This is a genomic window from Microvirga pudoricolor, from assembly GCF_016892705.1.
Taxonomy (GTDB): domain Bacteria; phylum Pseudomonadota; class Alphaproteobacteria; order Rhizobiales; family Beijerinckiaceae; genus Microvirga; species Microvirga pudoricolor.
This window is the reverse complement of sequence record NZ_JAFEMB010000001.1, coordinates 1129646-1185166: the sequence shown is the minus strand read 5'-3', so window position 1 is coordinate 1185166 and position 55521 is coordinate 1129646. Positions and strand designations below refer to the sequence as shown.

Annotated in this window: 52 protein-coding genes (1 of these 52 running past the window's edge); 19 read left to right on the top strand and 33 right to left on the bottom strand. The window is 67.2% G+C overall.

Going from position 1 to position 55521, the window contains the following annotated elements; all coding sequences use genetic code 11:
• Nucleotides 1–143 precede the first annotated feature (143 nt).
• A complete protein-coding gene (locus ILT42_RS05440) occupies nucleotides 144–1157 on the bottom strand; it encodes a cell division protein FtsX (protein WP_204214301.1) in 1014 nt (337 codons plus the stop codon).
• 7 nt (nucleotides 1158–1164) lie between these two features.
• The gene (gene ftsE, locus ILT42_RS05435; RefSeq protein WP_204214299.1) at nucleotides 1165–1869 is read right to left on the bottom strand and encodes a cell division ATP-binding protein FtsE; all 705 of its coding nucleotides are present in this window, start codon (nucleotides 1867–1869) and stop codon (nucleotides 1165–1167) included.
• 220 nt (nucleotides 1870–2089) lie between these two features.
• On the opposite strand from ftsE, the gene hpt reads away from it, so the two are divergent.
• Complete coding sequence (hpt, locus tag ILT42_RS05430; RefSeq protein WP_204214298.1) at nucleotides 2090–2662, top strand: hypoxanthine phosphoribosyltransferase; 573 nt, start codon at nucleotides 2090–2092, stop codon at nucleotides 2660–2662.
• Nucleotides 2663–2680: 18 nt separating this feature from the next.
• Here the strand turns inward: hpt and ILT42_RS05425 are convergent, their stop codons facing one another.
• Nucleotides 2681–3190: a TspO/MBR family protein gene (locus ILT42_RS05425; protein ID WP_204214297.1), complete on the bottom strand. Its 510-nt coding sequence runs from the start codon at nucleotides 3188–3190 to the stop codon at nucleotides 2681–2683.
• A gap of 153 nt (nucleotides 3191–3343) precedes the next feature.
• On the opposite strand from ILT42_RS05425, the gene ILT42_RS05420 reads away from it, so the two are divergent.
• Both ILT42_RS05420 and ILT42_RS05415 read left to right on the top strand, forming a co-directional pair.
• Nucleotides 3344–4498, top strand: coding sequence for a trans-sulfuration enzyme family protein (locus ILT42_RS05420; RefSeq protein ID WP_204214296.1), 1155 nt, complete (start codon nucleotides 3344–3346; stop codon nucleotides 4496–4498).
• Between the two features lie 75 nt (nucleotides 4499–4573).
• On the top strand, nucleotides 4574–6523 hold the full coding sequence (locus ILT42_RS05415; RefSeq protein WP_204214295.1) for a bifunctional 2',3'-cyclic-nucleotide 2'-phosphodiesterase/3'-nucleotidase: 1950 nt from the start codon (nucleotides 4574–4576) through the stop codon (nucleotides 6521–6523).
• A 254-nt stretch (nucleotides 6524–6777) separates the two neighbouring features.
• Here the strand turns inward: ILT42_RS05415 and ILT42_RS05410 are convergent, their stop codons facing one another.
• Nucleotides 6778–7626, bottom strand: coding sequence for a YihY/virulence factor BrkB family protein (locus ILT42_RS05410; protein WP_229428481.1), 849 nt, complete (start codon nucleotides 7624–7626; stop codon nucleotides 6778–6780).
• Between the two features lie 184 nt (nucleotides 7627–7810).
• Here ILT42_RS05410 and ILT42_RS05405 point away from each other — a divergent pair, with 184 nt between their 5' ends.
• On the top strand, nucleotides 7811–8674 hold the full coding sequence (locus ILT42_RS05405; RefSeq protein WP_204214293.1) for a DMT family transporter: 864 nt from the start codon (nucleotides 7811–7813) through the stop codon (nucleotides 8672–8674).
• A gap of 153 nt (nucleotides 8675–8827) precedes the next feature.
• On the opposite strand, the gene ILT42_RS05400 is transcribed toward ILT42_RS05405, so the two are convergent.
• From ILT42_RS05400 to ILT42_RS05380, 5 genes are all read right to left on the bottom strand, one after another.
• Complete coding sequence (locus ILT42_RS05400; protein WP_204214292.1) at nucleotides 8828–8992, bottom strand: hypothetical protein; 165 nt, start codon at nucleotides 8990–8992, stop codon at nucleotides 8828–8830.
• A 128-nt stretch (nucleotides 8993–9120) separates the two neighbouring features.
• Nucleotides 9121–10212, bottom strand: a complete 1092-nt coding sequence (locus ILT42_RS05395; RefSeq protein WP_204214290.1) for a TRAP transporter substrate-binding protein — start codon at nucleotides 10210–10212, stop codon at nucleotides 9121–9123.
• A gap of 134 nt (nucleotides 10213–10346) precedes the next feature.
• Entirely contained in the window at nucleotides 10347–10916 is a 570-nt protein-coding gene (locus ILT42_RS05390; RefSeq protein WP_204214289.1) for a hypothetical protein, read from the bottom strand.
• A gap of 139 nt (nucleotides 10917–11055) precedes the next feature.
• Nucleotides 11056–11790, bottom strand: coding sequence for a DUF4142 domain-containing protein (locus ILT42_RS05385; RefSeq protein ID WP_204214288.1), 735 nt, complete (start codon nucleotides 11788–11790; stop codon nucleotides 11056–11058).
• 75 nt (nucleotides 11791–11865) lie between these two features.
• Nucleotides 11866–12231 carry a winged helix-turn-helix transcriptional regulator gene (locus tag ILT42_RS05380; protein ID WP_204214287.1) on the bottom strand — a complete coding sequence of 122 codons (366 nt, stop codon included), beginning with the start codon at nucleotides 12229–12231 and terminating at the stop codon, nucleotides 11866–11868.
• A 136-nt stretch (nucleotides 12232–12367) separates the two neighbouring features.
• On the opposite strand from ILT42_RS05380, the gene ILT42_RS05375 reads away from it, so the two are divergent.
• A complete protein-coding gene (locus ILT42_RS05375) occupies nucleotides 12368–12979 on the top strand; it encodes an NAD(P)-dependent oxidoreductase (protein ID WP_204214286.1) in 612 nt (203 codons plus the stop codon).
• 323 nt (nucleotides 12980–13302) lie between these two features.
• Here ILT42_RS05375 and ILT42_RS05370 read toward each other — a convergent pair whose 3' ends face one another.
• A complete protein-coding gene (locus ILT42_RS05370) occupies nucleotides 13303–14925 on the bottom strand; it encodes an ABC-F family ATP-binding cassette domain-containing protein (RefSeq protein ID WP_204214285.1) in 1623 nt (540 codons plus the stop codon).
• 348 nt (nucleotides 14926–15273) lie between these two features.
• Nucleotides 15274–17895 carry an ATP-dependent chaperone ClpB gene (gene clpB / locus ILT42_RS05365; RefSeq protein WP_204214284.1) on the bottom strand — a complete coding sequence of 874 codons (2622 nt, stop codon included), beginning with the start codon at nucleotides 17893–17895 and terminating at the stop codon, nucleotides 15274–15276.
• 191 nt (nucleotides 17896–18086) lie between these two features.
• Here clpB and ILT42_RS05360 point away from each other — a divergent pair, with 191 nt between their 5' ends.
• The 3 genes from ILT42_RS05360 (at nucleotide 18087) to ILT42_RS05350 (ending at nucleotide 19576) form a co-directional block, all read left to right on the top strand.
• The gene (locus ILT42_RS05360; RefSeq protein WP_204214283.1) at nucleotides 18087–18431 is read left to right on the top strand and encodes a hypothetical protein; all 345 of its coding nucleotides are present in this window, start codon (nucleotides 18087–18089) and stop codon (nucleotides 18429–18431) included.
• A 16-nt stretch (nucleotides 18432–18447) separates the two neighbouring features.
• Entirely contained in the window at nucleotides 18448–18720 is a 273-nt protein-coding gene (locus tag ILT42_RS05355) for a hypothetical protein (protein ID WP_204214282.1), read from the top strand.
• 88 nt (nucleotides 18721–18808) lie between these two features.
• Nucleotides 18809–19576, top strand: coding sequence for an MOSC domain-containing protein (locus ILT42_RS05350; RefSeq protein ID WP_204214281.1), 768 nt, complete (start codon nucleotides 18809–18811; stop codon nucleotides 19574–19576).
• A 54-nt stretch (nucleotides 19577–19630) separates the two neighbouring features.
• Here ILT42_RS05350 and ILT42_RS05345 read toward each other — a convergent pair whose 3' ends face one another.
• From ILT42_RS05345 to ILT42_RS05325, 5 genes are all read right to left on the bottom strand, one after another.
• Nucleotides 19631–20584 (bottom strand): DUF4167 domain-containing protein, encoded by a 954-nt coding sequence (locus tag ILT42_RS05345; RefSeq protein ID WP_204214280.1) that lies wholly within the window; start codon nucleotides 20582–20584, stop codon nucleotides 19631–19633.
• A gap of 384 nt (nucleotides 20585–20968) precedes the next feature.
• Nucleotides 20969–21913, bottom strand: a complete 945-nt coding sequence (gene prmC / locus ILT42_RS05340; protein WP_204214279.1) for a peptide chain release factor N(5)-glutamine methyltransferase — start codon at nucleotides 21911–21913, stop codon at nucleotides 20969–20971.
• 13 nt (nucleotides 21914–21926) lie between these two features.
• On the bottom strand, nucleotides 21927–23006 hold the full coding sequence (gene prfA, locus ILT42_RS05335; protein WP_204214278.1) for a peptide chain release factor 1: 1080 nt from the start codon (nucleotides 23004–23006) through the stop codon (nucleotides 21927–21929).
• Complete coding sequence (gene ptsP / locus ILT42_RS05330) at nucleotides 23006–25273, bottom strand: phosphoenolpyruvate--protein phosphotransferase (protein WP_204214277.1); 2268 nt, start codon at nucleotides 25271–25273, stop codon at nucleotides 23006–23008. Before ptsP ends, prfA begins: the two co-directional genes overlap by 1 nt.
• Nucleotides 25274–25401: 128 nt before the next feature.
• Nucleotides 25402–26640, bottom strand: coding sequence for an aspartate kinase (locus ILT42_RS05325; RefSeq protein ID WP_204214276.1), 1239 nt, complete (start codon nucleotides 26638–26640; stop codon nucleotides 25402–25404).
• Between the two features lie 170 nt (nucleotides 26641–26810).
• On the opposite strand from ILT42_RS05325, the gene ubiG reads away from it, so the two are divergent.
• A complete protein-coding gene (gene ubiG, locus ILT42_RS05320) occupies nucleotides 26811–27554 on the top strand; it encodes a bifunctional 2-polyprenyl-6-hydroxyphenol methylase/3-demethylubiquinol 3-O-methyltransferase UbiG (RefSeq protein WP_204214275.1) in 744 nt (247 codons plus the stop codon).
• Here ubiG and ILT42_RS05315 read toward each other — a convergent pair.
• Nucleotides 27527–28069: a metallophosphoesterase family protein gene (locus tag ILT42_RS05315; protein ID WP_204214274.1), complete on the bottom strand. Its 543-nt coding sequence runs from the start codon at nucleotides 28067–28069 to the stop codon at nucleotides 27527–27529. The genes ubiG and ILT42_RS05315 overlap by 28 nt on opposite strands.
• A 166-nt stretch (nucleotides 28070–28235) precedes the next feature.
• Between ILT42_RS05315 and ILT42_RS05310 the strand changes: the two genes are divergently transcribed.
• Nucleotides 28236–29237 carry a DUF4424 domain-containing protein gene (locus tag ILT42_RS05310; protein ID WP_204214273.1) on the top strand — a complete coding sequence of 334 codons (1002 nt, stop codon included), beginning with the start codon at nucleotides 28236–28238 and terminating at the stop codon, nucleotides 29235–29237.
• Here the strand turns inward: ILT42_RS05310 and ILT42_RS05305 are convergent, their stop codons facing one another.
• The 4 genes from ILT42_RS05305 to ILT42_RS05290 all read right to left on the bottom strand — a co-directional run bounded on the left by ILT42_RS05305 (nucleotide 29238) and on the right by ILT42_RS05290 (nucleotide 31717).
• Complete coding sequence (locus ILT42_RS05305) at nucleotides 29238–29678, bottom strand: DUF1178 family protein (RefSeq protein WP_204214272.1); 441 nt, start codon at nucleotides 29676–29678, stop codon at nucleotides 29238–29240.
• 90 nt (nucleotides 29679–29768) lie between these two features.
• A complete protein-coding gene (locus ILT42_RS05300; RefSeq protein WP_204214271.1) occupies nucleotides 29769–30635 on the bottom strand; it encodes a carbon-nitrogen hydrolase family protein in 867 nt (288 codons plus the stop codon).
• Between the two features lie 26 nt (nucleotides 30636–30661).
• Nucleotides 30662–30916 carry a glutaredoxin 3 gene (grxC, locus tag ILT42_RS05295; protein WP_204214270.1) on the bottom strand — a complete coding sequence of 85 codons (255 nt, stop codon included), beginning with the start codon at nucleotides 30914–30916 and terminating at the stop codon, nucleotides 30662–30664.
• A 51-nt stretch (nucleotides 30917–30967) separates the two neighbouring features.
• On the bottom strand, nucleotides 30968–31717 hold the full coding sequence (locus ILT42_RS05290; protein ID WP_204214269.1) for a ComF family protein: 750 nt from the start codon (nucleotides 31715–31717) through the stop codon (nucleotides 30968–30970).
• 128 nt (nucleotides 31718–31845) lie between these two features.
• Here ILT42_RS05290 and ILT42_RS05285 point away from each other — a divergent pair, with 128 nt between their 5' ends.
• Together ILT42_RS05285 and ILT42_RS05280 are read left to right on the top strand one after the other, a co-directional pair.
• Nucleotides 31846–32718 (top strand): methyltransferase domain-containing protein, encoded by an 873-nt coding sequence (locus tag ILT42_RS05285; RefSeq protein ID WP_204214268.1) that lies wholly within the window; start codon nucleotides 31846–31848, stop codon nucleotides 32716–32718.
• 157 nt (nucleotides 32719–32875) lie between these two features.
• Nucleotides 32876–33241: a DUF427 domain-containing protein gene (locus ILT42_RS05280; RefSeq protein ID WP_204214267.1), complete on the top strand. Its 366-nt coding sequence runs from the start codon at nucleotides 32876–32878 to the stop codon at nucleotides 33239–33241.
• A gap of 6 nt (nucleotides 33242–33247) precedes the next feature.
• Here ILT42_RS05280 and ILT42_RS05275 read toward each other — a convergent pair whose 3' ends face one another.
• Nucleotides 33248–34165 (bottom strand): DMT family transporter, encoded by a 918-nt coding sequence (locus tag ILT42_RS05275; RefSeq protein WP_204214266.1) that lies wholly within the window; start codon nucleotides 34163–34165, stop codon nucleotides 33248–33250.
• Between the two features lie 11 nt (nucleotides 34166–34176).
• Nucleotides 34177–34599, bottom strand: coding sequence for a (deoxy)nucleoside triphosphate pyrophosphohydrolase (locus ILT42_RS05270; protein WP_204214265.1), 423 nt, complete (start codon nucleotides 34597–34599; stop codon nucleotides 34177–34179).
• Nucleotides 34600–34705: 106 nt separating this feature from the next.
• On the opposite strand from ILT42_RS05270, the gene ILT42_RS05265 reads away from it, so the two are divergent.
• The gene (locus tag ILT42_RS05265; protein WP_204214264.1) at nucleotides 34706–35080 is read left to right on the top strand and encodes a hypothetical protein; all 375 of its coding nucleotides are present in this window, start codon (nucleotides 34706–34708) and stop codon (nucleotides 35078–35080) included.
• A 17-nt stretch (nucleotides 35081–35097) separates the two neighbouring features.
• Here ILT42_RS05265 and argJ read toward each other — a convergent pair whose 3' ends face one another.
• On the bottom strand, nucleotides 35098–36339 hold the full coding sequence (gene argJ / locus ILT42_RS05260; protein ID WP_204214263.1) for a bifunctional glutamate N-acetyltransferase/amino-acid acetyltransferase ArgJ: 1242 nt from the start codon (nucleotides 36337–36339) through the stop codon (nucleotides 35098–35100).
• A gap of 243 nt (nucleotides 36340–36582) precedes the next feature.
• The gene (locus tag ILT42_RS05255) at nucleotides 36583–37515 is read right to left on the bottom strand and encodes a peptidylprolyl isomerase (RefSeq protein WP_229428348.1); all 933 of its coding nucleotides are present in this window, start codon (nucleotides 37513–37515) and stop codon (nucleotides 36583–36585) included.
• 247 nt (nucleotides 37516–37762) lie between these two features.
• On the opposite strand from ILT42_RS05255, the gene secA reads away from it, so the two are divergent.
• Entirely contained in the window at nucleotides 37763–40570 is a 2808-nt protein-coding gene (secA, locus tag ILT42_RS05250; RefSeq protein WP_204214262.1) for a preprotein translocase subunit SecA, read from the top strand.
• A gap of 91 nt (nucleotides 40571–40661) precedes the next feature.
• On the opposite strand, the gene ILT42_RS05245 is transcribed toward secA, so the two are convergent.
• The 3 genes from ILT42_RS05245 to ILT42_RS05235 form a co-directional block, all read right to left on the bottom strand.
• Nucleotides 40662–41063, bottom strand: a complete 402-nt coding sequence (locus ILT42_RS05245; RefSeq protein WP_204214261.1) for a lysozyme inhibitor LprI family protein — start codon at nucleotides 41061–41063, stop codon at nucleotides 40662–40664.
• 66 nt (nucleotides 41064–41129) lie between these two features.
• Nucleotides 41130–41891 (bottom strand): class I SAM-dependent methyltransferase, encoded by a 762-nt coding sequence (locus tag ILT42_RS05240; RefSeq protein WP_204214260.1) that lies wholly within the window; start codon nucleotides 41889–41891, stop codon nucleotides 41130–41132.
• Between the two features lie 32 nt (nucleotides 41892–41923).
• Nucleotides 41924–43882 carry a hybrid sensor histidine kinase/response regulator gene (locus ILT42_RS05235; protein ID WP_204214259.1) on the bottom strand — a complete coding sequence of 653 codons (1959 nt, stop codon included), beginning with the start codon at nucleotides 43880–43882 and terminating at the stop codon, nucleotides 41924–41926.
• A 206-nt stretch (nucleotides 43883–44088) separates the two neighbouring features.
• Between ILT42_RS05235 and ILT42_RS05230 the strand changes: the two genes are divergently transcribed.
• Nucleotides 44089–44850, top strand: a complete 762-nt coding sequence (locus ILT42_RS05230; protein WP_204214258.1) for a metallophosphoesterase family protein — start codon at nucleotides 44089–44091, stop codon at nucleotides 44848–44850.
• Nucleotides 44851–44862: 12 nt separating this feature from the next.
• Here the strand turns inward: ILT42_RS05230 and ada are convergent, their stop codons facing one another.
• Complete coding sequence (gene ada, locus ILT42_RS05225; protein WP_204214257.1) at nucleotides 44863–45942, bottom strand: bifunctional DNA-binding transcriptional regulator/O6-methylguanine-DNA methyltransferase Ada; 1080 nt, start codon at nucleotides 45940–45942, stop codon at nucleotides 44863–44865.
• A gap of 157 nt (nucleotides 45943–46099) precedes the next feature.
• Nucleotides 46100–47461 carry a L,D-transpeptidase family protein gene (locus tag ILT42_RS05220; RefSeq protein ID WP_204214256.1) on the bottom strand — a complete coding sequence of 454 codons (1362 nt, stop codon included), beginning with the start codon at nucleotides 47459–47461 and terminating at the stop codon, nucleotides 46100–46102.
• A gap of 293 nt (nucleotides 47462–47754) precedes the next feature.
• Between ILT42_RS05220 and ILT42_RS05215 the strand changes: the two genes are divergently transcribed.
• Nucleotides 47755–48669, top strand: a complete 915-nt coding sequence (locus ILT42_RS05215; RefSeq protein ID WP_204214255.1) for a cation diffusion facilitator family transporter — start codon at nucleotides 47755–47757, stop codon at nucleotides 48667–48669.
• Between the two features lie 59 nt (nucleotides 48670–48728).
• On the opposite strand, the gene ILT42_RS05210 is transcribed toward ILT42_RS05215, so the two are convergent.
• Both ILT42_RS05210 and ILT42_RS05205 read right to left on the bottom strand, forming a co-directional pair.
• The gene (locus ILT42_RS05210; RefSeq protein ID WP_204214254.1) at nucleotides 48729–49682 is read right to left on the bottom strand and encodes an acetyl-CoA carboxylase carboxyltransferase subunit alpha; all 954 of its coding nucleotides are present in this window, start codon (nucleotides 49680–49682) and stop codon (nucleotides 48729–48731) included.
• 180 nt (nucleotides 49683–49862) lie between these two features.
• Nucleotides 49863–51740, bottom strand: coding sequence for a sigma-54-dependent Fis family transcriptional regulator (locus ILT42_RS05205; protein WP_204214253.1), 1878 nt, complete (start codon nucleotides 51738–51740; stop codon nucleotides 49863–49865).
• 254 nt (nucleotides 51741–51994) lie between these two features.
• Here ILT42_RS05205 and adh point away from each other — a divergent pair, with 254 nt between their 5' ends.
• The 3 genes from adh (at nucleotide 51995) to ILT42_RS05190 (ending at nucleotide 55074) form a co-directional block, all read left to right on the top strand.
• Complete coding sequence (gene adh / locus ILT42_RS05200; RefSeq protein ID WP_204214252.1) at nucleotides 51995–53512, top strand: aldehyde dehydrogenase; 1518 nt, start codon at nucleotides 51995–51997, stop codon at nucleotides 53510–53512.
• 169 nt (nucleotides 53513–53681) lie between these two features.
• The gene (locus ILT42_RS05195) at nucleotides 53682–54062 is read left to right on the top strand and encodes a DUF779 domain-containing protein (protein WP_204214251.1); all 381 of its coding nucleotides are present in this window, start codon (nucleotides 53682–53684) and stop codon (nucleotides 54060–54062) included.
• Nucleotides 54063–54126: 64 nt separating this feature from the next.
• The gene (locus tag ILT42_RS05190; RefSeq protein WP_204214250.1) at nucleotides 54127–55074 is read left to right on the top strand and encodes a DUF5996 family protein; all 948 of its coding nucleotides are present in this window, start codon (nucleotides 54127–54129) and stop codon (nucleotides 55072–55074) included.
• Between the two features lie 7 nt (nucleotides 55075–55081).
• On the opposite strand, the gene ILT42_RS05185 is transcribed toward ILT42_RS05190, so the two are convergent.
• Nucleotides 55082–55521 carry the 3' end of a hypothetical protein gene (locus ILT42_RS05185; protein WP_204214249.1) on the bottom strand. 862 nt of this gene lie beyond the right edge of the window, so the window shows 440 of its 1302 coding nt (coding positions 863–1302); the start codon falls outside the window, past its right edge; its stop codon occupies nucleotides 55082–55084.

Genomic DNA, 55521 nt, shown 5'->3' with positions numbered 1-55521 from the left:
TGCGAGGCCCAGCCCCAGCCGAGCGCTTCTGCCCCGTTCAACACGTTCGCCGTGTTTATGTTCTGCGACTGAGAACTCATCGTGGTGGACGATACTGCACAATGCGGCGAGGAAGAGGCAACCCATAATCGATGGTTTCAGTATCAACCGGTTTCGTTAAGAAAGCGTCTCACCGTCAGCCGGGACACCAGAGCGGTGATCAGCGCGACGATCAGCGCAATGAAAACAACGATTCCGTAGCCGCGCCAGCCGATGCCGAAGGACCCGAACAGGGCCTCGATCTGGTCGCCGGCGGGGCTCGCCCTCCAGGACCCGGCGAGGGCGCCAAGCAGGATCGTCAGCGCCAGCGCGGCTCCCGCCCCCATGGCGCTGCCGCGCAGGCCCAGCCGGAAGAACCGCCGCTGGAACTCGCGCGCGATGTAATCGTCGTTGGCGCCCACGAAATGCAGCACGTCCACCACCTCGCGGTTGCCCGCCATGGCGCCCCGGGTCGCGAAGGTGACCGCGAGCCCCGCCGCGACCAGGACCAGCACCACGAGCACGACCCCGATGCCGATGATGGTGTTGGCCATGGTGGAGAGGCGCGAGGCCCACAGGGCGTGGTCGTCCAGGGTCGCGCCGGGCACCCCCGCGCTCAGGGCTTGGCGCAAGGCACCGAAATCGGGCTTCACGTCCGGCTGGAGCTTGACCACGATGAGGCGGGGCACGGGCAGGTCGCCGAAATCGAGGCCGGTGCCGAGCCACGGCTCCAGGAGCCGCTCGGATTCGGCCTTGGTGAACGCCTGGGCGCTCTCGATTCCGGGGGTCTGGCGGGCGAGGGAAGCCGCCCTGTCCACGTCCGCGTCGATGGACCGGCCGGTCTGGGGCCGGACCTGGATCGTCACCTCCCGGGCCACGTCCGAGCGCCACTGGGAGGAGCTCGTCGCCACCAGCTCGGCGCCGCCCGCGCACAGGGCGGCCAGGAAGGTCAGGATCGCGATCACGGCCGCGAGCGCCCGGCCGCCCGCCGAATCCACCGGCACCAGGGGGGCGTTGCGCCGGAGCGAGGCGGGCAGGCGCCCCGGCTCGCGGCCGCCAGGTTGAGTTGCCTTGGCGGATGCACCCTTGGGGTGGGAACCATTGGAGTGGGCGCTTGGGGATCGCGGGGAATCGCTCATGCGGCCCCTACTCGTCGATGTGCAGCTGGCCGTCGCCGAGCACGAGGCGGCGGACGTTGAGCTGGTCCATGAGGGAGAAGTCGTGGGTGGCGATCACCACGGAGGTGCCGAGCCGGTTGAGCTCGATGAACAGGCGCAGGAGCCGCCGGGCCAGCGACGGGTCCACGTTGCCGGTGGGCTCGTCCGCGAGCAGCAGCTCCGGCCGCACGATGAGGGCGCGGGCGATCGCGGCGCGCTGCTTCTCGCCGCCCGACAGGACCGGGGGCAGCACGTGCATGCGGTCGCCGAGCCCGACCCAGCGCAGCAGCTCCACCACCTCGGCCCGGTAGCTCGCCTCCTCCTTTCCCTGGACGCGCAGGGGCAGGGCCACGTTCTCGTAGGTGGTCAGGTGGTCGAGGAGGCGGAAATCCTGGAACACCACGCCCATGCGGCGGCGCAGATCCGTGAGCTCCGCCTTGGAGATCTTGGACACGTCCTGTCCGAACAGGGACACGAGGCCCCGGGTCGGGCGCACGGAGAGCAGGATCAGGCGCAGCAGCGTGGTCTTGCCCGCGCCCGACGGGCCGGTGAGAAACTGGAACGAATGCGGCTCGATGGAGAAGGTCAGGTCACGCAGGACCTCGGGGCCCATGCCGTAGCGCACGCCCACATTCTCGAAATGCACGGTGGGCGCCGGGCCCTCGTCGAAATCGCTGTCGTAGAATGCCTTCACGAAGCCCCTGGATCTAGCGCGCCGCGTCGCGGCCGGATTCTCGATTCGCCATGCTTATCCTATGCGGGCCCGGTCGCTGCCAAGGGGCAGGGGGCCCGGAGGCGTGAGGAAATGCCGGATCGGGGCATTTGACGCATCGGTGGGACCTACCCCTGCCTGTTTGACTTCCGCTGCGACCCGTGGTGGTTGGGATGGAACGCATCACTTGTATGGAAGAACGATGAACCAGCCGCCCCGCATCCGGGTCCTGTTCGACGAGAAGGCCATCGCGCAGCGCATCGAGGAGATCGCGCGGGTCGTGGCCGAGTCCCAGCCGAAGAACCTCCTGGTGGTGGCGGTGCTCAAGGGCAGCTTCATGTTCGCGGCGGACCTGATCCGGGCCCTGCACCGGGCCGGCCTCGAGCCCCAGGTGGAGTTCGTGCACCTGTCGAGCTACCGCACCGGAACGGTGTCCACGGGCCAGGTCGAGATCCTGCGCGACGTGGAGAGCGACGTGCGGGGCCGCGACGTGCTGCTGGTGGACGATATCCTCGAATCCGGCCGCACCGTGGTGTTCGCCAAGGACCTGCTCATGGCCCGGGGCGCCCGCAACGTGATGACCGCCGTGCTCCTGGAAAAGCCCGGCAAGCGCGCCGTCACCATCCATGCGGATTACGTGGGCTTCACCTGTCCGGACGTGTTCGTGGTGGGCTACGGCATGGACGTGGCCCATTCCTACCGGCAGTTGCCCTTCGTGGGCGTGCTCGACTTCCTCGACAAGAATCCCGGCCTGTTCGACGAGGCCAAGACCTGAGGCCAAGCCTCAGCTCCCTCAGCGATTCAGATACCAGACGGCGGCATTCAGCGCCGTCGCGTAGGACACCCAGGCGAGATAAGGCACCAGCAGGGCGCCCGCCACTGTATCCAGCGCCCAGAACCGCCGGATCGTCACCAGCAGGGCGGCGATCAGCGCCAGGATGACCGCGAGCCCCGCCATCGGGCTATGGGCGGCGAAGAACGCCCAGGACCAGAGCGCGTTCAGGGCGAGCTGCGCGAAGAAGGCCGTCACGGCGCCGCGCCGTCCAGGGGTGTCGGCGGGCAGCGACAGGATGCGCCAGACCGCATAGGCCATCATCACATAAAGCAAGGTCCAGACCGGCGCGAAAAGCCAGTTCGGCGGCGTGAAGCCGGGCTTCACGAGGGTCGCGTACCAGGTCGGGATGTTCGGCGTGGTGGCGATGCTGCCGAGAAACCCCGCCGCCGCCACGGGCAGCACCGCGATCAGGAAGCGCCACAGGGGCGGCGTCGGCTGATGGTTCAGGGTGACGGGGCCGGACGGCATGGGTTTTCCTGACGCGAAACTTTGCCCCTCATGTTGAGCGATGGCGGGAATCGTCAAGGCGTGCCGTGGGTCTGATTGAAAGGCTTGAGCATTCACCTCTTGCGTTGCGGCACGTTCCGGCGGAGAACCGGGCGCCCTTTCTGGAGAAGCCTCATGTCGTCCCCGTCCTCCCGCTGGTCCAAGCGCAGCCTCGCGGCTCAAGCCATGGGGCATGTGGACCCGGTCACGAAGGCGGTGGTGATGCCGATCCATGTGGCGACCACCTATATCCGCGACGAGGACAACGCCTATTCGTCGGGCTACGTGTACGGCCGCCCCGACAATGCCACCACCCGCGAGGCCGAGGCCGTTTTGGCGATGCTGGAGGAGGCGGAGGCCGGCGCGCTCCTGTTCTCGTCCGGGATGGCGGCGGCCACCGCCGTGTTCCAGGCGCTCAATCCCGGCGATCACATCGTCGCCTCCAAGGTCATGTACTGGGCCCTGCGGAGCTGGCTGATGACGGAGGCGACGCGCTGGGGACTAGGGGTCGATTTCGTCGAGACGGACGATCTTGACGCCCTTAGGGCCGCGGTGATGCCCGGCCGCACCAAGCTCGTCTGGATCGAGACCCCGTCGAACCCTCTCTGGACCATTACGGACATCGCCGCTGCTGCCGAGATCGCCCATGCGGCGGGAGCGCAGCTCGCGGTGGATTCCACCACGGCCTCGCCGATCCACACCCGCCCGCTGAGCCTCGGGGCCGACATCGTCATGCATGCGGCCACCAAGGTGCTGAACGGCCATTCGGACGTGATCGCCGGAGCCCTGGCGGGCCGGAAGGCCGACGATTTCTGGCAGAAGATCGTGTCGATCCGCAAGATGGGCGGCGCGGTTCTGGGCCCCTTCGAGGCCTACCTGCTCATGCGCGGCATGCGCACGCTCCATGTGCGCACGGCGGCTCAGGCCAAGAGCGCCATGGCGCTGGCCGAGCGGCTCTCGGCCCATCCCAAGGTCGCCCGGGTGCTCTATCCGGGCCTGCCCCAGCATCCGGGCCACGACGTGGCGGCGCGCCAGATGGAGAACGGCTTCGGCTACATGCTGTCGATCCAGCTCACCGACGGGGAGGCGGCCGCCGTGAAGACCGCCGCCCGCGTCGGGCTGTGGAAGCGCGCCACCTCGCTGGGGGGCGTCGAGAGCCTCATCGAGCACCGGGCCTCCATCGAGGGGCCCGGCACCCCATGCCCGCCGGACCTGCTGCGCCTGTCCACGGGCCTGGAGGACCCGGACGATCTGTTCGCCGATCTCGACGCGGCCCTGCGGTCCGCCTGAAACGACGTGTTGATCTTGTCATGAAAGTTGTGTTCTCCTGAGACCAAAGAGAACTTTGTTTCAGGGGATCACCTCATGTCGTCCATCAGCATCTCACGCCGCCGCGCCCTCCAGACGGGCGCTGCCGCCGCGGCAGCCGTGGCTCTCCCTCGCGCCGCCTTCGCGGCCGACCCGACCGTGAAGCTTCGCATCCTGGAGACCACCGATCTCCACGTGAATATCTTCCCCTACGATTATTATCGCGACGCGGCCGACGATACGGTGGGTTTGGCCCGCACCGCCACCATCGTGAAATCCGCGCGCGGTGAGGCCAAGAACAGCCTGCTGTTCGACAACGGCGACCTGATCCAGGGCTCGCCGCTGGGAGATTTCATCGCCTACCGCAAGGGCATGAAGCCCGGCGACGTGCACCCCATGGTGGCCGCCATGAACACCCTGAACTACGATTGCGGCACGCTCGGCAACCACGAGTTCAATTACGGCCTCGACTTCCTGCAGAATGCCCTGGGGGCCGCCAAATTCCCGCTGGTCTGCGCCAACGTCACCAAGGCCAACGGCGAGTTGCTGCAGAAGCCCTGGCTCATCCTCGACCGCGAGGTCACGGACGAGGCGGGCGCCAAGCAAAAGATCAAGGTGGGCGTGATCGGCTTCGTGCCGCCGCAGATCGTGCAATGGGACAAGGCCCATCTCGACGGTAAGGCCACCACGACCGACATCGTGGATGCGGCCAACAAGCATGTGCCGGACCTCAAGAAGGCGGGCGCCGATATCGTGGTGGCGCTCTGCCATTCCGGCATCGCGGGCGGCGAGCGTAAAGGGGGCGAGGAGAACGCGGCGCTCTTCCTGTCGAAGGTCGACGGCATCGATGTGATTCTCACGGGCCATCAGCATTTCACCTTCCCGGGCGGCAAGGAATTCGCCAACATTCCGGGCGTGGATCCCCAGAAGGGCACCCTCAACGGCAAGCCCGCCGTCATGGCGGGTTTCTGGGGCAGCCACCTCGGCGTGATCGACCTCGACCTCGTGAAGGAGGGCAATGCCTGGAAGGTGGCGGACTTCAAGACCGAGGCGCGCCCGATCTACGACCGCGTCGACCGCAAGGTCGTGCCGAAGGTCGAGTCGGAGGCCGCCGTGATGGCGGCGGCGCAAGGCGATCACGACGCGACGCTGAAATACGTGCGCGAGCCGGTCGGCACCACGGCGGTCCCGATCCATTCCTATTTCGCGCTGATCTCCGACGACGCCTCGGTGAAGATCGTGGCCGATGCGCAGACCTGGTATCTGGCCGACCAGCTCAAGAACACGCCCTACAAGGACCTGCCGCTCCTCTCGGCGGCGGCGCCCTTCAAGGCGGGCGGGCGCGGCGGCCCGAACTACTTCACCGACATCAAGCCCGGCCCGCTCGCCATCAAGGACATGGCGGACATCTACATCTACCCGAACACCGTGCGGGCGGTGAAGATCACAGGAAGCCAGGTGCGCGAGTGGCTGGAGCGCTCGGCGGGCATCTACAACCAGATCGACCCGGCCAAGGGCGGCGAGCAGGAGCTCATCAACCCAAAATTCCCGGCCTTCAACTTCGACGTCATCGCGGGCGTCCAGTACAAGATCGACCCGACGCAACCCTCGCGCTACGACAATGACGGCAAGCTGGTCGCCCCGGATGCCCATCGCATCAAGGACCTGACCTACAAGGGCGTGCCCGTGAAGGACGACCAGGAATTCGTGGTCGCCACCAACAACTACCGCGCGGGCGGCGGCGGCAACTTCCCCGGCAACGACGGCAAGACCATCGTGTTCGAGGCCCCCGATCTCACCCGCGACGCCATCATGCGCTACATCGTCGAGCGCAAGGAAGTCTCGCCCAAGGCGGACGGCTCCTGGTCGCTCGTGCCGCCCCCGTCGAGCGTCACCACGGTCTTCGTCACGGGCCCGAATGCAGCCGCCTACCAGCCCGCCGGCATCAAGGTGGAGAAGATGGGCGACGCGCCCGAGGGCTTCATCAAGTACCGCATCGCGGGCTGAGCGTTTTGCAGAGCATGGAAAGGGCCGGGCGATTGCCCGGCCTTTTTCGTTCTCCGTTCCGCCAATCCCACGACCTCATCCTGAGGGCCCGCGCAGCCATTCGTCTCGAAGGATGGTCCAGTTGGCACTGGAAACACTCCGCTGGAGCCCTCCTTCGAGACGCCGCTAACGCGGCTCCTCAGGATGAGGGCGAGAGTGTTCGATATGGTGCTCAGGCTCCTCGGGATGAGGTCGGCGGGAGGTGGGATCCTGTCTTAAGGCGCCTTGATCACGTCGTTGAACGGGGCCGTCGCGGCCTCTTTGTGCAGCCGCCGCCGCTTGGCGATGATGATGGTGCCGTTCAATTCGCCGCCGAACAGGAAGATGGCGCCCAGCGTATAGAGGAAGATCAGCGCCACCATGGCGGTGGCGAGGCCCCCGTAGGTGGACGCGTAGGCGCCGGGATAGAATTCCAGGTACCATCCGAACGCGATGCCGCCGAGAAGCCACAACAGGAGGGTGACGCCCACCCCCGGCAACACGGACCAGAGCGTTCGCCGCCCCGCCGGCACGAGCTTGTGGGCCGCGAGCAGGCCGGACACGATGACCAGGGTGGCGACGCCGAACCGGAACAGGTCCACCACGTTCCCGAAGGTCTGGAGCGCCGGCACCCAGCGCAAGGCCGCCCGCCACACGAAGGGCCCGAGCACCACGAGGAGAGCCAGCGCCAGCATCACGAAGGCGCCGCCGATGACGAAGGCGATGGATTCGAGCCGCGTCAGCCACCACGCGCGGGTCTCCCGCAACCCGTAGGCCCGGTTGAGGCCCACCCGCAGGCTCTCGACCCCGCTCGACGCGAAATAAAGCGCGAGCACCAGGCCGAGGGTCAGCACGTCGCTGCGCCGCCCCGTGAGGATGCGGTGCACCTCGTTGGCGATGGGCTCCGCCACCTCGCGCGGCCAGGCCTCCAGGATGATGTCGGCGGCCTCGTCCGCCAGGGACCCGGTGCCGAACAGGCTGGCCAGCGCCGTGAGCAGGATCAGGAACGGGAAGAACGAGGTCAGCACCGAGAGCGCGATATGGCTCGCGATCGCCCAAGCGTCGTGCATGACGAAACGGTGCATGGTGATGCCGAGGATCTCGGTATAGAGGCGCAAGCGTCGCAAACAAACTCTCCGGCAGGGGGAGATGGCGCTTGGGGCAGCGCCGGCAAGCCGTGCCCCGTCGGGGAACTCCGTCCTCAGCACTATTGAACAAGGACGATCTCCGCAATTGCCCCGGCGCCGGAATGGTCCTAAGCGTCGGGCCATGCCGTCCGGTCCTCTCACCCGCCTCGCCCCGCCGCTTTTCGTGCTCATCTGGGCCACGGGGTTCATCGTGGCGCGGCTCGTGGCGCCTCATGCGGAGCCCCTGACCTTCCTGTTCGTGCGCTACGTGCTGGCCGGGGCGGTGCTGGCCGGGATCGTGCTGGCCGCCGGAGCGGCCTGGCCCAGGGATGCCCGGACGTGGCGGGACGGCATGGTGGCCGGAATCCTGCTCCACGGATGCTACCTCGGGGCGGTGTTCTGGTCCGTGCGCCACGGCCTGCCAGCCGGGATCTCGGCGCTCGTCGCGGGCCTCCAGCCGCTGGTGACGGGCATGCTGGCGGGGCCCTTGCTGGGAGAGCGGGTCACGCCCCGGCGCTGGCTCGGCATCGGCATCGGATTCCTGGGCGCCTGCCTCGTGGTTGCGCCGAAGCTCGGAACGGACGTGCCACCTGTCCCCCTGCTGGTGGCCGTGTTCGGGATGCTGTCGATCACGCTGGGAACGATCTGGCAGAAACGCACGGGGGGCGGGGTGGACCTGCGGGTGAACGCGGTCATTCAATATCTGGGCGCCGCCCTCGTGACGCTGCCGGTGGTTCTGCTCACGGAGCAATGGAGCTTCGATTTCACCCTGCCGCTCTGGATCGGGCTGATCTGGGCGGTATTCGGGCTGTCGATCGGAGCGATCGGGCTGCTGCTGTTCCTCATCCGCCAGGGAGCGGTCGTCGGGGTCGCGACCCTCCTCTATCTGGTTCCTCCGGTCGCGGCCCTAATGGCTTACGGGCTTTTCGGCGAAACGCTCACTGTCCTGCAGATCGTCGGCATGGGTGTTGCGGCGCTCGGGGTGGCGGTTGCGAGCCGGGCTTGAGAGCCTCCTCACCCGACACAACCTCACCCTGAGGAGCCGCGAAAGCGACGTCTCGAAGGAGGGTCCAGAGAGCACTGGAACCATCCTTCGAGACGAACGTCTTTCGCCATTCCCTCAGGATGAGGTTTCGCAAACTAGAATGCGGCAGGGCAACTACTTGGTGATCTTCACCGAAACCGGATCGCTTGCCGGGAAGGTCTCCTCGACGCCGTGGTCGAGCTTGTCGTCGAGATTGTCCTTCGAGTTTTCCGGCAGCTTCTTGTCCTTCTCGCCGCCTTCCTTCTGAGAAGCCTGCTCGTTCTGCTTCTTGTCCTGCATGTCGCGTCTCCAAGCTGGGCCGCCTCGAGCCCTTCCCGGGGTCAACGCGCTAAGCGGGACTCCGATCCCTGCAACGGAAAAGGCGGCGCATCCCGGATGCGCCGCCTCTGCATGGGAGGGACCCAGTCTCAGCGCGGCTGCGCGGCCTGGTTGGACGTGAACACGTCGAACGGCAGCTCGGCGATGCGGAACCAGGTGGACTCCTTCTCGCGGAAGGCGTTCCAGTTGTCGTAGATCTTCTTGAACTTGGGATTGGTCGCGGCAATGTCGTTGTAATGCTTGTAGGCTTCCTTGTAGGAGGCCTCCATCACGTCGCGCGGGAAGGATTTGAGCACCGCGCCCTGCGCCACGAGGCGCTTGATCGCATCCGCGTTCTCGGCGTCGTACTTCGCCATGCAGGCCGCGTTGGCCTCGGCGCAGGCGGTCTCCAGGATCGCCTTGTAGCTCGCCGGCAGCGCGTTCCACTTGTCCAGGTTGACGAAGACCGACGGTTGGGCCGATCCCTCCCAGAAGCCCGGATAATAGTAATATTTCGCGACCTTCACGAAGCCGAGCTTCTCGTCGTCGTAGGGACCGGAGAACTCCACCGCGTCGAGGGTGCCGCGCTCGAGCGCCGGGTAGATGTCGCCGCCCGCGAGAACCTGCGGCACCACGCCGAGCTTCTGCATGATCTGGCCGCCCATGCCCGCAATGCGGAACTTCAGCCCCTGCAGGTCGGCGACCGAGGTGATTTCCTTGCGGAACCAGCCGCCCATCTGGGCGCCGGTCTGCGCCGCCGGAATGGACGTGACGTTGTAGTCCTTGAGAAATTCGCGGATGAGCTGCAGCCCGCCGCCGAATTGCTGCCATGCCTGATGATGGCGCACGTTCATGCCCCACGGCACGGACGTGTCGAACATGAAGGTGGGGTCCTTGCCGATGTTATAGCTCGACAGGGTGAAGCCGCATTCGACGGCGCCGTTCTGCACCGCGTCGAAGACCTGGAGGCCGCCCACGATCTCGCCAGCCGCGAAAACCTGGATCTGGAACTTGTTGTCCGTCATCTCCGCCACCCGGCGGGCCACGTGGGCGCCGGCGCCGAAGAGCGTGTCGAGACTCTTCGGGTAGGCGGAGGGCATGCGCCATTGAAGGGTGGGCTGGGACTGGGCGATGGCGGGGGACGCGACGGCGCCGGAGACGGCAGCCAGTCCCGCGCCCTTCAGGATCGTTCTTCTATCCATGGCATTTCCTCAAGCTTTCGGATCGTTCGGTCCCACGATCCATAAGGCCGAGGCGCTACCCTGTCGATGTGCCTTCCGTATAGGACCGGGGGAAGCTTTCGCCTCCCCCGGTCAAGCTCTCGTGTGTCCGAACCTCAGCCCTTCGAGCCTTCGCCGCCCGTGGAACGCTTCGCCGGCTTCCCGTCCCCCGTGGACGAGGTGGATTTGCCGCCGGCCTGGCTGGCAGTGGGGTGGCCGCGCACCAGCATGCCTTTGGGAACGTCCACGATATTGCCCGGCGCCGGAACCCGCGCCCGGTCCATGGCCGACCCTCTGGGCTGCACCCCGGTGGAGGCCTCGGTCTGGGCGGCCCGCTGGGCGGGGCTCTTGAGGGCCGTCGTGGGCACGCTCTCGGCGATCTCCTCGTTGGTCAGGGTCAAACGCACCGGTTCCGACCCATCTTCCGGCAACTCGTTGAAACCGTGAATACCGGCATTCGACCCGCTTTTGACGCGATCGCCTTCCGGGTCCACCAGGAGATCGGGATCGATCTTCTTCGAGGCGCCCATGAGTCCCGTGGCCTTGGCGGCCGCACGCTTGGTGTCGCCCGCCGCATTGCGGGCCGTCGGACCGGCGATGAAGTCTTCGCTTTCGTCGGCGGCCAACTCGTCGAGAACCTCGTCCACGTCCGGCTCGGGAACACTTCCGCGTTTATCGTTCGCCATCGTTCGGCTTCCTCTCTTCGGCTGTTGGCGGGCCACATGCCCGCATCATGAGAGGGCAACGCCCCGTCCGGGGCAGGCGTTCCGGCCCCGCGACGATCGCGGGGCCTCCACCGCGACGATCGCGGGGCCGGGCTTGGTCTTAGCGGCCGAGTTCCTTCTGCAAGTCCTGGAGCATGGTGATGTGCTCCTTGATCTGGCCGCTCGCGAGCTTGGCAACGTTCAGGGCCTCACGATTGCCGCTCGCGTTCTTCATGTAGGTCTCCTGGACGGCCAAGAGCTTGCGGTGGCCGTCGATCTGCGCCGCCACGTAGTCCTTGTCGAAGGCGGCGCCCGGCTGGGCCTTGGAGAGCTTCTCCATCACGGCCGCGTCCGCGGCGGGCAGCTCAGGGGCCGTGGAGGCGGCTTGGCGGGCCCCCGGCGAGGTCGAGGCGGTGCTCGACGGTTCGGAGAACGAGCGCATCACATCCGCGAGCGTGTTCTGCTCGGCCACCTCGAAATTGGCGAATTCCTTCACGCGCGGATGCTGCGCCTTGGCAAGGGCGAAGTTCGATTGCTGCAGGGAGACGGTTCCGGCCGCCAGCGTTTGCTGGACGTACTGCATGTCGGCCTGACTCTGCTGCTGGCCCATCTGGGCGGGCGCGCTGGCGTTCTGGCCCTGGCGCATGGGCGTGCCGGTATCCTGTGGGGCGCCGCCCTGCTGAACCCTCTGCTCGCGCTGCGCCGCATTGGCGCCGAGGCCCTGGTTCACCTGGGTCTCAGCCGGCTGGGGCGTGGCCGGCTGGGTGATGCCTTGGTTCTGCGTGACCCCCTGGGCGAAGGCCGGGGCGGCCATGATGGCGGCGATGAAGCCGGCTGTGACGAGACGACGGGACATGAAGCGTTCTCCTGCTGGGAATGGCAGGCCAACGTCCCCGCGACTCGATTGTTTCGCGTGTCCCGATAAAGAGGTTCAGCCCCGCGCCGTGCGGTCGTATAGCTTCTGGGCGTCGTTCACGGCGCTCATGTGGGTCTCGGCCCAGTGGATCAAAGGATCGATGGTGCGGGTCAACGTTTCACCCAGCGGCGTCAGCGAATATTCGACCGTCACCGGTACGGTGGGGATGACCTTGCGCGCCACGAGACCGTCGCGCTCCAGCTTGCGCAGGGTCTGGGACAGCATCTTCTGCGAGATGCCTTCGATCAGGCGACGCAACTGGTTGAAACGGATGGGGCCGTCATTCAGCAGGCTGAGCAGCAACACCGTCCACTTGTCGGCGATGCGGTCGAGAAGCTGCCGGGTCGGGCAGGTGGCCGCGTAGGGGTTGGGTGCATCCATGGCGCGCTCGCTCCATCGGAGGCCCAGATCCCGCTAGGGTTTCTCAGCGGTAACCAGGTGAGCCTCAAGTGCCTTCTTTACAGTAAATCACCAAATCGCCATCAAGTCACTTCTGGTAACCGACGAGGACAAGACGATGAAAGTGGCATTGATCGGAGCGACCGGCCATGTGGGCTCCCGGGTTCTGGCCGAACTTCTCAGCCGAGGCCATGAGGTGACGGCGATCGTTCGCAACATCGACAAGGTGCCCGCCCGGCCGGGCGTGACGCCGAAAGCCGGAGACGTGTTCGATCGGGACGGCCTCGCCGATCTCATGCGGGGTCACGACGTGATCATCAGCGCTGTGCATTTCAGCGACAGCGATCCGGAGCTCCTGATCGCAGCCGTCCGCCAATCCGGCGTGCCGCGTTATGTGGTGGTCGGCGGCGCCGGAAGCCTCAAGACTCCATCCGGCGCGGCGCTCGTCGAGACGCCCGGCTTCCCGGAAGCCTATCTGGCGGAGGCCCGGAAAGGCGGCGCGTTCCTGGAGCGGTTGAAAGCCGAGCCCGGTCTGGCTTGGACGTTCCTGTCACCGTCGGCCGTGATCGCCCCCGGCGAGCGCACGGGCCGTTTCCGCCTCGGCCAGGACGACCTCCTGCTCGACGCCGACGGCAACAGCCGCATCAGCACGGAGGATTACGCGGTCGCCCTGGTGGACGAGGTGGAGACGCCGAAACACGTCCGGCAGCGGTTTACGGTCGGGTATTGATCGATGCGACGTTTGCGCGCTCCGACTGTGTCGGCCCCCCGGTCGCGAAGCGATCGGGTGGGCGTTGAAAAGTCGGAGCACGCAATCGGTCCCTCAGACGCAGACCCCTCTCCCGTCATGCCCGGCCTTGAGCCGGGTATCCACGCACCCGCGTCTCAAGACGTGGGTGGCCGGGTCAAGCCCGGCCATGACGGCGGTGAGAGCTGAAGGCTGCGCCCACCCGGTCGTTCAACCCAATCTCCATTCCCTGACAGCCCCCTTGGGGGAAAGGAAACCGCCGCAGATGTGGCCTCTCCCACATCGTGAGGGCAGGCGACGGCCGCCTAGTGCCGCAGGCCCGGCGCCTCCTGGCCGGTGCGCGCCACGTATTCCGTGTAGCCGCCGCCGTATTGATGGATGCCCTCCGGGGTCAGTTCGAGCACGCGGTTGGAGAGCGCCGCCAGGAAGTGGCGGTCGTGGGAGACGAACAGCATCGTGCCCTCGTAGCGCGCGAGCGCGTCGATGAGCATTTCCTTGGTGGCGATGTCGAGATGGTTCGTGGGCTCGTCGAGCACCAGGAAGTTCGGCGGATCGTAGAGCATCTTGGCCATGACGAGGCGCGCCTTCTCGCCGCCCGAGAGCACCCGGCACTTCTTCTCCGCGTCGTCGCCCGAGAACCCGAAACAGCCCGCCAGCGTGCGCAGCGAACCCTGGCCGGCCTGCGGGAACGAATCCTCCAGGAACTGGAACACCGTGCGGTCGCCCTCCAGCACCTCCATGGCGTGCTGGGCGAAATAGCCCATCTTCACGCTGCCGCCGACCGCGACCGTTCCGTCGTCCGGCGCGGTGGTCCCGGCCACCAGCTTGAGCAGGGTGGACTTGCCCGCGCCGTTGACGCCCATCACGGCCCAGCGCTCCTTGCGTCGCACGGAGAAGTCCAGGCCCTCGTAGATGCTGCGGCTGCCGTAGCGCTTGTGCACCTTCTTGAGGTGCACCACGTCCTCGCCGGAGCGCGGCGCGGGCAGGAAGTCGAAGGCCACCGATTGGCGGCGCTTGGGCGGCTCGACGCGCTCGATCTTGTCGAGCTTCTTGACGCGGCTCTGCACCTGCGCGGCATGGGACGCGCGGGCCTTGAAGCGTTCGATGAACTTGATCTCCTTGGCCAGCATCGCCTGCTGGCGCTCGTACTGCGCCTGCTGCTGCTGCTCGTTCATGGCGCGCTGGGCTTCGTAGAATTCGTAATCGCCCGAATAGGTGGTGAGCGTGCCGCCGTCGATCTCCACGATCTTGTTGACGATGCGGTTCATGAAGGCGCGGTCGTGCGAGGTCATGAGCAGCGCGCCCTCGTAGCCCTTCAGGAACTCTTCGAGCCAGATCAGGCTCTCCAGGTCCAGGTGGTTGCTCGGCTCGTCGAGCAGCATCGCGTCCGGGCGCATGAGCAGGATGCGGCCGAGCGCCACGCGCATCTTCCAGCCGCCCGAGAGCGCGCCCACGTCGCCGTCCATGGTCTCCTGGCTGAAGCCGAGGCCCGCCAGAACCTCGCGCGCCCGGCTGTCGAGGGAATAGCCGTCGAGCTCCTCGTAGCGCGCCTGCACCTCGCCGTAGCGCTCGAGGATCGCGTCCATCTCGTCCATGCGGTCGGGATCAACCATGGCGGCCTCCAACTCCTTCAGCTCCGCCGCGACCGCGCTCACCGGACCGGCGCCCTCCATGACCTCCGCCACGGCGCTGCGCCCCGCCATCTCGCCCACATCCTGGTTGAAATACCCGATGGTGATGCCGCGATCGACCGAGACCTGCCCCTCGTCGGGCTCCTCCTCCCGGTTGATCAGCCGGAACAGGGTCGTCTTGCCCGCGCCGTTGGGCCCCACGAGCCCCGCCTTCTCGCCCTTCTGGAGGGTTGCGGAGGCTTCGATGAACAGGATGCGGTGGCTGTTCTGCTTGCTGACGTTTTCGAGACGAATCATGGATCTTCGGGCCTGAGGGAGTTTGCGGCGGCCTTATCATGGGAGGGGGCCGGGGGCGAGGTTTGGTGACTGCGGCTCATTGTTGACGGCCACAACCTGCTCTCCTCCCCACGGATATCGGGCTTGTCCGATATGCGCTTCCAGGTGCGCAAGTTGGAAACATCCGAGTTGCGATGGGGAGGAGTTGGAGGTGGGGGTGTGGGCTCCGGACCCATCAAGGACTGGTGCTCACACCCCCACCCCGGTCGCTGACGCGACTCGACTCTCCCCACAAGGAGGAGGGAGAAACCGCACCCAACAGAAAGGCCGGGATCGCTCCCGGCCTTTTGCTATCTTCAACAAACCGACTTAGTTCAGCGGCACGCCCGCCGGGCGCTTCTCGGCCTTGGTGACCGCGATGTCGCCCAGGGTCAGGCCGAGCGGGCCCGCGCGCACCGGCACGGTCTCGCCGTCGTGGATGTCGCCAGCCAGGATCGCCTCGGCCAGCGGGTCCTGTACGTTCTTCTGGATCACGCGCTTCAGGGGACGCGCCCCGTAGGCGGGGTCGTAACCCTTGTCGGCGAGCCAGTCGCGGGCCTCGGGCTCCACGTCGAGGGTGATCTTGCGATCCTCCAGGAGCTTCTGCAGGCGACCGATCTGGATGTCCACGATGGCGCCCATCTCGGACCGCTTCAGCCGGTGGAACAGGATGATCTCATCCACGCGGTTGAGGAATTCAGGCCGGAAATGCGCGCGCACCACGCCCATCACCTCGTCGCGCACCACGTCCGTATCCTGGCCGTCGGGCTGGTTCACGAGATACTCGGAGCCCAGGTTCGACGTCATGATGATGAGCGTGTTGCGGAAGTCCACGGTGCGGCCTTGCCCGTCCGTGAGGCGTCCGTCGTCGAGCACTTGCAGCAGGACGTTGAACACGTCCGGATGCGCCTTCTCGATCTCGTCGAACAGCACGACCTGGTAGGGCCTGCGCCGCACGGCTTCGGTCAGGGCGCCGCCTTCCTCGTAGCCGACATAGCCCGGAGGCGCGCCGATGAGGCGGGCGACCGAGTGCTTCTCCATGTATTCCGACATGTCGAGGCGCACGAGCGCGGTGTCGTCGTCGAACAGGAAGCCCGCGAGCGCCTTGGTGAGCTCCGTCTTGCCGACGCCTGTCGGCCCGAGGAACATGAACGACCCCATGGGCCGGTTCGGGTCCTGCAGTCCCGCGCGCGCCCGGCGCACGGCGGTGGAGACGGCCTCGACCGCCTCGCGCTGGCCGATGACGCGGCGGCCGATCTCCTGCTCCATCTGAAGCAGCTTCTCGCGCTCGCCCTCGAGCATCTTCTCGACGTTCACGCCGGTCCAGCGGGAGACCACCTGCGCCACGTGGTCGGGCGTCACCGCCTCCTCCATCATGCCGCCGCCGTTCTCGGCCGCTTCCGTTTCCGACAGCTCCTTTTCCAGCTCGGGGATCTGGCCATAGGCCAGCTCGCCGGCGCGCTGGTACTGGCCCTGGCGCTGCGCCGCCGCGAGTTCGTTGCGGGCATCCTCCAGCTTCTTCTTCAGCTCCGCGGCGCGGCCGAGCTTGTCCTTCTCGGCCTTCCAACGGGTGGTGATGACGGAGGAGCGCTCCTCGAGATCGGCGAGCTCCTTCTCCAGGCGGCCGAGCCGGTCCTTGGAGGCGGAATCGGTTTCCTTCTTCAGCGCTTCGGCCTCGATCTTCAGGCGCACGATCTCGCGGTCGATGGAGTCGAGCTCCTCGGGCTTCGAGTCCACCTGCATGCGCAGGCGCGAGGCCGCCTCGTCCACCAGGTCGATGGCCTTGTCCGGCAGGAAGCGGTCGGTGATGTAGCGGTTCGACAGGGTGGCGGCGGCGACCAGTGCCGAATCCGCGATGCGCACCCCATGATGCTGCTCGTACTTCTCCTTGATGCCGCGCAGGATCGACACCGTATCTTCCACGGTGGGCTCGCTCACGAAAACGGGCTGGAAGCGACGGGCGAGCGCGGCGTCCTTCTCCACGTGCTTGCGGTACTCGTCGAGCGTGGTCGCGCCGACGCAGTGCAGCTCGCCGCGGGCCAGCGCGGGTTTCAGGAGGTTCGATGCGTCCATGGCGCCGTCGGCCTTGCCTGCGCCGACCAGCGTGTGCATCTCGTCGATGAACAGGATGATGCCGCCCTCGGCCGCCGTCACCTCGTTCAGGACCGCCTTGAGGCGCTCCTCGAACTCGCCGCGATACTTCGCGCCGGCGATGAGCGCGCCCATGTCGAGGGCGAGAAGCTGCTTGTCCTTCAAGGATTCGGGCACGTCGCCGTTGACGATGCGCAGCGCCAGGCCTTCCACGATGGCGGTCTTGCCGACGCCGGGCTCGCCGATGAGCACCGGGTTGTTCTTGGTGCGCCGGGACAGGACCTGGATCGTGCGGCGGATCTCCTCGTCGCGGCCGATCACCGGGTCGAGCTTGCCGTCGCGTGCGGCTTCGGTCAGGTCGCGGGCGTATTTCTTCAGCGCGTCATAGGCGTTTTCGGCCGTCGCGTTGTCGGCGGTGCGGCCCTTGCGCAGCGCGTTGATGGCCGCGTTCAAGCCCTGCGGCGTCACGCCGGCCTGGGCCAGAATCTTGCCCGCGTCGCTGTCCTTCTCCATGGCGAGCGCCAGCAGCATCCGCTCGACGGTCACGTAGGAATCGCCCGCCTTTTCGGCCGCCTTCTCGGCGTTGTCGAAGAAGCGCATCAGGTCGCGAGTGGCCTGGGGCTGCGCCGCGGAGCCAGAGACCTTGGGCTGCTTGGCGAGCCATTGCTCGACCGCCGCATGCGCGTCGCGGGAGCGGCCGCCCGCCCGGTCGATGAGACCGGCGCACAGGCCTTCGGGATCGTCGAGCAGCACCTTCAGCAGGTGGCCGGGCGACAGTTGCGGATGACCCTCGCGCATGGCGAGGTTCTGGGCCGCCTGCACGAAGCCGCGCGCACGCTCGGTGTATTTTTCGAAATTCATGTGTTCATCCCCTCTCGGGCCCGCCCGCCCTCCCTGAGGCACGAGCCGACCCTGCGATGTCGGGCCTCCCCGTGGGAGCACCCGCTAGGGTCAAGGTAGTGTTGCTCATCCGCCACAACAAGAGGTGAAACGCCAGGGAACCGCACCTTTTCCAGGGCATTGACCCCCAACAGGTGAGGAGACCATCCCCGATGGGCAACACACACGATCCGCGCACGGAGGCCGAGAAGGCCCGGGCCGATCTGGCGCGCAACTCCGAACTCGGCATGGCCGTGCCGGAGAGCCCGGTCGAGAGCCGGCCCTCGGTCACACCACAAACCTTCGGCGATCATTCCGACCGGGCCTACCTGACCGAGGACGACCAGGCCCGTACCGGCACGGACGGCGTGGAGGCGGGCGGTCGCGATCGGGAGATCGGCGATTCGACCGGCACCGACCTCACGTCCGAGGACATCCCCGTCCGCCCCGGCGAGGTTCCCGCGCCTCCCGTGCGTCGAGGCGATGACGAAGACGTGCTCTCGCGGGCCAAGGAATAAGGCAGAGGATACTCACATGGGTTTTTCAGACATGATTTCGAAGATGGCGCCTGGCAAGCGTCGGGCCGAGAAAGCCAAGGCCGCCAATGCGGAGTTGAGATCCAATGCCGAAAAGGCGTTGCGCATGAAGCAGGAGCACGACGAGCACACGCCTGTTCCGCCTCACCGCACCGCTCACGAGGGCATGCAGGCCAAGACGGGGCAGGCGGATCCCGGCCGCGCCCGTGAGACGAACTTCACGACTCAGATGGGCCGGAGTGCCGGAGGTCGCGCGGGCGACGCCTCCTGAGCCTTGCAATAAGCCACGGAAGGAGCCCGCCTCGCGCGGGCTTTTTCATGTCTTGATTCCACGCCCGGAAGGCTTCTATCGGTAGGGGATGAGCATCCGCATCGCCTCCCTCTACCGCTATCCCGTCAAGGGCCTTTCCCCGGAGGCCTTGGGATCCGTCAGGCTGACGCAAGGACAGTATTTCCCGGGCGACCGGCTCTTTGCCGTGGAAAACGGGCCATCGGGCTTCGATCCAGCCGAGCCGGTTCACCAGCCCAAGATCAAGTTCCTCATGCTCATGCGCAACGAGAGTTTGGCGCGGCTGACCACCCGGTACCACGACGACAGCGGGTTCTTGACCGTCGAGGAGGGCGGGCGCGAGGCGGTGCGGGGCGACCTGTCCTCTCCCGAGGGGCGATTGGCCATCGAGGCGTTCTTTCGCCGCTACATGCCCGGCGAGTTGCGCGGGCCCCCAAAGGTGCTGACGGCGCCCGAAGGCTTCCGGTTCACGGATTCGCGTCGCGGTTACGTGTCACTGATCAATCTGGCCAGCGTGTCGGATCTGGAAGATGCGGTCGGGTCCGGCATCGACCCCCTGCGCTTCCGAGGCAATGTCTACGTGAACGGCCTGGCCCCGTGGGCCGAGTTCGACCTCGTCGGCAAGGTACTGGCGGCGCCATCCGGCGCTCGGCTCAAGGTGACGAAACGGATCGAACGCTGCGCCGCCACGAACGTGGATCCGGTCTCGGGCATGCGGGACATGCAGATCCCCAAGGCGCTCATGCAGGCCTACGGACACTTCGATTGCGGCATCTATGCCGAGGTGCTGGAGGGTGGTGCCCTCAAGGAGGACGACAGCCTCTCGGTTCTGGACTGAGCCCATAAAAAAGGGAGGGCCGGAGCCCTCCCTCGTCTCGAACGGCGCACTCGCCTACTCGGCGGCCGGGGTCTCGATGCCCTTGGCGGCAGCTTCGGCTGCACGGGCCTCTTCCATCTCGCGCCGCGTACGGCGGGGACGGCGGGTCTTCACCGGGGCAGGTCCCTCCGCGCTCTCGAAGCCCTTGAACTGTGCCTCGGCCGGGGCCGGCTCGCTCTCGACCGGGATGGGCTGGCGAACCGGGTTCGTCAGGAACGCCGGCAGGCTGCCGGTCTCGGCGCTCTCGTCCTCGTGACGCGGCCGACGGTCCCGGCGGAACTCGCTGCGCTCGCCGCGCTCTTGGCGCTCGACGCGATCTTGGCGCTCTCCACGATCCGGGCGTTCGCTACGCTCCTGGCGCTCACCCCGCTCCTGGCGATCGAAGCGGGCGGGACGATCCTGGCGCGGCTGGTCGTCGGAGCCGAACTCCGCGCGCGGCTGGTCCTGGCGCTGATAGTCCTGGCGCGGGGCACGGTCCCGGTTGTTGAAGCGCTCGCGGCGCTCCCCCCGGTCCTGACGGTCTCCGCGCTCCGGCCGATCCTGGCGGTCGCGGTTGAAGCGCTCGTTGCGATCGAAGCGAGGCTGGCGCTCGCCCTCGGATCGCTGCTCGAAGGGCTGCGGCTGCTGGCCCGGATCGACCTCGTCGCCGTTGCCGAAATCCTGGCGGTCGCCGCCCGGGAAGCCTTCCTCGTCACCCTCGTCGTCGAAGCGCTGCTGGTAGCCGTACTGCTCGCGCAGCTGCTCCTGGGCGGTCGCGATGATGCGGAAATAGTGCTCGGCGTGCTGGAAATAGTTCTCCGCCGCCACGGGATCGCCACTGGCCGTCGCGTCGCGGGCCAGCTGGCTGTACTTCTCGGCGATATGCTGAGCCGTGCCGCGGATCTTCACGTCCGGGCCGTTCGACTCGTAGCTCCGCGTCAGGGGATTGGGCCCCTTGTTGTTGCCGCGGTTGTTGTTACGGCCGCGCATACGCCTGTTCTGTCCTGGTCTCATTCTGGTCTACGACCCTCGCTGGTTCTTCGTGCCCACGCGATTCAAAGCCAATCTCGTTCGCCGAACGGGTGTTATCACCCACCGTTCGCGTGGCTAACCGTCTGTCGCTCGGCCATGTCTAGAGAGAGCTTGGCCGTTCTTCAGTTTCGGATTCTGGTGATCGCGCCCGGCTGTTCAGTGCCCCTGCCTGCGCGATGGATATCGTTTGGTCTTCCGCGGCTTGCTCCTCAACTGGGCTTTGCCGATTTGTTTGACCGAAGACGATCTCTGAAGCCGAATCTAGCGGTTTCCGTCCGGTCCAACAAGCGATATTTCAGCATCTCTGCCAGCTTCACGGGGATGAAGCCTGTTCCCATGAGATCATGTCGCTTTCACGGCGACGCACCGGGGATTTCCCCCTAGATCGTGCCGCAGGGCGACGATTTCAAGGCCTGCCGCCCCGGCGAGGCGGGATATGGCCTCCGCCTGATCGTAGCCGATCTCCAGCACCATGGCGCCACCGGCCTTGAGGAGGCGGGGCGCCTCCCGAAACAGGATCCTGTACGGCTCCAGGCCGTCCGGGCCTCCGTCGAGCGCCAGGCGGGGGTCGTGGTGCCGCACCTCGGCGTCCAGGGTCTCGACCACGGCGGAGGCGATGTAGGGCGGGTTCGAGACCACCAGGTCGAAGGTGCCCGACACCGCATCGGCCCAGTTCGACGCCAGGAAGCGGGCCTGGTCCCCGACCCCGTTGAGCACCGCATTGCGCCGGGCGGTTCTCAGGGCGCCGGGGGACAGGTCGACGCCCACGCCATGAGACCTCGGCCTCTCGTGGAGCAACGAGACCAGAATGCACCCGGAGCCCGTGCCGAGATCGACGATCCGGAGGGGGCGGTCCCATTCGGGGAAGAGCTCGAGGGCCGTCGCCACGACGGTTTCGGTATCCGGGCGCGGCACGAGGGTCTCGGGCGACAGCCGGAAGGGCAGGCCCCAGAACTCCCGCTCCCCCAGGATCCGGGCCATTGGCTCATGGGTGAGCCGCCGGGCCGTCAGGGCCGCGAGGGCGGATCCCTGCGCCGGGGTCACCGGCTCGTCGGGCCGCATGACCAGTTCGGTCGCGCCGATTCCGAGCGCATGGAGCAGCAGCAGCCGCGCATCGAGCGCGGCGGTTTCGATCCCGGCCTCAGACAGGATCCGACGGGTATCCAGAAGATGACCGGCCCGTGTGCCCTCCCCCTTGAGCGGAGAGTCGAGTCGCGCAGCGACCGGGGTGGGGGTAGGGCGACTGGGTGAGCGGTCGGCAGAATTTGTATCAGCTTCGGAACTCATGGACCGAAGCCCCCTACGCCGCTTCCTGGTCCGCCAGGAGGGAGGCCTGGTGGTCCGTGATCAGGGCGTCGATCAATTCGTCCAGGGCGTTGCCGGCGATCACCTCCTCCAGTTTGTAGAGGGTGAGGTTGATGCGGTGGTCGGTGACGCGCCCTTGCGGGAAATTGTAGGTGCGGATGCGCTCGGAGCGGTCGCCGGAGCCCACCTGGGACTTGCGGTCTGCGGCGCGCGCCGCGTCCTTGGCGGTGCGCTCGGCGTCGTAGAGGCGAGCCCGTAGAAGCGACAGGGCCCGGGCCCGGTTCTTGTGCTGGGAGCGCTCGTCCTGGACGAACACCACCGTGCCGGTGGGAAGATGGGTGATGCGGATGGCCGATTCGGTCTTGTTCACGTGCTGGCCGCCTGCGCCCTGCGCCCGCATGGTGTCGATCTTCAGGTCGGCATCGTTGATGGCGATGTCCACGTCCTCGGCCTCAGGCAGGACCGCCACGGTGGCCGCCGAGGTATGGATGCGGCCTTGCGTTTCCGTGTCGGGCACCCGTTGGACCCGGTGAACACCGCTCTCGAATTTCAGGCGCGCGAACACGCCGCGACCCTTCACCTCGGCCACCACTTCCTTGTAGCCGCCCGCCGTGCCCTCGCTCTCGGACACGACTTCCACCTTCCAGCCTTTCAGGTCGGCGTAGCGGGTATACATGCGCAGCAGGTCGCCCGCGAAAAGCGCGGCCTCGTCGCCTCCGGTGCCCGCGCGGATTTCCAGGATGGCGCTCTTCTCGTCCGCCTCGTCCTTGGGCAGGAGCATCAGCCGCAGGGCCTGGGCGGCCCGGTCGAGGTCCTCGCGGGCCCCGGGCACCTCCTCGTGGGCGAGCGCCCGCATCTCCGGGTCGGAATCCTCCAGCATGGCCTGCAGCCCCTGGAGGTTCTCCTCCATGGCCCTGTAGGCCCGGATGGCGTCCACGACCCCGTCGAGCTCGGAGAGCTCCCGCGACAGGGCCACGATGGTGTCCCCGTCGGGTGCGGCGTTCAGGGTGGCCGTCACGATGTCATGGCGGGCCAGGATGGCGTTCAGGCGGTCGGCGGGCGGAGCGATGGACATCAGACGGGAATACCATGGGTTTTCGCGAAGCGTGCCAGCTTCGGACGCAGCGAATCGCCGCCCCCCGCCTGTTGCAGCTCCTCGCGGATGAGGGCGCCGACGGCGGCGGCGTCCGTCTTCAGCAGCATCGCCTTCACGGGACCGATGGAGGCCGGCGACATGGAAAGCGAGCGGAATCCGAGGCCGATCAGGGCCATGGCCTCGAGGGGCCGGCCCCCGATCTCGCCGCAGACCGTCGCCTGGCAGCAGGCCCCGTCGGCGGCGTCGACCACCATCTTCAGGGCCCGCAGCATGGGAGCGCTCAAGGGGTCGAAACGGTCGGCCACCCGCCGGTTCTCCCGGTCGATGGCGAAGAGGAACTGCATCAGGTCGTTGGACCCCACCGAGATGAAGTCGGCGGCGGCGCAGATCTCCTCGATCTGGAACAGGAGCGAGGGCACCTCCAGCATGGCCCCGAGCTTCAGGTCCGAGGGCAGGGGGTGGCCGTGGCGGTCGAGATGGGCTTTCTCGCGTTCCACGATCTCCTTGGCGCGGATGAACTCGTCGCAGGTCGCCACCATGGGGAACATGATCTTGAGGGGGCGCCCCGCCGCTGCCTTCAGAAGCGCGCGCAGCTGCATGCGAAGCAAGCCCGGCCGGTCGAGGCCGATGCGGATCGCCCGCCAGCCGAGCGCCGGGTTCTCCTCCTCGATGGACTGCATGTAGGGCAGGATCTTGTCGCCGCCGATGTCCAGGGTCCTGAAGGTGACCGGCTGGTCGCCGGTTTCCGCGAAGACGGACGCATAAAGATTCTGCTGCTCGCCTGCGGTGGGCATCCGCTCGGCGATCATGAACTGCAATTCGGTGCGGAAAAGCCCGATCCCCTCTGCCCCGGTCTCCTCGAGATGGGGCAGGTCGACCAGGAGGCCCGCATTGAGCTGAAGCGTGACCGCCCGGCCGTCCTTGGTGACGGAGGGCACGTCCCGGAGCTTGCGGTACTGCTCCTGGCGCCGGGCGCGCAGGCGCGCCTTCTCGGCATAGGACGCCTCGACCTCCGGGGTCGGGCGGATCTGCACGTCGCCGGTGGCGCCATCCACGATGATGGCGTCCCCGGTCTCGGTGAGCGCCGTGGCGTTGGCGACCTCGCCCACGGCCGGGATCCCGAGCGCCCGCGCCACGATGGCGATGTGGCTCGTCGGCCCGCCCTCCTCCAGCACGAGGCCGCGCAGGCGCGAGCGGTCGTAGTCCAGGAGGGCGGCCGGACCCATGGACCGGGCCACGATGATGGCGTTGTCCGGCAGGGAGCCGCGCTCGGCCGCCATATCCCGGCCCACGAGACGGTTGAGCAGGCGGTTGGCGAGATCGTCGAGGTCGTGCAGGCGTTCGCGAAGATACGGGTCGGTCTGGCGCATCATGCGCGCCCGGTTGTCGGACTGGACGCGCTCCACGGCGGCCTCCGCCGTGAGGCCTGAGATCACGGCCTCGCGCATGCGTCTCAGCCAGCCCTGGTCGTGGGCGAACATGCGGAAGGTCTCCAGGACCTCCCGGTGCTCCCCGTGATGGGCCACGTCGCCGTGGTCGAGCAGGTCGTCGATCCAGGCCCGTACGTCACCGATGGATTCGTCGAGGCGCTTCAGCTCCGCCTCGATGTTCTCGGCGATGAGGTTCTTCACCACGACCCGGGGCTCATGCAGCACCACGTGGCCCAGGCCGACGCCGTCCGCCAGCGACACGCCGCGCTGATGGAGCGGGCGGCGCAGGGCCGATCCGGTCTCGAGAGGCGCGAGCGCCTGGAGCTCGCCGGTAGCGACCATCTCGGCCAGCACCATGGCGGTGACCTGGAGAGCTTCCATCTCCTCGTCGGTATAGACCCGGTAGGTCCGGTTCTGGACCACGACGACGCCCAGGGTATTGCCGGCGCGCAGCAGCGGCACGCCCAGGAAGGCGTGGTAGATCTCCTCGCCGGTCTCCGGCTTGTACGAGAAGGACGGGTGGCTCTGGGCGTCCGAGAGCGACAGGGGCTCGGCCGTGGACGCGATGAGGCCGACAAGACCCTCGCCGGACCGCATGGTGGTCTGGTGGACGGCCTCGCGGTTGAGGCCCTCGGTGGCGAAGAGCTCGAGCACGCCATCGCCACGCAGCACGTAGACGGAGCAGACCTCCGCCACCATGTTGGCCGCGATCAGAACGACGATTTTGTCGAGGCGATCCTGGGCGCCGACCGGCTCCGCCATGATCTCGCGGAGGCGGCGCAGCAGAAGACGCGGACCGCCGGGAGCGCTCGGCATGAACTCACGGATCCCGTTCTTGGTAACCGGCGGTTGAGCCCGCCGGCCTTCATTCGAGTGTCGCAGCCCGGTCGGCCCCTCGTCAATCGCGCCAAACCGTTATGGCTTGGACAACTGGGCGAGGCGTATCAGGCCTGGTCCAGGCCGTATAGCGAGTGGAGCGTGCGCACCGCAAGCTCCGTGTAGGCCGAGTCGATCAGAACCGAGAACTTGATCTCCGAGGTGGTGATCGCCCGGATGTTGATGCCCTTCTCGGCCAAGGCCTTGAAGGCCTTGGCGGCCACGCCCGCATGGCTGCGCATCCCCACCCCGATGGCCGAGACTTTGACCACGTCCGTGGCGCCTTGGAGGTCGCGGAACTCGATCTCGGCCTTGTGCTCGTTGAGCACCGCGCAGGCGCGCTCGTACTCGGCCGACGGGACCGTGAAGGTGATGTCCGTGGTGGTGGTGTCGTCGGACACCACCTGGATGATCATGTCCACGTTGATGTTGGCGTCCGCCAGGGGCACGAAGATCGAGGCCGCGATGCCGGGCTTGTCCGAGACATTCCGCAACGTGATCTGGGCTTCGTCGCGGGAATAGGCGATGCCCGTGACTACCTGCTGTTCCATGATGTCTTCCTCGTCGCAGATGAGGGTGCCGAGCTTCGGGTCGGCGGGATCGTCGAAGCTGGAGCGCACGTAGGTGGGCACCCGGTGCATCATGGCGAGCTCGACGGAGCGCACCTGGAGCACCTTGGCGCCGAGCGACGCCATCTCCAGCATTTCCTCGTAGGAGACCTTGTCCAGGCGGCGGGCCTTGGGCACGATGCGCGGGTCGGTGGTGTAGACCCCGTCCACGTCGGTGTAGATGTCGCAGCGCTCGGCCTGGATGGCGGCGGCGAGCGCCACCGCGCTGGTGTCGGAGCCGCCCCGGCCGAGCGTCGTGATGCGTCCCGTGGGCTGGTGGACGCCCTGGAAACCCGACACCACGGCCACTTCCCGATCCTTGGTGAAGCCCCCGACGATGCCCGTACCGTCGATGGCGGCGATTCGGGCCGAACCATGGGCCTCCGAGGTCATGATGGGGATCTGCCAGCCCTGCCAGGACCGGGCCTTCACGCCCATTTCCTGGAGCGCGAGCGCGAGCAGGCCGGACGTGACCTGCTCGCCGGAGGCGACCACCACGTCGTATTCCTTGGAATCGTAGAGGCTGGACGCCTCCTTGACCCAGCCCACCAGCTCGTTGGTCTTACCCGACATGGCCGAGACCACCACGGCCACGTCGTAGCCGGCCTCGACCTCGCGTTTGACGTGCCGCGCCACGTTGCGGATGCGCTCAACCGTGGCGACGGAGGTACCGCCGAACTTCATGACGAGACGAGGCATGGGAGGGGAGCCGTTAAAAACCTGGAGAGGAACCGTGGACGGGATCTGCCCCCTCGGGCCGCCCTTGGCGGCGCGAAAAGGCGCGTATACATGACGGCGAGGCCTCAGGCTGTCAACGCTTGAACACGGTCCCGCGCCTTCTTTGGAGAAGGCCTAAAGAGGAGTTCGCCATGAGTGCCGGCCCGTCATCGACCGTCGACCCGGACGAGGTCGCCCGCTTCGAGCGGATCGCCGAAACCTGGTGGGACCCCCGCGGGCCCATGAAGGTGTTGCACAGGTTCAACCCCGTCCGCCTCGCGTATATCCGGGACGAGGCCTGCCGCCGCTTCGGCCGCGACCCGCGTTCGACCCGCTCCCTGGAAGGCCTGACGATCCTCGACGTGGGCTGCGGCGGCGGCGTCCTGTCCGAGCCCCTGGGACGCCTCGGCGCCCGGGTCACGGGGCTCGATCCGGCCCCCACCAACATCGCGGTGGCGAAGCTCCATGCGGAGCGCGCGGGCGTTCCCGTGGATTACCGCAACGAGACCGTCGAGGCCGTGGTGGAGCGGGCGGAGACCTTCGACATCGTGCTGGCCATGGAGGTGGTGGAGCACGTGGCGGACGTGGAGGCTTTCGTGGGGGCCTGCGCGGCGGCCGTGAAGCCCGGCGGCGTGCTCGTGATGGCCACCCTCAACCGGACCCTGCGCTCCTTCGCGACCGCCATCGTGGGGGCCGAGTACGTGCTGGGCTGGCTGCCGAAGGGCACCCACCAATGGGACAAGTTCGTCACGCCCGACGAACTGACGGGGGCGATCCGGGGGGCGGGCTTCGGCGTGACGGACCTGCAAGGGGTGGTGTACAGCCCCCTGAGCGGCTCCTGGTCCCTGTCGCGGGACACGGCCGTCAACTACATGCTGCTGGCGTCCCGCCTCTGAAACGCCGGCCGGCGCGCGGACGGGCGGGTGCCGAGGATCGTCTCCAGGGTGACGGGCCGGAAATCCCACACGTCCACGCCCACGTCGTATTGGCGCGTCTGGCGCTTGAGCAGGCCGTGGGAATGGCCATGGAGGTCGAGCCAGCCCCGGCCCATGTTCTTCCAGGTCCGGAAGGCATAATGGCAGAGCACGAGCGCCTTCCCGTCCAGGTGGATCTCCGCATAGGCCTGAACGCTCTGCCATCCCCCTGCAGCGAGCGTGTCGGCTCCGTCGTTGTTGCCCGTGATCAGGTGCTTGCGGCCATGGAGCACGGCGAGAAGGCTGTCGATGCGCCCCGCATCCACGTGGAGGGCGAAATCTCCCAGATGCCAAACCTCGTCATCGGGCGACACGGTCTCGTTCCAACGCGCGATGAGCGCCTCGTCATGCTCCGCAATGGATTTGAACGGTCGCTTGTCGATGCGCAGGACGCGCGGATCGCCGAAATGGGTGTCGCTGGTGAAGTAGACGGTCAATGGCTTGTCTCGAGAAGGTAGCATCCCAAATGGGGCCGCATCTCCTCCGGGACCAGCCTGGGATCGCGACCGAGAGGAGCGCTTCGGCAGACGGATCTGGAAAAGCCGCCGGAAACGGTCTAACCCCGATCATGCCCCGCAGCCGCCGAACTTTGGGACGATCGTCATGCCGCGCCTTGGTGTCCTCACGGCCGCACTCCTTCTCCTCGCAGGCCCGGCCCTGGCCAACGACACGATGGCGAATTTCGCCGCCGGCGGCCTGACCTTCAGCCGCACCGACGCGGTGGCAATGCTGTCCGAGGACCTGTTTCTATCGATCGACGAGGTGCGGGTCAGGTACCGCTTCCGCAACCTGACCGACAAGGACGTGAGCGGGACGGTGGCGTTTCCGATGCCGGACATCAAGGCGAATCCCTTCTCGCCCGTCGCCTATCCCGACGGTCCGCCGGACGATCTCATGCGCTTCTCCGTCACGGTCGACGGAAGGCCGGTGGCGGCCCGGTTGGACAAGCGGGCCCTCGCGAACGGCATCGACGTGACCCAGACCCTCGCCGGATTGGGCCTGCCGGCCGAGCCCTTTGCGGAACCCGTGCTGGACAGGCTGAAGCGGCTCGATGCGGAACAGCGCAGGCGTCTGGAGGAGCAGGGCATCGTCGACGTGCTGGAGGGGGATCCCGAATCCGCCGCCGATGACGAGGTGATCCCCACCTGGGTCCTGTCCGGGGCCTACCACTGGCCTCAGACCTTCCCGGCGGGTGCGGACGTGCTCGTCGAGCACCGCTACAGGCCCAGCGTCGGCGGGGCCGTCCTCGATCTCGGTTCCATGGCGAAGGTCAAAAGCGCGTCCGGTCTGTTCCTCGACCAGGAGGGCGTCTGCATCGATGCGGATTTCGTTGGCGGCGCCCGACGCTGGGCCGAGCGGGAGCGGCGCAAGCCCGCGGAGCCTCAGGCCCGCTTCATCGATTACATCCTGGTGACGGGCGGCAACTGGGCCGGGCCCATCCGGTCGTTCACGCTCACCGTGGACAAGGGCTCGCCCGACAACCTCGTGAGCTTCTGCGGCGAAGGGGTGAAAAAGGTTTCTCCGACCCGGTTCGAGATGCGCAAGACCGATTTCACGCCCACGCGCGACATCCGCGTGCTGATCCTGGACACGGGACGGCGCTGATCAGTTCCGGTCGTCCGGCATCACGGGCAGCGGCAAAACGTCGATGCCCTCCTCGACGAGGGCGCGGGCCTCGGCGGGCGCGGCCTCGCCGTAGATGGAGCGCTGCTCGGCCTCGCCGTAATGCATCTTGCGGGCCTCTTCGGCGAAGCCGTGGCCCACGTTCTCGGCGTTCTGCACCACATGGTCGCGCATGGCGCGCAGCATGGAGCGGATCTCCCGCTCCTTGTCGGAGATGGCCGCCACGGGCTGGGCCGGGACCGCCATGGGAGGCTTGTCCATGCGGGCGATGGAGGGGGCCATGATCTGCTTCTCGACCTGAGGCGAGTGGCAGACCGGGCACGTCACGAGACCGCGCGCGAGCTGCGCTTCATACGCATCGCTCGAGGGAAACCAGCTTTCGAACGCATGGGCCTGCTCGCAGGCGAGGGCATACTTTATCATGGGTGTCGAGATGGGGAGTGGGGGGCTCGGCACAAGGCGCCGGACATTCCGCCCTGGTTACAGGTTCGTGGGGTCCCGATCAACAATCCGTCAGGCCGTGGCGGATTGCTTGGCCGGTTCAGGTGCGGAGGCGACCTCCACCGTGAACGGGCGGGCGTTCTTGAGCGTGGGAATCCGGCCCCGGGAATCGGCCACCAGCCCGGTGTCGATCTCGGCCATCACGACTCCCACGCCCGTGCCGCCATCGGCCAGCACCCGGCCCCAGGGATCGATGATGACAGAATGCCCGAAGGTCTCGCGCCCGTCCTCGTGGGTGCCCGCCTGGGCGGCCGAGATCATGAAGGACCCGGTCTCGATGGCGCGCGCCCGGTGCAGCACGTGCCAATGCGCCTCGCCGGTCTGTTTCGTGAAGCAGGCCGGAGCCGACAGGAAGGACGCGCCGCCCGACGCGAGCGCCTTGTAGAGCGCCGCGAACCGCACGTCGTAGCAGATGGTGAGGCCGAGCAGGCCCCAGGGGGTCGGGGCCAGCACGGCCTTGTCGCCGCCCGTATAGGTGGCCGATTCGCGCCAGCTCTCGCCGTTGGGCAGGTCCACGTCGAAGAGGTGCACCTTGTCGTAGGACGCGACGATCTCGCCGTCCCGGTCGATCACGAAGGCCCGGTTGGCCACCTTGTCGCCCACCTTCACGGCGATCGACCCGATATGGACCATCACGCCTTCCTGGCGGGCGGCCTCGCGCAGGGCCGCGAGGGTCGGATCCGTCTCCTCGGGGCCGACCTTCCCGAACAGCTCGGCCCTGTCGCGGCACACGAGGGAGGTCATCTCCGGGGTCTGGATGAAGTCGGCGCCCTGGCCGGCCGCCTGCCGCACCATCGCCACCGCGTCGTCCCGGTTCTTCAAGGGATCGCGTCCGGAGCACATCTGGATGCAGGCGGCGGTGAAGCGGGGGGCGGTCATGGAAGGCTCCGTGCGTCGATGCTGTCTCAAGCTAATAGCCGCTCCAGCTCGCCCTTGTCATCCAGCGCGTAAAGGTCGTCGCAGCCTCCCACGTGGCGGGAGCCGATGAAGATCTGCGGCACGGTGGTGCGGCCGCCGGCCTTCTGGACCATCTCGGCGCGGGCCTCGGGCTTCTTCTCGATGTCGATCTCCGTGAAGGCGGCGCCCTTGCCGGTCAGGAGCTTCTTGGCAGCCGAGCAGTAGGGGCACCAGCTCTTGGTGTAGATCGTGATGTCGGACATGGGATCCTCTCGAGACGCGGCTAAACGGCGATGGAAGACATATAGGGACGATCAGGCATCCGTCACCACGCTGGCGAAGGTCAGGATGTCGACGCCCGAGGCCCCGCCGCGCAGGAGAGCGCGGGCCGCCGCGTTGCCGGTGGAGCCCGTGGTGAGCACGTCGTCCACGAGGAGGACGCGCCGTCCCATGAGCCTCGCCCCTGCGTCCTCGGGGACGCGGAAAGCGCCCTGGAGGTTCGTCTGCCGCTGCGCCTTGGTGAGGCCCACCTGCTGCCGGGTGGGCTTCACTCGGGCGAGCAGGAAGGGATCGCAGGGGACGCCACTGCCCCTCGCGACGATGTCGGCCAGGGCCATGGCCTGGTTGAAGCGCCGCCGCCAGAGGCGCCAGCGATGCAGGGGCACGGGCACGATCACGTCGGCTTGCGACAACAGCTCGGCCCCGGCGCGGGTCATCATGGCGCCCATGGCGCGGGCCAGATCGAGCCGGTCGCCGTATTTCAGGTGCCTGACCAGGGCGGAGGCCGCGCCGTCATAGGCCGCGACGGCCCGGGCCCGCTCGAAGACGGGCGGCTCGGCGATGGCCGCGGGCGACAGGAGCGCGATCCCGAGATCGACCGCGAAGGGCGTTCCCAGCCTCTCGCAGAAGGGCCGCTCGATGAACCGGATGCCGGCCCAGCAGGCGGCGCAGAGCGTATGAGGCTCGCCCGTGGCGGCCTGGCAGGCGATGCAGGCCGGTGGGTAGATCAGGCCGACGATGCCCTCCAGGCAGGCCTTCAGGCGTTGGACGACGAGAGGGTGCATCGGGTCAGATTAGCATCATTGTTGCGCTTGGCGAGCGCCTCCCGCGGCGCGGCCCGGCGCATTGGGATAGACCGCCATTCGCGTTGACCGTCTTGGCGCGGTTGGCTTTCCGGGCCATATGGACCCCCATGTCCGCGCCTCTCGTCTTCGACCGTTCCCTCGTCCGCCTCCGGCTCAAGCGCGCCCTCCGCCAGGGCTACGCGGATTTCCTCCTCGCCCGCCTCGTGGAGGATCTGGAGGACCGTTTGGGAGCCGTGTTGCGCACCTTCGGGGCGGCCCTCGACGTGGGATCGCCGACCGCCGCCGTCGCCGAGGCCCTGCGCGGGAGCGGCCGGGCCGCGTCGGTCGTCCGCCTGTCGGGCCTGCCCGAGGAGGGCGCCGTGCTGGGAGACGAGGAGAGCCTGCCGTTCTCGGCCGGCGCCTTCGATCTCGCGGTGTCGCTTCTGTCCCTTCAAAGCGTCAACGATCTGCCCGGAACCCTGATCCAGATTCGCCGCGCCCTGAAGCCCGACGGGCTGTTCCTGGCGGCTCTGCTCGGCGGCTCGACCCTGACCGAACTGCGCCAGGCCTTCGCCCAGGCGGAATCGGAACTCGAGGGTGGGATCAGTCCGAGGGTCTCGCCCTTCGTGGATGTGCGCGATCTCGGGGCGCTGCTGCAGCGCGCGGGTTTCGCGCTTCCGGTCACGGACACGGATGTGGTCCGCGTGCGCTACGCGAACCCCTTCAACCTCATGCGGGACCTGCGGGGCATGGGCCTGACGAACGCCCTGGCGGATCGCCGGAAGACGCCTCTCCGCCGTGGGACCCTCCTGCGGGCGGCCCAGATCTATGCGGAGCGCTTCGGCGACCCGGACGGGCGCATTCCGGCGACCTTCGAGGTGATCTGGCTGTCCGGCTGGTCCCCGCACGAGAGCCAGCAGAAGCCGCTCCAGCCGGGTTCGGCCAAGGTGCGCCTGGCCGACGCGCTCGGGGTCCGGGAAGGGCCCGAGCCTGAAAAGTAGGGCAGGCGAGCGGCGCTCGCGCTAAAAGGAGGGAGGCGAGCGACGCTCGCGCTTGGACCATACCCAGATGGGGCCGCGCTGGTGTCGGGTCATGCGGCTCTTGGGCCGGGGCGGCGCGCGCCTTATCTGAAGGGAGCGCCGCAACAGGACCAAGGCCATGGCAACACCGAACACGAACCATCCCATTGCGATCACGCCCAATCCTCACCGCATCCGCGTGGTGCTGGGCGGCTTCATCGTGGCCGAGACCACCCGGTCGCTGAGCTTGAAGGAAGCGACCCTGCCGCCGGTGACGTATATCCCGCGCGATGACGTGCAGATGGACCTGCTGGAGAAGACCGATCATTCCACCCATTGCCCGTACAAGGGCGATGCCTCCTATTACACGGTGACGGCGGGCGGACTCGTGCGCGAGAACGCCGTCTGGAGCTACGAGTCTCCGAAACCGGGCGTGAAGGAGATCGCGGGTTACGTGGCCTTCTATCCCAACAGGGTCGACGCGATCGAGGAATTCGCGGATTGATGGCTGTCAGCCCTGCCGACGGGCAGCGCCGCTCAGGGACACGAGCGCGACCCCTCCCAGCACGACGGCGCCCCCGAGCAACTCGCGGACGCCCAGCGTCTCGTTCAGGAACAGAACGGCCAGCACCGCCGTCCAGACGGGCATGAGGTACCCCACCATCGAAGCGCGTGTCGGGCCGGCCCGGCGGATCAACGTCATGAAGATGAGGATCGGCAACGCCGTCGCCACCGCGCCCAAGCCCAGAAGCGGCGGCAGGTTCGACGGGACGGCCGCGAAAGCCGCCGGACCCGACAGAACGAGCGCCAGCACGGTTGCGGGAACCGCCGAGCCGTATTGCTGGCCTAGCGCCAGGCGCGCCGGGTCGGCCACCTTGATGGTGCGCACATAGACATTGGCGATGGCGTAGCTCACGGCGACGCAGAGCATGGCCGCCGCCCCGGTCGGACTGATGCCGCTCGCCGGAAACGCCGCCGGGCCGATGAGAATGCCCATCCCCGAGAAGCCGAGCAGGACTCCCAGAAGGCGCCGGCGCGTCAGCTTCTCGTCCGCGAACAGCAGATGCGACAGCAGGGTGACGATCAACGGACTGGCGGCCTGTATCATGGCGGCAGGCGCGGTGCCCATCTGGGTCAGGGCGTAGCCGACCAGCACATTGGGAACCCATCCGTTGAAGGCACCCAGAAACAGCCATATGCGCCATTCATGCCGCTGGGGCAGGATGCTTCGGCCTCGGAACGCGAACCACACGGTCAGGAGCGACGCGCCGATAAGGCCGCGCATGGCCGCGATCACGAACGGATTGAGATCGGTGCTCAGCTTGATGAACAGAAGGCCGCTCGACCAGAGAATCGAGCAGGCAAGCAAGTGGGTGACGAGAAAGCCGGGTGTCGGCGCCGGCAAGGCGGATGAAGGGGCTGGGGGCATCGATGGACGGGTCACGGACCCAGCAGGTCGGTCAGGAACGGGATCAGAGGCTCGTCGGCGGGGGGCATGGGATAGCCTCTCAGATCCCCCGGCTTGACCCATTTCAGCGCCTGCCCCTCCAGGGATTGCACGAACCCCTCCCAGCGGCGGCAGATGTAGAGCGGCATGAGCAGGTGAAAGGTCTCGTAGGCATGGCTCGCGAAGGTGAGGGGCGCCAGGCAGGGCTCCTTCACGTCGATGCCCAGTTCCTCCCGGAGTTCGCGGATCAGGGTTTCCTCGGGCCGCTCGCCGGGCTCGACCTTGCCGCCGGGAAACTCCCACAGGCCCGCCAGCTGCTTCCCCTCCGGCCTCTGAGCCAGGAGAATGCGGTTATCCGCGTCGATGAGGGCGACGGCGACGACGAGGGTGAGCTTGAGGGAAGGCGAGGTGGTCATGGTCGCGGTTCATTCACCACAGATGAAAGGTGAAAACAACGGGATGGCGGGCGATTGAAAATCAACATTATAACTTTATAACATATGATGTTGTTGGAAGAATCCCATGCCGAAACCGTCCGCCGTTGCGGGAGCAATGCTGATCCTCGCCTGCAGCCTGTCCGAAGCCGCGAACGCGGCCTGCACGTCATCGCCCGTCTTCTTCTCCGGACCCCTATCCGAAACCGAAGGCGCCATCACGGTGAACGCCGGCACGGCCTGCCGTTTCAACCCCAACGGCATTCCGGGCGCCGTCAGAGAGGTTAAAATCCTTCAGGCGCCGAAGGTGGGGCGGGCGAAGGTCGAAAACCTCAGCGTCTATTACGCGGCCAAGCCCGGCTATAGCGGTCCGGACGAGTTCGCCTATGCGTATATCGGCACGGATCAGTATGGAGGGCCCATGAACGTGGTCGTCCGGCGCAAGGCCACCGTGGTGCCCTGATCGCGGCTACGGAAGCTTCAGCTCCGGTAGTCGCCGTTGATCTCCACATAGGCCTTGGTGAGGTCGCAGGTCCAGGCGCGGGCTTCGCCCCGGCCAAGTCCCAGATCGACCCGGATCGTGATCTCGTCGCCCCGCATGTAGGCCGTGGTCCGGGCCTCGTCGTAATCGGGATCGCGGGCGCCCTTCACGGCGACGCGGATATCGCCGAACCATATGGCGAGCTTGTCGCGTTCGGCGGGTTCGCCCGCCTTTCCGACCGCCATCACCACACGGCCCCAATTGGCGTCCTCGCCCGCCACGGCGGTCTTTACCAGGGGCGAGTTGGCGATGGCCATGGCGATGCGCTTGGCCGAGGTCGCACCCGCGGCGCCCGTCACCTTCACGGTCACGAATTTGCGCGCGCCTTCGCCATCACGGGCGACCTGCTGGGCGAGATCGACCAGAAGTTCTTCGAGAGCCTGCCGGAATTCCCTCAGGCGCCTGTCGCTTGGCAGCGAGATCGCGGGCGCGCCCCGCCGGGCGGCGGCGGCCGTGGCGAAGAACAGGAGGGTGTCGGACGTGGAGGTGTCGCTGTCCACCGTCACGCAGTTGAAGCTCTTGTCGGCGCCCTTCTTCAGGAGCGCTTGGAGCACGGGAGCCGCGATGGGCGCGTCCGTGAAGATGAAGGACAGCATGGTGGCCATGTCGGGCGCGATCATGCCGGCGCCCTTGGCGATGCCGTTGATGGTGACCTCGACCCCGCCGATCACCGCCGTGCGGGTCGCGACCTTCGGGAAGGTGTCGGTGGTCATGATGGCCTTGGCGGCGTCGAGCCAAGCCCCGGGCTTGGCGTTTTTCTCGCAGGTCTCCAGCACCCGGTTGAACTTGGTGGCGTCAAGGGGCTCGCCGATCACGCCCGTGGACGCGATGAAGACCTGGGAGGCGCGACACCCAGCGGCGCTGGCCGCGATGTCGGCGGTCATCTTCACGGCTTCCGCGCCCTTCTTGCCCGTGAAGGCGTTGGCGTTGCCCGAATTGACCACGAGCGCGCGCGCCGTTCCCTTGTCCAGGTTCTTCCGGCACCAGTCCACGGGCGCCGACGGGCATTTGGAGCGTGTGAACACGCCTGCCACCGCCGTTTCCTTGGCCAGCGTCATGTACAACACGTCGGTGCGGTTCTTGTAGCGGATCCCCGCCGCCGCGGTCGCGATCCGGACACCTTCGATGGGAGGCAGCGTCGGGGTCGTTTTGGGCGCGAGCGGAGAAACGGAAACGGACATGCTTTGACTCGCAAAAAACGGAACAAAACGGGAAGCGCGACGTGCGGCTTTTCAAGGCTTTTTGTCAAGCCCGCCGTTGCTGCTCAGCTTCATCGATGGAGAACGGTCGAAGGGCGATGCCGCTGGCCTCCGCCCGAGTCATGGAGGCGACCGAGACAAGACACAGGAGCGGCAGGATCGCTTACAAAAATGCCCAGCTTCGAGCTGGGCATTTTCGGTAACGACACGCTTAAGGTCGAAGAATCAGGGCTTGGGCGCCTCGGGCGCCTTCTGCTCCACGAGGTTGCCGCTGGCGTCGAGGCGCTCGATCTTGGCGTCCTTGCGCAGGCCGACGATCAAGTCCTGCTGGGCCTTGCGCTCCAGGTAGGTGTTGATCTGGCCCTGCATTTCCTCGAAGGACGGGACGGGCTTGTTGCGCTTCTCCTCGACCTTGATCACGTGCCAGCCGAACTGGGACTTCACGGGCTCGGAGATCTGGCCCGCATCGAGCTTGAAGGCGGCGTCGGCGAAGGCCTCGACCATGCGGTCCTTGGTGAAGAACCCGAGGTCGCCGCCATCGGTCTTGGAGCCGGGATCCTTGGACAGCTCGCCAGCCACCTTGGCGAAGTCCTCGCCGCCCTTCACGCGCTGGTAGGCCTTCTTGGCCTCGTCCTCGTTCTCCACCAGGATATGGCGGGCGCGCACCTCCTGGTCGGGGGTCATGCTCTTGACGGTCTCGTCGTAGAGCTTGCGGGCGGCCTCGGGGGTCACGGCCTTCTTGGCGGCTTGGCCCAGGTACTCGTCCAGCAGGGTCTTGTCCTGGTTGTAGGCCAGCTTGCGGGCGAAATCGGGGGCCTGGCTCACCTTGGCGGCCTCGGCCGCCTTGGCGCCGAGCTTGAGGTCGATCAGGTAGCCGGCCAGCAGGTCGAGCTTCTGGGCATCCGGGATGTCGGGCAGCTGAAGCGCAGGATCGGCGGCCGCGATGGCGAGATCTCCCTGGGTGATGTCCATGCCGTTCACGCGGGCGATGACCTTGGCGGGATCGGACGAGGCAGCCGGCGCGGCGGCTGGTGCCGCGGGGGCCGGAGCGGCCGGCGGGGTCTGGGCCCAGGCGGTTCCGGCCAGGACGGGCAGGACGACGCCGAGCGCCAGGGCGCGCTTCAGGACGCTTTTCCGGGAGAGGGGGGAACGTGACATGTGGAATCCTCTGGCAGGCTGGGATATCGTCCTGCGACGGGCAAGATCGATGGCTGACTTCATTGCGGTTTGCAAGGGACAGCCTATCTATGGCACTGCTTCCCGCCGGGACCGGCATGACGCCGGACCCTCGGGAAGGGGATGCGCCGGAGTGGCGCAGCCTTTTAGATGCGTTCCCGCATAATTAAGTCTATAACGCGGCCCAAATCGCTCTTTCTCCTGGTTTCTGGAATTCCGTAGGCACCTGATGTTCGGCTCACTCGCGAAGAAAATCTTTGGCTCGGTCAACGAACGCCGGCTGAAGTCCTATCGGCCCAAGGTGGCGGCCATCAACGCCCTGGAGCCCGAACTCGCGGCCCTGAGCGACGAGCAGCTCCGGGCCCGGACCGAGGAGTTCAAGGCCCAGCTCGCTGCCGGCAAGACCCTGGACGACATCCTGGTCCCGGCCTTCGCCACCGTGCGCGAGGCGGCCAAGCGGACCCTCGGCCAGCGCCACTTCGACGTCCAGCTCCTCGGCGGCATGGTCCTCCACGAGGGCTCCATCGCCGAGATGCGCACCGGCGAGGGCAAGACCCTGGTGGCGACCCTGCCGGTCTACCTCAACGCGCTCGCCGGCAAGGGCGTCCACGTGGTCACCGTGAACGACTACCTGGCCCGGCGCGACTCGGACTGGATGGGCCAGATCTATCGCTTCCTCGGCTTGAGCGTGGGCGTCATCGTCCATGGGCTCGACGATTCCGAGCGCGCTCAGGCCTATGCCTCGGACATCACCTACGGCACCAACAACGAGTACGGCTTCGACTACCTGCGCGACAACATGAAGTACGAGATGGCCCAGATGGTCCAGCGGGGCCACAACTTCGCCATCGTGGACGAGGTGGACTCGATCCTCATCGACGAGGCCCGGACGCCGCTCATCATCTCCGGTCCGCTCGACGACCGCTCGGACCTGTACAACGCCATCGACAAGATCCTGCCCCGCCTCGACAAGTCGGATTACGACCTCGACGAGAAGCAGCGCGCCGTCTCGCTCACGGAGGCCGGCAACGAGAAGATGGAGCAGTTGCTGCGCGAGGTCGGGCTGCTCACCGAGGGCGACCTGTACGATGCCCAGAACGCCACCCTGGTGCACCACGCCAACCAGGCGCTTCGCGCCCACACCCTGTTCCAGCGCGACAAGGACTACATCGTCCGCAACGGCGAGGTGGTGATCATCGACGAGTTCACCGGCCGCATGATGCAGGGCCGGCGCTACTCGGAGGGCCTGCACCAGGCCCTCGAGGCGAAGGAGCACGTCCAGGTCCAGCCCGAGAACCAGACGCTGGCCTCCATCACCTTCCAGAACTATTTCCGCCTGTATTCCAAGCTCGGCGGCATGACCGGCACGGCGGCGACCGAGGCCGATGAGTTCCTGGAGATCTACAACCTCCAAGTGGTCGATATCCCGACGAACCGTCCGGTCTCCCGCATCGACGACGACGACGAGGTCTATCGGACCGCGGAAGAGAAGTACAAGGCCGTGATCCGGGACATCGAGGCCGCCTCCAAGCGCGGCCAGCCGATCCTGGTGGGCACCACCTCCATCGAGAAGTCGGAATACCTCGCCGAGCTTCTGATCAAGGACGGCTTCAAGCTCATCGACTTCGAAAACCCGCAAGCCCTGGAGCCGCTCTACAGGGACGCCCGCGCCGGAACCGGCACCAAGCATTTCGCGGTGCTGAACGCCCGCTTCCATGAGCAGGAGGCCTTCATCGTGGCCCAGGCCGGCGTGCCGGGCGCGATCACCATCGCGACCAACATGGCGGGCCGCGGCACGGACATTCAGCTCGGCGGTAACGCCAAGATGCGCATCGAGCGCGAGCTCGTGGGCGTCGAGGGCGAGGAGCGGACCCGGCGCGAGAAGGAAATCAACGACGAGGTCGTGCGCTTCAAGGAGCAGGCCCTCAAGGGCGGTGGCCTCTACGTGCTCGGCACGGAGCGCCACGAGTCGCGGCGCATCGACAATCAGCTGCGCGGCCGTTCCGGACGCCAGGGCGATCCGGGTCATTCCAAGTTCTACCTGTCGCTCCAGGACGACCTGATGCGCATCTTCGGGTCCGAGCGCATGGACGGCATGCTGTCCAAGCTTGGCCTGAAGGAGGACGAGGCCATCGTCCATCCGTGGATCAACAAGGCCATCGAGCGGGCTCAAGGCAAGGTCGAGGCGCGCAACTTCGATATCCGCAAGAACATCCTCAAATACGACAACGTCATGAACGACCAGCGCAAGGTCGTGTTCGAGCAGCGCAAGGAGTTCATGGCCGAGGAGAGCGTGCGCGACACCATCGACGAGATGCGTCACGGCATCATCGACGATATCGTGGCGCGGGGCATTCCGGCCAACGCCTATGCGGAGCAGTGGGATACGGCGGGCCTCAAGGAGAGCGTCGAGCGCATTCTCAACCTCGACCTGCCGGTGGACGAGTGGGCCAAGGAAGAGGGCATCGCCGAGGACGAAATCCGCGAGCGCATCCGCAAGGCGGCCGACGAGGCCTATGCGCAGCGCATCGAGGCCAACACGTCCGACGTGATGACCTACGTGGAGAAGCAGGTTCTGCTCCAAAGCCTGGACCATCTCTGGCGCGAGCATCTCGTGACCCTCGACCATCTGCGTCAGGTCATCGGCTGGCGCGGGCTTGCCCAGCGCGATCCGCTCAACGAGTACAAGTCGGAGGCCTTCGAGCTCTTCAACGGTCTCGTGGCGCACCTGCGCGAGCAGGTCACAGGCCAGCTCATGCGCATCCAGGTGGTGTTCCAGCAGCCCGAGCCCGCCGAGCTCCCGCCCATGTTCGCCCAGCATCTCGATCCGGCAACCGGCGAGAACGAGTTCGACGCCCCCCAAGGCGGAGGCTTCGGGTCGGCCCTCGGATATGCGGCCGCGGCGGCTCCCTCCGTGCCGGTGGAGGCCCGCGACCCGAACGACCCCGCGACCTGGGGACGCGTCGGCCGCAACGAGCCCTGCCCCTGCGGCTCCGGCAAGAAGTTCAAGCACTGCCACGGCCAGTTCGTGGCCTGACGCCCCCGGTCAATCTGACGGTAACGAAAAGCCCGGCCTGTGTGCCGGGCTTTTGCTTGTCGAGGCTGCGCGCGTTCGTCCGCCCCGCGAACTACTGCGCCGGCACCGGGCAGCTCATGTCGCCGTCCTGGCAGTTCAGATAGCGTTTCAAGTCGTCGACGCGTTTTCGGGTCAGGCTTTCGAGGCAGCCGGAGTAGATCGTCGGGTAGATGCTGCCGCCCGAAACCGCCGAGGACGAGAAGGTGCATTCGGCGTCCCGGAAGGCGATCCAGGCGCGCTGCGCGCCCACCAGCGCTTTCGCGGAATCGGGCTCGCCCTTCAGACGTCCCTCGATCTGACGGTAGAGCCGGTTCAGCTCCGCATCCGCGCGGCGGTAGGACGCATCGGCGCACTGATTGAGCGTCATCTGGTCGGCCGACTTGGCGCAATCCTGCGCCGAGGCGGCGGAGACGGTGGCGACGAGAATGAGGGCTGCGAGAGAAAGGCGGTCCATGCGTGATGCTCCGGTTTGTGGGTGCGGCGATTGGGAGGGTACACGTCGAGAGGTGTCAGAGACATATCAGCCGCGCCGTCCGATCGGGATGATTTCCCGGGTGTCCGGATGAAGAGGCCGCTCGTCCCAGTCGCCGAGCCATCGCTCGACCTCAAGTCCTGCTTCCGTCAACAGGGCGCACAAATCCTCGTGGGAGGTGTAACGGATCCGGGCCTTGCCCGAGGATGTTTCGCCTGTGGCAAGCACGCGAAAACCGTTCTCGTAAGTCAGGATACCGGTCGCCTCGTCATAGGCAGCCTCGTTCCAGGTCTCGATCCGGCCGAGCGCTGGGTGATCGATCCTCTGCAGGGTGTTCTGCCGCGTGCGGCCTTCCCAACCCCGCAGGAGCGGATTGCGCGTGTCGAAGATGAAGCGGCCCGTTGGATTGAGGTGCGCCGCGATGGTGCGCAGGGCGGCGAGCTGGTCCTCCCGGGTCAGAAAAACCTGGAAGACATGGCCGGTCAGCAGCACCCAATCGAAGGTCTCGTGCAACCGAACGGTGCGCGCATCGGCTTCGACCCATGTCGGCGCCTCTCCGCCCCGCCGCTTGCGGGCGATGTCGAGCATCGCGGCCGCCGGATCGACGCCCGTGACACGGGCTCTGCGGCCCAACTCGGCCGTCAGCTCTCCCGTGCCGCAGCCGAGATCGAGTATGCTCGTCGCGCCGTCGGTCAGCTTCCGGCAGAGGTCGAAATCCGCGCTCCACCGATTCGCGGCGTCGTAGAAGCGAGCCAGCGCCGGATCACGGTAGAGCGGGTCGTCAACGGGCGGTTCCGGAACGTCCGGCAATGGGTTTCTCAAAATCGATAGCCTTCATATCTCTACCCAGTGCGCAGGACGCGCAGCTTCTCGTCCAGCTCGGTCCAGCGATAGGGCTTGCTGATGAAGGAGACCTCCGACAGATCCGCCTTGTCGAGGGCCGACATGGGATAGCCCGAGGCGAGCAGGACCTTGAGGCCCGGGCGCATCCGCCTCGCCTCGCGAGCCAGCTCAACGCCGTTGCGATCGCCCGGCATCACCACGTCGGAGAAGAGGACGTCGATCGTGACATCCTGGCGCAGCACATCGAGAGCCTCGGCGGCATTGATGGCGGTTAGAACATCGTATCCTAAGCTCTCGAAAATCTGCACAGCGATATCGAGAACGTCCGGCTGGTCCTCGACGATCAGCGCGGTGCCGAGGGTGCTGCGCGCCGGGCGGGCGTCGTCATCCTCGGCAGCGCCATTCTCGATCTCGCCATCCGCGTCGGTCGCGGGGATCAGCAGGGTCATGCGCGTTCCGTGGCCGAGCTCGGACTCGATCTCGATCTGTCCGCCCGATTGCGTCACGAAACCATAGACCTGGCTCAGGCCGAGGCCCGTACCCTTGCCCACTTCCTTGGTGGTGAAGAACGGTTCGAAGACACGGTTCTTCAGCTCGTCCGGAATGCCCGATCCGGTGTCGGTCACCGCCACTGACACGTAGGGGCCCGGCTCCAGGCCGAGCTTGCGCGCCCGCACCGTGTCGAGCTGCACGTTGCCGGACGCGAGCGCGATGGTGCCGCCCTCCGGCATGGCGTCGCGCGCGTTGACCACGAGGTTGAGAAGAGCCGCTTCGAATTGCGGGATGTCCACCTTCACGGGGCTCAGGCGCTGCGCGAGGCTCAGCTCCATGTGAACCCGCTCGCCGCCGGCCCGTCGCAGCACGGCCTCGAAGCCCGCGATGATCGCGTTGGGGTTGGCGATCTCGGGCTTGAGAGGCTGACGGCGGGCGAAGGCGAGAAGCTGGTGGTTGAGGCTGCTGCCCCGTTCGGCCGCCCGGTGCATCCCCTCCAGGATCTTGATGTCCTTGGGGTCGTCCAGGCGCCGGGACAACAGGTCGAGCCCGTTCACGATCACGGTCAGCAGATTGTTGAAGTCGTGCGCGATGCCGCCCGTCAGCTGGCCGATCGCCTCCATCTTCTGGGACTGGAACAGGGCGTTGCGGGCCTGCTCGAGGGCTTCCTGAGTCTGGCGCCGCTCCGTCAGGTCGCGGGTGATCTTGGCATAGCCGATGAGGGTGCCGTCCGGACCGATGATGGGATCGATGACGACGCCCGCCCAGAAGCGGGTGCCGTCCTTGCGCACGCGCCAGCCTTCCTTCTCGAACCGGCCCTCTTGGGCGGCCGTGCGCAAGGAGACGGCGGGCAGTCCGAGCGCGCGCTCCTCGGGCGTATAGAATTGAGAGAAGTGCCGGCCGACGATCTCGTCCTCGGTGTAGCCCTTGATCCTCTGCGCGCCGGTGTTCCAGTTGCTGACCCGGCCCTCCGGGTCGAGCATGTAGATGGCGTAATCCGTCACGCCCTGCACGAGAAGGCGGAACTGTTCCTCGCTGCGCCGCAACGATTCCTGCGCGATCTTGCGCTCGGTCATATCCCGCGTGACCTTGCCGAAGCCGATGAGCTCTCCCGTGGCGGGATCGCGAATGGGATCGATGATCACATGGGCCCAGAAGCGCGTGCCGTCCTTGCGGATGCGCCAGCCCTCCTGCTCGAACCGGCCCTCCTGGGCGGCCGTTCGAAGGGCGCGCTTGGGAAGATCCGTGGCGCGGTCTTCGTCCGTGTAGAATCGCGAGAAATGTTGGCCGATGATCTCGCGCGGGAGATATCCCTTGAATCGCTGCGCCCCGGAGTTCCAGCTCGTGATGTAGCCCTGCGGATCGAGCATGTAGATGGCATAGTCGGTGACCGCATCCACGAGGAGCTGGAAGCGGCGCTCCTCGCTTCCCGGATCCTTCTGTTCCGTCACGTCTACGCGCCTCACGTCGCACCCTTGTTTTCGCTACGGCATATCTAGCTATCCCGGCCAACAACTCAAGCGTGATCATCCCTAGTCGGACCCCTCGGATCCGAAGGTCGGAGAAGCCCGCGGGGGGACGGAAACCGACGTCCGGTCGGCGTCGTCTCCTTTCGATTGGTCTGCGCGGCCACACGGTTTCGGTCGGCGCCCGGTTGCGCTACGCTGACCGCATGAGGGCAAGGCCGAGCGAAACGTTTGCTGCCATCTCCGATGTGCACGGGAACAGCGACGCCCTGAGGGCGGTCCTGGACGATATCGACCGGATCGGCATCACGGCGATCGTCAACCTGGGCGATCACCTGAGCGGTCCCCTGGCGGCCCGGGAGGTCGCCGATCTGCTCATGACGCGAGACATGGCGTGTATCCGCGGCAATCACGACCGCTGGCTCGTCGAGATGGAGCCCTCCGCCATGGGACCGTCCGACCGGGCAGCCCATCGGCAGTTGGATCCAGCCCATCTGGAATGGCTTCGCGGCCTGCCGGCGACGGGCCGCTACGGACGCGATGTCTTCCTCTGCCACGGCACCCCGGACAGCGACACGGCCTATTGGATGGAGGAGGCATCCAACGGCGCCACCCTGACCCTGAAGCCTTCGGACGGGATCGAGGCCATTGCGGACGGTATCGACGCGGCGCTGATCCTGTGCGGCCATACCCACATCCCCCGCGCGCTTCGGCTGCGCGACGGACGGCTCATCGTGAGCCCCGGCAGCGTCGGGTGCCCGGCCTATAGCGACGACGCTCCGTTTGCCCATGTGATGCAGACGGCGACGCCCGATGCCTGTTACGCCGTGCTGGAAAAGCGGCATGGACGTTGGGCCGTCAGCTTCCGTTACGTCCCCTATGACAGCGGCCGGATGGTAGGGCTGGCTCGGGAGAGCGGCCGCGAGGACTGGGCCAGCGCCCTCGCGACAGGGTGGATCCGGCCCTGAGGGCAGGGGACGTCAGGCGCTCTCGCGGTTCAGAAGGGCGCGCTTGCGCTCCACGCCCCAGCGGTAGCCCGAGAGGCTTCCGTCCGTCCGCACCACCCGGTGGCACGGGATGGCGACCGCGATCGCATTGGACGCGCACGCGCCTGCCACGGCGCGTACGGCTTTCGGAGACCCGATAGCTTCTGCAATCTCCGCATAGGTCGCGGTCCGGCCTGCCGGTATGGCCTGAAGGGCCCGCCAGACCCGCTGCTGGAACGCGGTGCCCCGCACGTCGAGAGGCAGGTCGAGACCCAGGCGCGGCGCTTCCACGAACCCGACCACGCGGGCGACCAGACCTTCGAAATCCGCGTCGCCGCCGATGAGCCGCGCGCGGGGGAAGCGATCCTGGAGGTCGCTCAACAGGGCGTCCGGATCGTCCCCGAGCAGGATCGCGCAGATGCCCTTCGGGCTCTGGGCGACAAGGATCGACCCGAGAGAGCACTCGCCCAGGGCGAAGCGGATCTCAGCGTCGGGGCCTCCGGCGCGATAGTCGCTCGGGCTCATGCCCAGCATGGCGCCGGCCTTCTCGTAGAAGCGGCTGCTGGCATTGAAGCCTGCCCCGTAGATCGCCTCCGTCACCGTCGGGCTGCGAACCAGCTCGTCCTGGACGCGACGGGTGCGGTGGGCCGTGGCATAGGCCTTGGGCGTGACGCCCGTGATCGCCTTGAACACGCGGTGGAAGTGAAACGGGCTCATGGCTGCCTTCGCCGCAAGGTCGCTCAAGGTCGGCGGCTCCTCGGCCCGCTCGATCCGGCGGCAGGCCTCGGCCACCAGGGTGGCGTGCTGCTCGTCCCGCGGGGGCTGGTCGGGCCTGCAGCGCTTGCAGGCGCGAAAGCCCGCCGCCTCGGCCTCCTCCCGGGTGGCATGAAGGCGCACATTGGCGGGGTTCGGCGTACGGGCCGCGCAGGAGGGCCGGCAATACACCCCCGTGGTGCGCACCGAGTAAAAGAAGCGGCCGTCCGCCGCGCGGTCCCGCGCCACCACCTGGGTCCAGCGCGGGTCCTGCTCGGTGGCGGCCGCCGTTAGGGTTCTGTTCTGCACGAGAGCGTCCATGATTGGCTCCTCCGGTTCATATCGTGCGCTCACTCTGGCCCTGCCAGGAGGGAGCCGCATCCCGGCTCTTGCGCTCGAATCCGCGACTGAAGGGACGGCCAAGAAAAAGCCCGCCGAAGGCGGGCTTTGAAGGTTAGGAGGAACTGGGCAGGAGCGCTCAGTTGGCCACCGCCACGGTGACCGAGGTGGCCTGGACCCGCTTCTGCAGGGTCGGGGCCGAGGCCTGCGGCTTGACCACGGTGCCGCGCTGGGGCGGCAGGGGCGCCTCGGAGACCGACGGCGAGACCTGGGCGGTCTCGGTCTCCGGCTGGGAGACGGACGAAGACGAGAACAGGTCGCCGATGCCGTTGAACATGCGCTTGTAGAACGGGGCGCCGGTCGAACCGGAGGCGGGAGCCTCGGCCGGCGCGGCGGGCGCTACGGCGGCGGGAGCCGCCGCAACCTTCACCTCGGGGGCCGCCGGCGCGGAGGCCGGTGCCGTGACAGGAGCCGTCTTGGCGGCCGTGTAGGCCAGGACCGTCGAGGGCAGGGCGGCGGGCTTGGTGCTGTCGCTGCCGTCCATGGCGATTTCCTGCGGGCCGGAGGACAGGCCCTCGGGGCGGCTCACGTCGCCGTACCGGTCGCGCATGCGGGCATCGACCACGAGGGATCCGCTGCCGTCCGTGGAATTGGCGAAGGCCGTGCGGAAGGACTCGTGCGAGCCGCCGTCATGATAGACGAGGCGGATCGGCTTCGTGCCGCCGGAGACGAGTTCCGCCACCGCGCGCTCGTCCTGCTGGGACTTGGCCGCGACGGCGGACTCCGCCGAGGGGTCCATGTTGAACACGTAGCGCCGCTCGGAGACGGCCACCCGGGGCTCGTCCTTGGTGACCTCGAAATAATCGGAGCCTTCCTTCAGGTTCTTCCAAAAGGCGATGTTCGGGTCCATCCGGTGCTGGGCCAGGTTCTTGGCCGTCATGCGGAACGGATAGGACTGGAACTGGAAGCCGCGCTGACCGCTCGCCATGGCGTCGCGGGCGAGGGCGTAGATCTCGGCGATGTTCTGGTCCGTCATGGCGAAGCAGCCGCGCGACGAGCACGAGCCGTGCACCATCAGGGCGCTGCCGCTGCGGCCGAAGGACCGGTCATAGGCATTGGGGAAGCCGGTGTCGAACGACAGATAATAGGCCGAATTCGGGTTCATCTGCCCGGCCGAGACCGTGTAGAAGCCCTCGGGCGCCTGGCGGTCGCCTTCCTTGACCTTCGGGCCGAGCTGGCCCGACCAGCGGCAGATCGGATAGGTCTTGAGCAGCGCGTAGCGGCCGTTGGAACCCCGCTTCCAGACCTCCATCTCCGCTTCCTTCTTGTAGGAACGGATCAGGATGGGGTCGCTCTTGGACATGCCCTTCTCGGCCATCAGCGACATGGTGGCGGCCGGAATGGGCGTCAGGTGGCGTGTCGAGCTGCGCGTAAAGCTTTCATCCTGGCAGGCCGCGAGCGCAAGCGTCAGGCTCGCCGCCATTGCGAAACGCTTCATCATGGGGGACCCCGCAATCTTTGATCTGCCCGGTCATTGGCGCCGGACAGTTCCCCTGTAGCCCTAAACCCATAACCTTAACTCGCCCTTACCGCAAGCTGGGCGTTACGAGGTTCCACTGCGTTCCGGAAGGGCTCTTTCACCGGCTTTTCCCCCGGTCACGGCTCCGTGATCGCCCATCCCTAGCCCTTGTCGCGCGCCTATCCCGCCCCTGCGACGCCCTGCCGCGCGACACCCTGGAACCCGTCGCGCGACGCCATATCTCCCGTCCTGCGGAGGCCCTTCAAAGGTGGCGGATGGCGCAGACGAGTCAAAGCATTGCCGAACAGAAAATCCTTAAGACATCGATCGTTTTCACCCTGCTGTCGTCCCTGGCCAGCATTTCGCTGGGGCTTTTCATCAGCTCCAAAGCCATCGTGTTCGACGGGTTCTACGAGATCATCGACGCCGGCATGACGGGGGTGGCGCTCCTGGCCGCGCGCCTCATCGCCCGCGGCGACGACAGCCGTTTCCAATACGGGTACTGGCATCTCGAGCCCATGCTGGCCGGGCTCAACGGCCTGATCCTGACCTTCGCGTGCCTGTACGCCTTCGTGGATGCCCTGAACGGCCTGATCGTGGGCGGGCGCCAGGTTCAGTTCCAGGCCGGAGCGATCTACTCGGCGGCGAGCGGCGTGCTGAGCCTGGGGCTCTTCGTCTACATCCGGCGAAAGGGGCGCAGCCTCGGTTCGCAGCTTCTCGACCTCGACGCCCGCGCCTGGTTCATGGGCGCCGTGCTGAGCCTGGGGCTGTGCGTCAGCTTCATGATCGGGGGCGCCCTGTCCGGCACGGAGGCCCGTGTCTACGCGCCTTACGTGGACTCGATCATCTTGCTGGTGGTGGCCCTGGGCCTCCTGCCGTTTCCGCTCCTGACGGTCTGGCGCTGCGGCAAGGAGATCCTGCAGATCGCACCCCCGGAGCTCGACCGGCATGTGCGGGCGGTGGCCGAGGCGGTGGCGCAGCGCCACGGTTTCAGCGACTTCAGCTCCCACGTCATGCGTTCGGGCCGCCAGCAGTTCATCGAAATCGGCCTGGTGGCCCCGTCCGGGGACGTCCGGCGGTCGTTCGAGGAGCTGGACGCGATCCGGGCCGAGATCGCGGACGCCATGGGGGGCCTGAGCCCCGGCTACTGGCTGACGGTGGATTTCACCGCCGACAAGCGCTGGGTCTAGAGCCTCCGCAAGGGAAGCGGCCCTTCGCCGTAGAATCCTGGGCCGTTGATCCCAGGGCCCTAGAGCTTGCGGCCGATGTTGAGGAATTTCTCGGCGCGGTGATCGCGCAGCTCCGCCGGGCCCATGTTGTTGAGGTCCTGGAGGGCTTCCTCGATGGCGTCGCCGGTGGCCGCGATGGCGGCCTCCGGGTCCCGGTGGGCGCCGCCCATGGGCTCCGGGATGATCCCGTCGATCACGCCGAGCCGCAGCAGGTCCTGGGCGGTGATCTTCATGTTCGTGGCCGCTTCCTGGGCCTTGGCCGAGTCGCGCCACAGGATCGAGGCCGCGCCCTCGGGGGAGATCACGCTGTAGATGGCGTGCTCCATCATCAGCACCTTGTTGGCGGTGGCGATCGCGATGGCGCCGCCCGATCCGCCCTCGCCGATGACCACGGAGACGTTGGGCACGCCGAGGCCGAGCTGGGCCTCCGTCGAGCGGGCGATGGCCTCGGCCTGGCCGCGCTCCTCCGCCTCGATGCCCGGATAGGCGCCCGCCGTGTCCACGAAGGACAGGACCGGCAGCTCGAAGCGGTCGGCCAGTTCCATCAGACGCACGGCCTTGCGGTATCCCTCGGGCCGGGCCATGCCGAAATTATGCCGGATGCGCGCCTCGGTGGTGGAGCCCTTCTCCTGGCCCAGCACGCAGACGGCCTGGCCTCGGAACCGGCCGAACCCGCCCACGATGGCCTCGTCCTCGGCGAACTTCCGGTCGCCCGCCAGGGGGGTGAAATCGGTGATCAGGCCGGCGCAGTAATCCACGAAATGCGGCCGCTGCGGATGGCGCGCCACCAGGGTCTTCTGCCAGGGCGTCAGCTTGGAGTAGAGATCCTTCAAGGCATCCGAGGCCTTCACCTCGAGCCGGGAAATGTCGTCCGCGATGGAGACGGCGTCGCGGTTCTCGCCCAGCGCCCGAAGCTCTTCGACCTTGGCTTCCAGTTCGGCGACGGGCTTTTCGAAATCGAGATAGCTGCGCATCAGGGTCCGTCAAAAACGAAAAACCGGCGCGGACCTCACCAGCCCCGCCGGGCGCGCGGACACTGGCGATTTGAGGCCCGCAAGTCAAGCCGGGGTTGGAAACCGTTGGCTCTGCCTGCGGTTCCGAGACCCGTTCGGGTCATGCCCTGCTTTCGGCCGCCGGGCGTCACGCGAGAGACCTCAATGCCTCCGGTCGGACGGGCTCAGGAGCCGCCGGTAGAGGGTGCTGCGGTTGATCCCGAGCCGCTTGGCGGCCAGGGTGACGTTGCCGCCTGCCGCCTCCACGGCCTCCCGCATGGCCTGCCGGGCGATGCCGTCGAGGGAGTCCGTCGCGGCGGCGCGGGCGGCGGGCTCCCGGGGGCGGGCGTCCCGCAGGTCGAGAGGCAGGGCCTCGGCTCCCAGCATGCATCCGGTCTCGCCCAAGGCCAACATGGCCCGCAGGCAGCCCACGAGCTGACGGTAGTTGCCGGGCCAGTTATGCGCCGCCAGCCGGGCCAGGCAATCGGGCCCCAGGGCGATTCCCCGCGCCGGCCCGCCCATCTGGTCCCAGAGATGCACGATGAGGCCCGCCCGGTCCGGCAGGGCGCTCAGGGGCTGCATGGCGACCGTGTAGGGGGCGATGCGGAAGTAGAGGTCGGCCCGGAACGCGCCCTCTTCCACGAGGCGGTTCAGGTTCCGGTTGGTGGCGCAGACGAGGGCGAAGTCGACCGCAACCGGCCGGCCGTTGCCGAGGGGCACCACCTCGCGCTCCTGGAGCACCCGGAGCAGGCGTGTCTGGAGAGGCAGGGGCATGTCGCCGATCTCGTCCAGGAACAGCATGCCGCCCTCGGCTTCCCGCAGCATGCCCCTCTGACCCCGCGCCCGCGCCCCCGTGAAGGCCCCGGCCTCGTAGCCGAAGAGTTCCGATTCCATGAGGGATTCGGGCAGGGCCGCGCAGTTGACCGCCACGAACGGCCTGGCGGCCCGCGAACTGCCCGCGTGGGCGGCGCGGGCGAACACCTCCTTGCCGGAGCCGGTCTCGCCCGTCACCAGAACGGGCACGTCCGCGTCGATCAGGCGGACGGTCCGGGCCAGGTCCTCCGCCGTCCGGGGCCCGAACACCGGCCGGATGTCGGGAGACCGGCCTGGCCGGGCCTGTCGCAGGGGCGGGGGAGCCGGGACGGAGCGAGGCTTCGACCTCGCTTCCTCCAGCCGCCCGTGCAGCAGCGCGCCGCCGCGATGGCGCAGCTGGCCTCCGTCGGCAAACGCGCCCAGCCGGTCGCGGAAAATCTCCGACCAGCTCGCCCGGTCGAAGGCCTCCGCCGTCAGGCCGGCGAGATGCAGGCCGTGGCGGTTGGCGGCGATCAGGCGTCCGTCCTCGAACACGAGCACGCCCTCCCGCGCGGTGCCCAGCATGGCGGGATCGTGATGCAGGCGGATGCGCTCGCAATGCTCGAACCCGCGTTCGAACAGGCGGTGCTCGATCTGCTCGGCGGCGAGCCGCACGAGGCCGAGCGCGTAATCCTGATGCTTGTCCGCCGGGCCCGACAGGTCGAGCACACCCACCACCTCGCCCCGCGGGCCGAAGATGGGTGCGGCCGAGCAGGTGAGAATGCGATTGCACTCGAAGTAATGCTCGGCCCCGCGCACCGCGATGGGCGCGCGCTCCGCCAGGGCGGTCCCGATGGCATTGGTGCCTGTTGCGGCCTCGTCCCAGGGCATGCCGGGCCTCAAGGTGACGCGGGCGGCCTGGCGGGCGAAGGTCGAGCTCCCAACCGTGTCGAGCACCACGCCGCGCGCATCGGTGAGGATCACGATGCTGTCGGTGGCCTCCGCGTCCGCATGCAGCGCCTCGATCTCCGGGCGGCAGAAGCGCCGGAAGGACTCCATGGGTTCCGTAGCGGCGGTGATCTCCGGGGCCGTGAGCGGCTCGATCCGGGGCGCGGCCGCCCCCCGCAGGCCTTGCGCGGCGCAGCGGGACCAGGAGCGCAGGATCGGGCGCGGGATCAGGTTGCCGGAAACGGTGCCGCTCGAAAAGAACTGGCGGCGCGCGGTCAGGATCGCATCGGCGGAAACCATGTCGTCCTCCCAGAATGTCCCCGGGGCCGTCGCAATCCGCGACAGGTGTCGCGGCTGTCGCATCCCGCGACAGGCCGGGCTGTTTCTTGACGACAGCTTACCCGATGCCGCGCCGAATGCACCTCTCAACCGCGTGACGACTTTGTCGCCCCGTCAGGCACTTGCCGCATTGCAGCGACGATTGCTGCACGCCGATGCCACCGTTTGGCATGGGCGTTGCAGAGTGGGTTTCGGTTTAAAAAGGGAGGATCACCATGAACAAGCCGGAATTCCTGACCGTGTCGAAGGCGCCCTTCAAGGCGCGCTACGGCAACTTCATCGGCGGCCAATGGGTCGAGCCGGTATCGGGACGCTATTTCGAGAACACCTCGCCGATCACGGGCCGGGTGGTGTGCGAGGTCGCCCGCTCCGACAAGGAGGACATCGAGCGCGCGCTGGACGCCGCCCACGCCGCCAAGGACGCCTGGGGCCAGTCCGCACCCGGCGAGCGCGCCCGCATCCTCAACCTCATCGCCGACCGCATGGAGGACAACCTCGACACCCTGGCGCTGGCCGAGACCTGGGACAACGGCAAGCCGATCCGCGAAACGACCGCCGCCGACATTCCGCTCGCCATCGACCATTTCCGCTACTTCGCGGGCTGCATCCGGGCGCAGGAAGGCTCCATCGCCCAGATCGACAACGATACCGTGGCGTACCATTTCCATGAGCCGCTGGGCGTGGTCGGACAGATCATCCCGTGGAACTTCCCCATCCTCATGGCAACCTGGAAGCTCGCGCCCGCGCTGGCGGCCGGCAATTGCGTGGTGCTCAAGCCCGCCGAGCAGACACCCGCCTCGATCCTCGTCTGGGCCGAACTGGTCGCGGACCTGCTGCCGCCGGGCGTGCTCAACATCGTGAACGGCTTCGGGCTGGAGGCCGGCAAGCCCCTGGCGTCGAACCCGCGCATCGCCAAGATCGCCTTCACGGGCGAGACCACGACGGGCCGGCTGATCATGCAATATGCCAGCCAGAACCTGATCCCCGTGACGCTCGAACTCGGCGGCAAGTCACCCAACATCTTCTTCGACGACGTGACAATGGACGACGACGATTACCTCGACAAGGCTGTCGAAGGCTTCGTGATGTTCGCCCTCAACCAGGGCGAGGTCTGCACCTGCCCGAGCCGCGCACTGATTCAGGAATCGATCTACGACCGGTTCATGGACAAGGCGCTCAAGCGCGTGAACGCCATCAAGCAAGGCAATCCGCTCGATCCCTCTACCATGGTGGGCGCGCAGGCCTCCAGCGAACAGCTCGAGAAGATCCTGAGCTACATGGATATCGGCCGCCAGGAAGGCGCCGAGGTTCTCACGGGCGGCGAGCGCAACGTGCTGTCCGGCGACCTGGAAGGCGGGTTCTACGTGAAGCCCACGGTGTTCAAGGGCCACAACAAGATGCGCGTGTTCCAGGAGGAGATCTTCGGCCCCGTCGTGTCGGTCACGACCTTCAAGGACGAGGACGAGGCGCTCGCCATCGCCAACGACACGCTCTACGGCCTCGGCGCGGGCGTGTGGACCCGCAACGGCAACCGCGCCTACCGCTTCGGCCGCGCCATTCAGGCGGGCCGCGTCTGGACGAACTGCTATCACGCCTATCCGGCCCACGCGGCCTTCGGCGGCTACAAGCAATCCGGCATCGGGCGCGAGACCCACAAGATGATGCTGGACCACTACCAGCAGACCAAGAACTTGCTGGTCAGCTACAGCAACAAGGCGCTCGGGTTCTTCTGAGCGTCTTGAATTGAACTCACCCTCATCCTGAGGAGCCGCGGAAGCGGCGTCTCGAAGGAGGATCCAGAGAGCACTGGAAATATCCTTCGAGACGAATTGCTTCGCAATTCCCTCAGGATGAGGTTGGTGGCTGTGGACACGCCGCCATCGTCCGTGTTTGGAGAAAACCATGTCCGACTTTCCGCCCCCGCGTGTTACCGTCACGCCCGCTGGGCTCGCGCTCCTGGCCGAGATCGTGAGCGATCACGGGCCGGTGCTGTTCCACCAGTCGGGCGGATGCTGCGACGGCTCCTCGCCCATGTGTTATCCGCAAGGCGATTACATCGTGGGCGACAACGACGTGCTGCTGGGCACCATCGGTGATGCGCCGTTCTATATCAGCCGGTCGCAGTTCGAATATTGGAAGCACACCCAGCTCATCATCGACGTGGTGCAGGGCCGGGGCGGGATGTTCTCCCTCGACAACGGCCGGGACGTGCGCTTTCTCACCCGCTCGCGCCTGTTCACGGACGAGGAGAGCGAGGCCCTGAACGGCGTCACGACCCCTTGAAGCTTGGCCCTATGGCGACGGGGGCTTCTCGGCCTATATCCTTGCCTAGCGAAGGATGGCCCCGATGCATGACGCCGCCCCCCATTGGCCCGAACTGTCCTACCCCGCCTGGCGCGACACCGCCGCGACCTTGCAGCTCTGGACGCAGATCGTCGGCAAAATTCGCCTGTCGCTGACGCCCTGGCTCAATCACGGCTGGCAGGTGCCGCTCTACGTGACCGCCCGAGGGCTCGGCACCTCGCCCATCCCGGTCGGACACGAGATCCTGGAACTCGAATTCGACTTCATCGCGCACCAGCTCCTGGTCCGCACGAGCCGGGGCGACGAATGGGCGCTTCCCCTCGAAGCGCAGAGCGTCGCCGCCTTCTACCGGCGGGTCATGGAATGCCTCGACGGGCTGGGCATCCGGGCGGCCATCAACGAGATGCCCAACGAGGTGCCGGATCCGATCCCGTTCTCGCAGGACGACACCCATAAAACCTATGACGCCGCCGCCGCGCACCGCTTCTGGCGCGCGCTCGTGCAGGTCGACCGGGTGTTCAAGCTCTTCCGCTCGAGCTTCCTCGGCAAGGCGAGCCCGGTGCATTTCTTCTGGGGCAGCTTCGATCTGGCCGTCACGCGGTTCTCGGGAAAGCCCGCGCCGGCGCATCCCGGCGGCGTGCCGGGCCTGCCCGACGGGGTGACCCGCGAGGCCTATTCGCACGAGGTGAGCAGCGCCGGGTTCTGGCCCGGCAGCGATGCCTATCCGCATCCGGCCTTCTATTCGTATGCGTACCCGGAGCCGCCGGGCTTTCGCGACAGGCCGGTCTCGCCGGGCGCGCATTTCGATAAGACACTCGGCGAGTTTCTCCTGCCCTACGAGACAGTGCGCCACGCGGCCTCGCCCGACGCGCTCCTGCTCGATTTTCTCAACACCACCTACGTGGCGGCCGCCGACGCCGGGGGGTGGGACCGCGCCGCGCTGGAATGCTCGCTCGGCATCCCGGCGCAGCCGCGCCCGGTCCCGGCGTGACCCGGCCCTAATCGCCCCCGGCGAGGTTCGCCGGCACCCCGTCCACCGGCAGGTCGAGTCCCTGCCGCAGGGTGCCGATGCCGTACTCGCGAATGCGCTTGCCGAGCGGATCGCTCACGAAGATGCTCTCGCCCACGAGCGCAAGGTTTGGCGTTGGCGTCTTGGCCCCGTAGGCGCAGTCGAAGGCCGGAACGGCGTCGAACTGCGCCACCTGCTTCCAGTCCGGCGACATCTCGTAGATCCGCAAACGTCCGTCCGGCGTCAGGTTTGCGACGCGCCTGCCGTTGGCTGACACCTCGAAATGGCACACGGCCTGCCCGCCCGGAACCGGGAACACGTCCGCCGCCGCGAGCGTCTTCGCGGCCGGGTCGATCCGCAGCAGCGCGTCGTAGGGGCCAACGCTGCCGTAATTGGCGACCAGCGCACCGGCTTTGCCCGCTTTCACGG

Coding starts and splice junctions, on each gene's coding strand:
- ubiG (WP_204214275.1), top strand. CDS start 26,811: ATGAGTGCCGGCCCGTCATCGACCGTCGACCCGGACGAGGTCGCCCGC.
- prmC (WP_204214279.1), bottom strand. CDS start 21,913: ATGAGTTCCGAAGCTGATACAAATTCTGCCGACCGCTCACCCAGTCGC.
- ILT42_RS05190 (WP_204214250.1), top strand. CDS start 54,127: ATGCATGACGCCGCCCCCCATTGGCCCGAACTGTCCTACCCCGCCTGG.
- ILT42_RS05325 (WP_204214276.1), bottom strand. CDS start 26,640: ATGCCTCGTCTCGTCATGAAGTTCGGCGGTACCTCCGTCGCCACGGTT.
- ILT42_RS05440 (WP_204214301.1), bottom strand. CDS start 1,157: ATGAGCGATTCCCCGCGATCCCCAAGCGCCCACTCCAATGGTTCCCAC.
- ILT42_RS05285 (WP_204214268.1), top strand. CDS start 31,846: ATGTCCGCGCCTCTCGTCTTCGACCGTTCCCTCGTCCGCCTCCGGCTC.
- ILT42_RS05400 (WP_204214292.1), bottom strand. CDS start 8,992: ATGCAGGACAAGAAGCAGAACGAGCAGGCTTCTCAGAAGGAAGGCGGC.
- ILT42_RS05425 (WP_204214297.1), bottom strand. CDS start 3,190: ATGCCGTCCGGCCCCGTCACCCTGAACCATCAGCCGACGCCGCCCCTG.
- ILT42_RS05300 (WP_204214271.1), bottom strand. CDS start 30,635: ATGACCGCCCCCCGCTTCACCGCCGCCTGCATCCAGATGTGCTCCGGA.
- ILT42_RS05345 (WP_204214280.1), bottom strand. CDS start 20,584: ATGCGCGGCCGTAACAACAACCGCGGCAACAACAAGGGGCCCAATCCC.
- ILT42_RS05245 (WP_204214261.1), bottom strand. CDS start 41,063: ATGGACCGCCTTTCTCTCGCAGCCCTCATTCTCGTCGCCACCGTCTCC.
- ILT42_RS05275 (WP_204214266.1), bottom strand. CDS start 34,165: ATGCCCCCAGCCCCTTCATCCGCCTTGCCGGCGCCGACACCCGGCTTT.
- prfA (WP_204214278.1), bottom strand. CDS start 23,006: ATGTCCATCGCTCCGCCCGCCGACCGCCTGAACGCCATCCTGGCCCGC.
- ptsP (WP_204214277.1), bottom strand. CDS start 25,273: ATGCCGAGCGCTCCCGGCGGTCCGCGTCTTCTGCTGCGCCGCCTCCGC.
- ILT42_RS05360 (WP_204214283.1), top strand. CDS start 18,087: ATGGGCAACACACACGATCCGCGCACGGAGGCCGAGAAGGCCCGGGCC.
- argJ (WP_204214263.1), bottom strand. CDS start 36,339: ATGTCCGTTTCCGTTTCTCCGCTCGCGCCCAAAACGACCCCGACGCTG.
- ILT42_RS05375 (WP_204214286.1), top strand. CDS start 12,368: ATGAAAGTGGCATTGATCGGAGCGACCGGCCATGTGGGCTCCCGGGTT.
- secA (WP_204214262.1), top strand. CDS start 37,763: ATGTTCGGCTCACTCGCGAAGAAAATCTTTGGCTCGGTCAACGAACGC.
- ILT42_RS05385 (WP_204214288.1), bottom strand. CDS start 11,790: ATGTCCCGTCGTCTCGTCACAGCCGGCTTCATCGCCGCCATCATGGCC.
- ILT42_RS05265 (WP_204214264.1), top strand. CDS start 34,706: ATGCCGAAACCGTCCGCCGTTGCGGGAGCAATGCTGATCCTCGCCTGC.
- ILT42_RS05290 (WP_204214269.1), bottom strand. CDS start 31,717: ATGCACCCTCTCGTCGTCCAACGCCTGAAGGCCTGCCTGGAGGGCATC.
- ILT42_RS05350 (WP_204214281.1), top strand. CDS start 18,809: ATGAGCATCCGCATCGCCTCCCTCTACCGCTATCCCGTCAAGGGCCTT.
- ILT42_RS05270 (WP_204214265.1), bottom strand. CDS start 34,599: ATGACCACCTCGCCTTCCCTCAAGCTCACCCTCGTCGTCGCCGTCGCC.
- ILT42_RS05280 (WP_204214267.1), top strand. CDS start 32,876: ATGGCAACACCGAACACGAACCATCCCATTGCGATCACGCCCAATCCT.
- ILT42_RS05205 (WP_204214253.1), bottom strand. CDS start 51,740: ATGGTTTCCGCCGATGCGATCCTGACCGCGCGCCGCCAGTTCTTTTCG.
- ILT42_RS05195 (WP_204214251.1), top strand. CDS start 53,682: ATGTCCGACTTTCCGCCCCCGCGTGTTACCGTCACGCCCGCTGGGCTC.
- ILT42_RS05390 (WP_204214289.1), bottom strand. CDS start 10,916: ATGGCGAACGATAAACGCGGAAGTGTTCCCGAGCCGGACGTGGACGAG.
- ILT42_RS05415 (WP_204214295.1), top strand. CDS start 4,574: ATGTCGTCCATCAGCATCTCACGCCGCCGCGCCCTCCAGACGGGCGCT.
- clpB (WP_204214284.1), bottom strand. CDS start 17,895: ATGAATTTCGAAAAATACACCGAGCGTGCGCGCGGCTTCGTGCAGGCG.
- ILT42_RS05420 (WP_204214296.1), top strand. CDS start 3,344: ATGTCGTCCCCGTCCTCCCGCTGGTCCAAGCGCAGCCTCGCGGCTCAA.
- ILT42_RS05405 (WP_204214293.1), top strand. CDS start 7,811: ATGCCGTCCGGTCCTCTCACCCGCCTCGCCCCGCCGCTTTTCGTGCTC.
- grxC (WP_204214270.1), bottom strand. CDS start 30,916: ATGTCCGACATCACGATCTACACCAAGAGCTGGTGCCCCTACTGCTCG.
- ada (WP_204214257.1), bottom strand. CDS start 45,942: ATGGACGCTCTCGTGCAGAACAGAACCCTAACGGCGGCCGCCACCGAG.
- ILT42_RS05370 (WP_204214285.1), bottom strand. CDS start 14,925: ATGATTCGTCTCGAAAACGTCAGCAAGCAGAACAGCCACCGCATCCTG.
- ILT42_RS05220 (WP_204214256.1), bottom strand. CDS start 47,461: ATGATGAAGCGTTTCGCAATGGCGGCGAGCCTGACGCTTGCGCTCGCG.
- ILT42_RS05355 (WP_204214282.1), top strand. CDS start 18,448: ATGGGTTTTTCAGACATGATTTCGAAGATGGCGCCTGGCAAGCGTCGG.
- ILT42_RS05230 (WP_204214258.1), top strand. CDS start 44,089: ATGAGGGCAAGGCCGAGCGAAACGTTTGCTGCCATCTCCGATGTGCAC.
- ILT42_RS05310 (WP_204214273.1), top strand. CDS start 28,236: ATGCCGCGCCTTGGTGTCCTCACGGCCGCACTCCTTCTCCTCGCAGGC.
- ILT42_RS05395 (WP_204214290.1), bottom strand. CDS start 10,212: ATGGATAGAAGAACGATCCTGAAGGGCGCGGGACTGGCTGCCGTCTCC.
- ILT42_RS05215 (WP_204214255.1), top strand. CDS start 47,755: ATGGCGCAGACGAGTCAAAGCATTGCCGAACAGAAAATCCTTAAGACA.
- adh (WP_204214252.1), top strand. CDS start 51,995: ATGAACAAGCCGGAATTCCTGACCGTGTCGAAGGCGCCCTTCAAGGCG.
- ILT42_RS05255 (WP_229428348.1), bottom strand. CDS start 37,515: ATGTCACGTTCCCCCCTCTCCCGGAAAAGCGTCCTGAAGCGCGCCCTG.
- hpt (WP_204214298.1), top strand. CDS start 2,090: ATGAACCAGCCGCCCCGCATCCGGGTCCTGTTCGACGAGAAGGCCATC.
- ILT42_RS05410 (WP_229428481.1), bottom strand. CDS start 7,626: ATGCACCGTTTCGTCATGCACGACGCTTGGGCGATCGCGAGCCATATC.
- ILT42_RS05305 (WP_204214272.1), bottom strand. CDS start 29,678: ATGATAAAGTATGCCCTCGCCTGCGAGCAGGCCCATGCGTTCGAAAGC.
- ILT42_RS05210 (WP_204214254.1), bottom strand. CDS start 49,682: ATGCGCAGCTATCTCGATTTCGAAAAGCCCGTCGCCGAACTGGAAGCC.
- ILT42_RS05380 (WP_204214287.1), bottom strand. CDS start 12,231: ATGGATGCACCCAACCCCTACGCGGCCACCTGCCCGACCCGGCAGCTT.